The organism is Nocardia sp. CY15 (genome assembly GCF_009829295.1).
Classification (GTDB): Bacteria; Actinomycetota; Actinomycetes; order Mycobacteriales; family Mycobacteriaceae; genus Nocardia; species Nocardia sputi.
This window is the reverse complement of sequence record NZ_VUOT01000021.1, coordinates 112,669-159,288: the sequence shown is the minus strand read 5'-3', so window position 1 is coordinate 159,288 and position 46,620 is coordinate 112,669. Positions and strand designations below refer to the sequence as shown.

45 protein-coding genes, 2 tRNA genes and 1 pseudogene (1 of these 48 only partly in view) are annotated in these 46,620 nt (G+C 68.6%); 21 read left to right on the top strand and 27 right to left on the bottom strand.

Features of this window, described 5'->3' with window-relative positions; translation table 11 throughout:
* Positions 1-126: 126 nt before the first annotated feature.
* From GVY39_RS22420 to GVY39_RS22410, 3 genes and pseudogenes are all read left to right on the top strand, one after another.
* Positions 127-570 (top strand): annotated as a pseudogene (locus tag GVY39_RS22420) (amino acid permease); the annotation flags it as partial.
* A 50-nt stretch (positions 571-620) separates the two neighbouring features.
* Entirely contained in the window at positions 621-1,538 is a 918-nt protein-coding gene (locus tag GVY39_RS22415; protein ID WP_159927678.1) for a ribonuclease Z, read from the top strand.
* A gap of 230 nt (positions 1,539-1,768) precedes the next feature.
* Positions 1,769-1,842: transfer RNA gene (locus tag GVY39_RS22410), tRNA-Leu, on the top strand.
* Positions 1,843-1,886: 44 nt separating this feature from the next.
* On the opposite strand, the gene GVY39_RS22405 is transcribed toward GVY39_RS22410, so the two are convergent.
* Positions 1,887-2,117, bottom strand: a complete 231-nt coding sequence (locus GVY39_RS22405; protein ID WP_159927677.1) for a hypothetical protein — start codon at positions 2,115-2,117, stop codon at positions 1,887-1,889.
* Positions 2,118-2,178: 61 nt separating this feature from the next.
* On the bottom strand, positions 2,179-2,982 hold the full coding sequence (locus tag GVY39_RS22400) for an SDR family oxidoreductase (RefSeq protein ID WP_159927676.1): 804 nt from the start codon (positions 2,980-2,982) through the stop codon (positions 2,179-2,181).
* A 470-nt stretch (positions 2,983-3,452) separates the two neighbouring features.
* Here GVY39_RS22400 and GVY39_RS22395 point away from each other — a divergent pair, with 470 nt between their 5' ends.
* Positions 3,453-4,856 (top strand): substrate-binding domain-containing protein, encoded by a 1,404-nt coding sequence (locus tag GVY39_RS22395; protein WP_236565594.1) that lies wholly within the window; start codon positions 3,453-3,455, stop codon positions 4,854-4,856.
* Between the two features lie 104 nt (positions 4,857-4,960).
* Entirely contained in the window at positions 4,961-5,284 is a 324-nt protein-coding gene (locus GVY39_RS22390) for a hypothetical protein (RefSeq protein ID WP_159927674.1), read from the top strand.
* A gap of 179 nt (positions 5,285-5,463) precedes the next feature.
* On the opposite strand, the gene GVY39_RS22385 is transcribed toward GVY39_RS22390, so the two are convergent.
* From GVY39_RS22385 to GVY39_RS22370, 4 genes are all read right to left on the bottom strand, one after another.
* Positions 5,464-6,015 (bottom strand): hypothetical protein, encoded by a 552-nt coding sequence (locus tag GVY39_RS22385; RefSeq protein ID WP_159927673.1) that lies wholly within the window; start codon positions 6,013-6,015, stop codon positions 5,464-5,466.
* 136 nt (positions 6,016-6,151) lie between these two features.
* Positions 6,152-6,763, bottom strand: a complete 612-nt coding sequence (locus GVY39_RS22380; protein WP_159927672.1) for a DUF305 domain-containing protein — start codon at positions 6,761-6,763, stop codon at positions 6,152-6,154.
* A gap of 81 nt (positions 6,764-6,844) precedes the next feature.
* Positions 6,845-7,552, bottom strand: coding sequence for a hypothetical protein (locus GVY39_RS22375; protein ID WP_159927671.1), 708 nt, complete (start codon positions 7,550-7,552; stop codon positions 6,845-6,847).
* Between the two features lie 63 nt (positions 7,553-7,615).
* The gene (locus GVY39_RS22370; protein ID WP_159927670.1) at positions 7,616-8,206 is read right to left on the bottom strand and encodes a hypothetical protein; all 591 of its coding nucleotides are present in this window, start codon (positions 8,204-8,206) and stop codon (positions 7,616-7,618) included.
* A 690-nt stretch (positions 8,207-8,896) separates the two neighbouring features.
* On the opposite strand from GVY39_RS22370, the gene GVY39_RS22365 reads away from it, so the two are divergent.
* Together GVY39_RS22365 and GVY39_RS22360 are read left to right on the top strand one after the other, a co-directional pair.
* On the top strand, positions 8,897-10,048 hold the full coding sequence (locus GVY39_RS22365; protein WP_159927669.1) for a class I SAM-dependent methyltransferase: 1,152 nt from the start codon (positions 8,897-8,899) through the stop codon (positions 10,046-10,048).
* A gap of 134 nt (positions 10,049-10,182) precedes the next feature.
* Positions 10,183-11,046 carry a Bax inhibitor-1/YccA family protein gene (locus GVY39_RS22360; RefSeq protein ID WP_159927668.1) on the top strand — a complete coding sequence of 288 codons (864 nt, stop codon included), beginning with the start codon at positions 10,183-10,185 and terminating at the stop codon, positions 11,044-11,046.
* Between the two features lie 60 nt (positions 11,047-11,106).
* Here the strand turns inward: GVY39_RS22360 and GVY39_RS22355 are convergent, their stop codons facing one another.
* From GVY39_RS22355 to GVY39_RS22345, 3 genes are all read right to left on the bottom strand, one after another.
* Positions 11,107-12,327 carry an acetyl-CoA C-acetyltransferase gene (locus GVY39_RS22355; RefSeq protein WP_159927667.1) on the bottom strand — a complete coding sequence of 407 codons (1,221 nt, stop codon included), beginning with the start codon at positions 12,325-12,327 and terminating at the stop codon, positions 11,107-11,109.
* A gap of 44 nt (positions 12,328-12,371) precedes the next feature.
* Positions 12,372-13,223: an SGNH/GDSL hydrolase family protein gene (locus GVY39_RS22350; RefSeq protein ID WP_159927721.1), complete on the bottom strand. Its 852-nt coding sequence runs from the start codon at positions 13,221-13,223 to the stop codon at positions 12,372-12,374.
* Between the two features lie 127 nt (positions 13,224-13,350).
* A complete protein-coding gene (locus GVY39_RS22345) occupies positions 13,351-13,812 on the bottom strand; it encodes a hypothetical protein (protein WP_159927665.1) in 462 nt (153 codons plus the stop codon).
* A gap of 103 nt (positions 13,813-13,915) precedes the next feature.
* Here GVY39_RS22345 and GVY39_RS22340 point away from each other — a divergent pair, with 103 nt between their 5' ends.
* Positions 13,916-15,304 carry a cystathionine beta-synthase gene (locus GVY39_RS22340; RefSeq protein WP_159927663.1) on the top strand — a complete coding sequence of 463 codons (1,389 nt, stop codon included), beginning with the start codon at positions 13,916-13,918 and terminating at the stop codon, positions 15,302-15,304.
* Between the two features lie 10 nt (positions 15,305-15,314).
* Here GVY39_RS22340 and GVY39_RS22335 read toward each other — a convergent pair whose 3' ends face one another.
* Together GVY39_RS22335 and GVY39_RS22330 are read right to left on the bottom strand one after the other, a co-directional pair.
* Positions 15,315-15,794, bottom strand: coding sequence for a DUF4254 domain-containing protein (locus tag GVY39_RS22335; protein ID WP_159927661.1), 480 nt, complete (start codon positions 15,792-15,794; stop codon positions 15,315-15,317).
* Positions 15,795-16,043: 249 nt separating this feature from the next.
* Complete coding sequence (locus tag GVY39_RS22330; protein ID WP_159927659.1) at positions 16,044-16,250, bottom strand: hypothetical protein; 207 nt, start codon at positions 16,248-16,250, stop codon at positions 16,044-16,046.
* A 280-nt stretch (positions 16,251-16,530) separates the two neighbouring features.
* Here GVY39_RS22330 and GVY39_RS22325 point away from each other — a divergent pair, with 280 nt between their 5' ends.
* Positions 16,531-17,505: a hypothetical protein gene (locus tag GVY39_RS22325; RefSeq protein WP_159927657.1), complete on the top strand. Its 975-nt coding sequence runs from the start codon at positions 16,531-16,533 to the stop codon at positions 17,503-17,505.
* Between the two features lie 94 nt (positions 17,506-17,599).
* Here GVY39_RS22325 and GVY39_RS22320 read toward each other — a convergent pair whose 3' ends face one another.
* Positions 17,600-18,775 carry an acyl-CoA dehydrogenase family protein gene (locus GVY39_RS22320; protein WP_159927655.1) on the bottom strand — a complete coding sequence of 392 codons (1,176 nt, stop codon included), beginning with the start codon at positions 18,773-18,775 and terminating at the stop codon, positions 17,600-17,602.
* Positions 18,776-19,002: 227 nt separating this feature from the next.
* Here GVY39_RS22320 and GVY39_RS22315 point away from each other — a divergent pair, with 227 nt between their 5' ends.
* Entirely contained in the window at positions 19,003-20,145 is a 1,143-nt protein-coding gene (locus GVY39_RS22315) for a cystathionine gamma-synthase (RefSeq protein WP_159927653.1), read from the top strand.
* 97 nt (positions 20,146-20,242) lie between these two features.
* On the opposite strand, the gene greA is transcribed toward GVY39_RS22315, so the two are convergent.
* Both greA and GVY39_RS22305 read right to left on the bottom strand, forming a co-directional pair.
* A complete protein-coding gene (greA, locus tag GVY39_RS22310; protein WP_040869622.1) occupies positions 20,243-20,737 on the bottom strand; it encodes a transcription elongation factor GreA in 495 nt (164 codons plus the stop codon).
* 297 nt (positions 20,738-21,034) lie between these two features.
* Complete coding sequence (locus tag GVY39_RS22305; protein WP_159927651.1) at positions 21,035-21,505, bottom strand: DUF4307 domain-containing protein; 471 nt, start codon at positions 21,503-21,505, stop codon at positions 21,035-21,037.
* A 102-nt stretch (positions 21,506-21,607) separates the two neighbouring features.
* On the opposite strand from GVY39_RS22305, the gene mca reads away from it, so the two are divergent.
* From mca to GVY39_RS22290, 3 genes are all read left to right on the top strand, one after another.
* Entirely contained in the window at positions 21,608-22,492 is an 885-nt protein-coding gene (gene mca / locus GVY39_RS22300) for a mycothiol conjugate amidase Mca (protein WP_223520780.1), read from the top strand.
* Positions 22,489-22,767 (top strand): hypothetical protein, encoded by a 279-nt coding sequence (locus GVY39_RS22295; RefSeq protein WP_159927649.1) that lies wholly within the window; start codon positions 22,489-22,491, stop codon positions 22,765-22,767. Before mca ends, GVY39_RS22295 begins: the two co-directional genes overlap by 4 nt.
* A 158-nt stretch (positions 22,768-22,925) precedes the next feature.
* Positions 22,926-24,236, top strand: a complete 1,311-nt coding sequence (locus GVY39_RS22290; RefSeq protein ID WP_159927647.1) for an FAD-binding oxidoreductase — start codon at positions 22,926-22,928, stop codon at positions 24,234-24,236.
* A gap of 61 nt (positions 24,237-24,297) precedes the next feature.
* Here the strand turns inward: GVY39_RS22290 and GVY39_RS22285 are convergent, their stop codons facing one another.
* Together GVY39_RS22285 and GVY39_RS22280 are read right to left on the bottom strand one after the other, a co-directional pair.
* A complete protein-coding gene (locus GVY39_RS22285) occupies positions 24,298-25,899 on the bottom strand; it encodes a TROVE domain-containing protein (RefSeq protein ID WP_159927645.1) in 1,602 nt (533 codons plus the stop codon).
* A 667-nt stretch (positions 25,900-26,566) separates the two neighbouring features.
* Positions 26,567-26,635: transfer RNA gene (locus GVY39_RS22280), tRNA-OTHER, on the bottom strand.
* Between the two features lie 175 nt (positions 26,636-26,810).
* Between GVY39_RS22280 and GVY39_RS22275 the strand changes: the two genes are divergently transcribed.
* On the top strand, positions 26,811-27,386 hold the full coding sequence (locus GVY39_RS22275) for a TIGR03086 family metal-binding protein (RefSeq protein ID WP_159927643.1): 576 nt from the start codon (positions 26,811-26,813) through the stop codon (positions 27,384-27,386).
* A gap of 318 nt (positions 27,387-27,704) precedes the next feature.
* Here GVY39_RS22275 and GVY39_RS22270 read toward each other — a convergent pair whose 3' ends face one another.
* Both GVY39_RS22270 and GVY39_RS22265 read right to left on the bottom strand, forming a co-directional pair.
* Entirely contained in the window at positions 27,705-28,445 is a 741-nt protein-coding gene (locus GVY39_RS22270; RefSeq protein ID WP_159927641.1) for a hypothetical protein, read from the bottom strand.
* A gap of 485 nt (positions 28,446-28,930) precedes the next feature.
* The gene (locus tag GVY39_RS22265) at positions 28,931-29,233 is read right to left on the bottom strand and encodes a hypothetical protein (protein WP_159927639.1); all 303 of its coding nucleotides are present in this window, start codon (positions 29,231-29,233) and stop codon (positions 28,931-28,933) included.
* 384 nt (positions 29,234-29,617) lie between these two features.
* On the opposite strand from GVY39_RS22265, the gene GVY39_RS22260 reads away from it, so the two are divergent.
* On the top strand, positions 29,618-31,669 hold the full coding sequence (locus GVY39_RS22260; protein ID WP_159927637.1) for a thioredoxin domain-containing protein: 2,052 nt from the start codon (positions 29,618-29,620) through the stop codon (positions 31,667-31,669).
* Positions 31,670-31,795: 126 nt separating this feature from the next.
* Here GVY39_RS22260 and GVY39_RS22255 read toward each other — a convergent pair whose 3' ends face one another.
* Positions 31,796-33,415, bottom strand: coding sequence for an adenylate/guanylate cyclase domain-containing protein (locus tag GVY39_RS22255; RefSeq protein WP_159927635.1), 1,620 nt, complete (start codon positions 33,413-33,415; stop codon positions 31,796-31,798).
* Between the two features lie 315 nt (positions 33,416-33,730).
* Complete coding sequence (locus GVY39_RS22250) at positions 33,731-34,369, bottom strand: hemolysin III family protein (RefSeq protein ID WP_369412166.1); 639 nt, start codon at positions 34,367-34,369, stop codon at positions 33,731-33,733.
* Positions 34,370-34,641: 272 nt separating this feature from the next.
* Between GVY39_RS22250 and GVY39_RS22245 the strand changes: the two genes are divergently transcribed.
* Both GVY39_RS22245 and GVY39_RS22240 read left to right on the top strand, forming a co-directional pair.
* Positions 34,642-35,421 carry an isoprenyl transferase gene (locus GVY39_RS22245; RefSeq protein ID WP_159927633.1) on the top strand — a complete coding sequence of 260 codons (780 nt, stop codon included), beginning with the start codon at positions 34,642-34,644 and terminating at the stop codon, positions 35,419-35,421.
* Positions 35,422-35,481: 60 nt separating this feature from the next.
* Entirely contained in the window at positions 35,482-36,090 is a 609-nt protein-coding gene (locus GVY39_RS22240) for a hypothetical protein (RefSeq protein WP_236565593.1), read from the top strand.
* Positions 36,091-36,096: 6 nt separating this feature from the next.
* Here GVY39_RS22240 and coaA read toward each other — a convergent pair whose 3' ends face one another.
* On the bottom strand, positions 36,097-37,029 hold the full coding sequence (gene coaA / locus GVY39_RS22235; protein WP_159927631.1) for a type I pantothenate kinase: 933 nt from the start codon (positions 37,027-37,029) through the stop codon (positions 36,097-36,099).
* Between the two features lie 181 nt (positions 37,030-37,210).
* On the opposite strand from coaA, the gene GVY39_RS22230 reads away from it, so the two are divergent.
* On the top strand, positions 37,211-38,410 hold the full coding sequence (locus GVY39_RS22230) for a DUF885 domain-containing protein (protein ID WP_159927629.1): 1,200 nt from the start codon (positions 37,211-37,213) through the stop codon (positions 38,408-38,410).
* 502 nt (positions 38,411-38,912) lie between these two features.
* Here GVY39_RS22230 and GVY39_RS22225 read toward each other — a convergent pair.
* Positions 38,913-39,371, bottom strand: coding sequence for a PaaI family thioesterase (locus GVY39_RS22225; protein ID WP_370523812.1), 459 nt, complete (start codon positions 39,369-39,371; stop codon positions 38,913-38,915).
* A 93-nt stretch (positions 39,372-39,464) separates the two neighbouring features.
* Here GVY39_RS22225 and GVY39_RS22220 point away from each other — a divergent pair, with 93 nt between their 5' ends.
* Both GVY39_RS22220 and glyA read left to right on the top strand, forming a co-directional pair.
* Entirely contained in the window at positions 39,465-40,043 is a 579-nt protein-coding gene (locus tag GVY39_RS22220) for a TetR/AcrR family transcriptional regulator (protein WP_159927627.1), read from the top strand.
* 122 nt (positions 40,044-40,165) lie between these two features.
* On the top strand, positions 40,166-41,461 hold the full coding sequence (gene glyA / locus GVY39_RS22215) for a serine hydroxymethyltransferase (RefSeq protein ID WP_159927625.1): 1,296 nt from the start codon (positions 40,166-40,168) through the stop codon (positions 41,459-41,461).
* Positions 41,462-41,557: 96 nt separating this feature from the next.
* On the opposite strand, the gene GVY39_RS22210 is transcribed toward glyA, so the two are convergent.
* The 5 genes from GVY39_RS22210 to GVY39_RS22190 form a co-directional block, all read right to left on the bottom strand.
* Positions 41,558-42,298, bottom strand: a complete 741-nt coding sequence (locus GVY39_RS22210) for an ESX secretion-associated protein EspG (protein ID WP_159927623.1) — start codon at positions 42,296-42,298, stop codon at positions 41,558-41,560.
* Complete coding sequence (locus GVY39_RS22205; RefSeq protein WP_159927621.1) at positions 42,295-43,482, bottom strand: hypothetical protein; 1,188 nt, start codon at positions 43,480-43,482, stop codon at positions 42,295-42,297. The genes GVY39_RS22210 and GVY39_RS22205 overlap by 4 nt, the downstream gene beginning before the upstream one ends.
* A gap of 18 nt (positions 43,483-43,500) precedes the next feature.
* Positions 43,501-44,034: a DUF3558 domain-containing protein gene (locus tag GVY39_RS22200; RefSeq protein ID WP_159927711.1), complete on the bottom strand. Its 534-nt coding sequence runs from the start codon at positions 44,032-44,034 to the stop codon at positions 43,501-43,503.
* A 53-nt stretch (positions 44,035-44,087) separates the two neighbouring features.
* Entirely contained in the window at positions 44,088-44,474 is a 387-nt protein-coding gene (locus GVY39_RS22195; RefSeq protein ID WP_159927619.1) for a hypothetical protein, read from the bottom strand.
* Between the two features lie 202 nt (positions 44,475-44,676).
* A complete protein-coding gene (locus tag GVY39_RS22190; protein ID WP_159927617.1) occupies positions 44,677-45,873 on the bottom strand; it encodes an FAD-dependent monooxygenase in 1,197 nt (398 codons plus the stop codon).
* A gap of 114 nt (positions 45,874-45,987) precedes the next feature.
* Between GVY39_RS22190 and GVY39_RS22185 the strand changes: the two genes are divergently transcribed.
* On the top strand, positions 45,988-46,620 hold the 5' portion of the coding sequence (locus GVY39_RS22185) for a TetR/AcrR family transcriptional regulator (protein ID WP_159927615.1). Its footprint extends 84 nt past the window's final position; only the first 633 of its 717 coding nucleotides appear in the window; the start codon lies at positions 45,988-45,990; the stop codon falls past the right edge of the window.

The following is a 46,620-nucleotide window of genomic DNA, read 5'->3' as shown; positions in this document are numbered from 1 at the left end:
GGCAACTCCAAAACCGAAGCACTGCGAGTACTCAAACGTCATCTCGCCGACGTCGTCTACCACCGGCTCCAGCAAACCAAGCCCCACACCACTTGCCACGAGGCCGCAGCTTGACATAGGAGATTCATGGTGATGTACCTGGGGCAGACCCGGGTGCTGTTCGCGATGGCGCGCGACGGGCTGATGCCGCGCAAGCTCGCGCACACCGGCAAGAACGGCACGCCGGTCCGCGTCACCGTGATCGTCGGCGTGGCCTGCGCGGTGCTGGCCGGGTTCGTGGACTTCGGCACGTTGGAGGAGATGGTCAACATCGGCACGCTGTTCGCGTTCGTGCTGGTTTCGGTGGGCGTGCTCATCCTTCGGCGCACCCGCCCCGACCTGCCGCGCGGCTTCCGGGTTCCGCTGGTGCCGTTGGTTCCCGTGCTCGCGGTGGTGTCGTGCCTGTGGCTGATGCTGAATCTGTCCGTGGAGACCTGGCTGCGGTTCCTGGTGTGGATGGCGATCGGCTTCGTCGTCTACTTCGCCTACTCCCGGCGCAACTCCCTGCTCCGCAAGACCCCGGCCACTTAGTCGCGCACGCCCTGTTCGGCTTCTCGCCTGTCGGCGGATAGCCTGACGCGGTGTCGCAGCGTGAGTTGGTTGTTCTCGGAACCGCGAGTCAGGTGCCGACGAAACAGCGAAACCACAACGGGTACCTGCTCCGGTGGGACGACGAGGCGATCCTGTTCGATCCCGGTGAGGGTACGCAGCGGCAGATGACCTATGCCGGTGTCACCGTCACTGGGCTCACCCGGATCGCCATCACCCATTTCCACGGCGACCACAGCCTCGGGCTGGCGGGAGTGGTGCAGCGGATCAACCTCGACCGGGTACCGCATCCGGTCGACGTCTGCTTCCCGGCGTCGGGCGCCGCCTACTACGACCGCCTGGTCAACGCGACGTCCTACTATCACCGCGCCGAGTTGCGTCCGCGCCCGGTCACCGGGCCCGGCCCCGTCGACCTACCCGGCGCGCCGTTCACGGTGACGGCGGTCCCGCTCTCCCACCCGGTGGACACCTTCGGCTATCGGCTCAGCGAGCCGCCCGGCCGGCGAATCCTGCCGGATCGGTTGCGTGCCTTGGGGATGCGTGGCCCGATCATCTCCGAACTGCAACAGCGCGGCACTGTCGAATTCCGCGGTCGCACCGTCAGCCTGGACGAGATCAGCGAGCCACGGCCCGGCCAGAGCTTCTCCTTCGTGATGGACACCCGCTTGTGTCCCGGCGTCGAGGAACTCGCCGCCGACGTCGACATGCTCGTCATCGAAGCCACCTTCCTGGACGCCGACGAGCACCTGGCCATCGAATACGGCCATCTCACCGCGGGACAGGCAGCGCGGGCGGCCGCCGACGCGGGAGTCCGCACCCTGGTACTCACCCACTTCTCCCAGCGTTACCGCGACCTCGACGAGCACTGGGCGGAAGCGGCAAAGTACTTCTCCGGCGAGATCCACATCGCCACCGATCTCGCCCGAATCCCGCTGCCGCCCAAGCGCTGAGGCGCCGCGCCGATATTCGCCACGCCGAGTGGGCCCGCGGGCGCTAACACCAGCTCGCCGCTACCGATCTAGTTCTCTGGGACGCCTGCCAACCCCGGGCGAGAAACAACCGCCTCCGGCGCCGGTCACCCGACCGCCCGCCCGGCACCCGGCAACGGCCGACGCCCCGCCACCCCGACGAACTGTCGGAATTCCGGTACAGCCGTACGACTCGGTACGCTGTCCCGGACGCCCCCATAGCCCAATTGGCAGAGGCAGCGGACTTAAAATCCGCCCAGTGTCGGTTCGAGTCCGACTGGGGGCACCGAAGCCTGGCGGTCCGGCGGCGACACGAGGGCCTGCGGCCGACTACGACTGCACGATCAGGCGATCGGGTGCCGCGCCGGTGTCCAGCCATGCCGAAGCGATTTTTCCGGCTACGGCTCGGTACAGCATGTCATCGGGAGCGTTCTCGCGCGCGATGGTCTGTCGGGCCTTGTTCAACAGCAGGGTCTGTTCGACTCCGTGTATGTCTCGGTAGAGGTACCGAACCTGCTGATCGTCTTCGTCCAGCTTCTCGATCTCGGCGTAGAGAGCCATGCATTTCAAACGGTGTGCGCCAGAGTAAGCCCGCGACGCGGGAGGAAGTGCCTACGCGGCCTCAGCGGGAAAGGCCGTGTGCTCGGGCGATGACGCGCTCCATGACCGTGCGGGGGAGAAGGCGGCGGAGGGCGAAAAGGGCCGGCGCGTTGCTGCCTACCGCGTAGAGAGGTTGGGGTCGGTCGGCTTCGATCGCTCCGACGATCGTGGTTGCGACCTTCTCCGGGGTGATGCCTTTCGCCTGCTTCTCATCGAGTTCCGCCATGAACGTTGTGAAATCGGCGGTGTGCGGGGAGCCTTCGGCGAGGTATTTGGTGCGTCGTTCGCGCAGGCCGGTATCGATCTGACCGGGTTCGACGGCGGTTATCCAGACGCCGAAGGGGGATTCCTCGAAGCGAGCGGCGACCGCGAAGCCGCGCAGTGCCGCCTTGGTGGCGACGTAGGAGGAGCGATAGGGCATCGGGAAGCTGGCGAGCATCGACCCCACCATCACGACGCGTCCGTACCCGCGTTCCCGCATGCCGGGCAGCACCGCTCTGGTCAAAGCGACCGGACCGAGCACGTTCAGCTGGAACAGTCGCTCCACGGCATCGGTGGGCAGTTCGGACAGCGGACCCGCTTGGCTTTCGCCCGCATTGTTGACCAGCGCGTCCACCGGGCCGAGACCGGCCGCGAACGTCTCGATCGAAGCCGGATCGGTGAGGTCGAGCGCCCGGTACTCGACGCCGGGCACAACGGCGTCGGCACCGATGGCGCCGGGATTCCGGCTGGTTCCGATCACCCGATAGCCTTTCCCGGCCAGCGTGGCGGCCGTAGCCTTTCCTATTCCGGACGACGCACCGGTGACTACGGCGAGGCGGGACATGAGACTCCTTCCGAGGCGATGTGCTGACGATATCGTCAACTTCATTTCCGTGCTACCCGGGAGTACGTTCGCGCCGCCCGCGGTTGCCGATCGGGGCGCTGCGGAACCGAGGTCGCGTCCAGCGAGACGTGGGCGCACACCGTCACTCGGGGCCGCTCGGCGGCGGGAAACAGGAGTACAACGTGCGGTGGCGGCTCGGGGATAGCCCATTGAATTCTCCATGGCGGGTTCCGGGCTGGAAGTGTCGCTCCTGTGGCACCGCATCTGCCGTCATCCGGACCGTTGGCGGGCCGCTGAGCTGGGCGGACGAGAGTTCGCCCGGGGTGTGAGATACGCACCGGCACAGCCGGAATCGTTCACCAGCGGGAAGTTCTCGCGGATGTCGGCGGCCGAAAGTTGGGGCTAGTGTTGGCCGGCGCGGTGCAGGCCGGAGACGCTGCCGCGTTACCCCCGACGCCGAGGAGACTGTGGTGGTTGTCGATACCGTCCGTGAGGAACAGGCGATTCGTCAGATGACGGAGCGGCTGGTCGAAAACTACACCGAGACTTACCCTCCGGAGCATATCGAGAGCACCGTGGGCGCGGCCCGACAGAAGTTCGAGGGCCGCCCGGTGCGCCAATTCGTGCCGATCTTGGTCGAGCGGTTGGTCCGGCGAGAGCTGGAGAAGTCGCCCGAAGCGGAAGTTCAGCCCGCGACGGTCGCGTTGGACGATTCCACCGAGCCCGCCGCGACCGCGCCGAGGAAGATGCCGGACTTGCGTGAGTTGTGGTCGTCGAAGAAGCGATTCGCGCCGTACGCCGTGGGGGCCGTCGTCATCTTGACGGTGATCGCCGTAGTTCTGGCTGTGCGGCAACCCGCTGCCGAGGCACCCGCTGCCGCTCCCGCTCCCGCCGCGCCGCTCACGGTGGTCCGCGGTGTGGTGGGATCGGAGAAGATGCCGTTCTTCCAGGACTCGAAGGTAATCGACGCGCTGGCGCGCAACGGAGTGCGCGTCGAGGTCGAGTCCGCGGGATCGCGCCAGATCGCCACGTCCGTCGATCTCGCGAGATTCGACTTCGCTTTCCCGTCCAGTGAGCAGGCGGCCGAGCGAATTCAGCGGCAGCGCAACGTGACCGCGAAGTACACGCCGTTCTCCTCGCCGATGGCCATCGCGACGTTCACGCCGATCACCGATCTGCTCGCCAAGGCAGGAGCGCTGCGCCCTGGGCCGGTGCCGACGCTCGACCTGCGCCGCTACCTCGATCTGGTGCGCAACGGCACACGCTGGGACGAACTTCCCGGCAACACCGCATACCCCGTGCGCAAGAACATCCTGATCTCGACCACCGACCCGCGCAGCTCCAACTCCGCCGCGATGTATCTGGCCGCGGCGAGCTACGTCGCGAACAACAACACGATCGTGCAGGGTCCGGCCGCCGAGCAAGCCGTCCTGCCCGCGGTGTCACGACTTTTCGTCGGCCAGGGCTACACCGAGAGCACCACCGAGGGACCGTTCAACAACTACCTCGCCACGGGTATGGGTCCCACACCGATGGTTTGGATCTACGAGGCGCAGTACGTCGAGGCCACCGTGCGCGGGCAAGTCGACCCCGAGATGACGCTGCTGTATCCCTCCCCGACGGTGTTGTCCCGGCACACGCTGGTGCCCTTCGGCGCGACGGGTGACCAGCTGGGCCGCCTGCTGTCCACCGACCGGGAGTTGCAGCGGCTGGCCGCCGAGCACGGCTTCCGCACCAACGACGGCGCCCAGTTCGCGAAGGTCGCCGCCGAACGCAACCTACCGGTGGCCGCGGACTTGCTCGACGTGGTCGCGACCCCGACCTACGACACCCTGGAGCATCTGCTCGACGGAGTCACCAAGTCCTACAACTGAAGCCGCTGGTGCGCCCGCACTCGCGTTTCGGCGAAGCCGATCCGGGCATTCCGTTCGCATGAGATACCGGTTGACGGGCCGGTATCGCGGCGGGAGGAAGCACAGTGACAGCGGACGACGGGCCATGGGAGATCCCCCCGCTCGATGACGCTCCGGACATCGCGCGCGATCCCGCGCCGCAGCCGGGAGCGACGATGGCCGACACCAGGAATTGGCCGGGGTACGGGTTGCTGCTGGCAGCGGCGGCGGCCGCGATAGCCGCCGCGGTGCTCGCGGGCTGGGGGCTGGCCCGTCTGTCGGTCGTGGCGGCGATCATCACCGTTGTCTTCCTGCTGATCGGCGTCGGCCTGATCGTGCTGGAGCAGGTGCGCGGCCGAGCGAACGCCCGCAGGAGCAACGAACAACCCGCCACTGCGCCGGGGAACTGAGATCGCTCGGTCCGGTCGGCGGAACATCTACCAGAACGAACGCCGATCGGCCTCGACTGCTGCTGCGCGGACGCTCATCGATGGCGACGCTGGACGCCCGCAGTCGAATTCGCGTTCAGACGCAGAAATCGCTTTCAACCCGGTGCGCCGCACTGACTACCGGCAGGAGTCGTGGCGGACTACCGGGTCCCGTGTCCCTCGCACGCTGCCAGCGCCGTGTTCTTGGTGGCGTTGAAGCGGTCGATCACCGCGTTCAGGGTGTCGGTGTCCGCGCGGCGGTCCAGCGTGTCGGCGAGGGCGTTCGTGTCGTCGCGATAGGCGCGCAGCGGGGTGGCGACCGCGGAGGGCACCTCCTTCGTCACGTTCTGGTCGACGGAGCGCGCATTGTTCCGCAGTGTCGTGACAGCGGTGTCGGCTTTGCCGTTCGTATCGGGATCGTTGCGGCCTCTGGCATTGCTGGCATCGATGTAGTCGTTGAATGCCCGCACCGAACTGCCGTTGGCGCTGAGGAAGGCGTCACAAGCCGTTCTGGTCGCCCGTTCGACGGCCGCCGCCCGTGACGACGAGGCGGCGGCCGAGGAGGAGGTGACCTCCGAGGCGTACGCGGCCAAATCGGTCCGGTTCACCTGTGCCGAACCGGAAACTTGCTGTGCGCAGGCGCCGATCACCAGCACGCCGGCCGTGGTGGCCATCGCGGCGGCCAAGAGGCCAGCGCGTTCGAGTCGTCGCATGTCGGTCCCTCGCTCCCCTCGGAAGTCCGGCCGGGACGGATGAACAGAGCCGGACGATACGACGGTACGTCGTGTGGGCGGGCGATGACCACCCGCGCCGACATCGATGGTCAACCGATATCGGCGCGGGCGCGGCTCAGCCCTGGCCGAGCATGGCGCGCATCTGTTCGATCTCCGACTGCTGGGCGGCGATGATCGTGCGGGCGAGCGCTTTCGCGTCGGGGTTCGCACCGTCGGCCAGTTCGGTTTCGGCCATGGCGATCGCGCCCGCGTGGTGCTCGATCATCATGGTCAGCCACTGGCGATCGAAGTCCGGACCGGATGCCGCTCGCAACGCCGCCATCTGTTCGGCGGACATCATGCCGGGCATACCGTGGCCGCCGTGCCCCTCGCTCGCGGCGGGGGCCTGCTTGCCGAAGCTCTCCAACAGATCGGTGATCTGCCGCATCTCCGGAGCCTGTGCCTGCTCCACCTTCGCGGCCAGCGCACGCAACTGCTGGTTGTCGGTGTGACTCGGCACCAGTGCCGCCATCTCGACGGCCTGGGCGTGATGCGGATACATCATTTGCAGGAACATCACGTCGGCGTCGTTGTACTCGGCGCTCGCCGGGACGCTCGTGGCAGCCGAGGTGGTCGTCGACGTGTCGTGTTCGGTGGTGTGCCCGGTGTCGGCGTCACCGCAGCCGGTCAGGCTCACCGCTGCTGCCGCGGTGAGGGCGAGAATCGTGCGGGTACGGGTGATGAACATATGGTCGCTCCTTGCGAAGTCTGTGAGGGAGTTGAGGCGACGCCGCGACCGTGGTTCGGACGCACGGCGGCGGCGAAGGTGTCAGATCCGCAGAATCGCCAGTTCGGCCAAGGTGAGCACGGTCCACGGCGGCGGTCGCTCCCGCCGGGGCCGCCAGTGGCGCGGTCGCGCCGCACCGCTGCCGGGACGATCGACCGCAATCCGGTAGAGCAGCACCAACGCGGCCAGCGCCAACAGGGCGACCAGGATGAAGACGCAGCCGTGCAGTCCACTGTGCGCGCCGTCGCACCCGCCGCCCGCACATGGCATGTCGTCTACCGGGCTCATCGCCACGGCGACCGAGCGCGCGGCCACGGCCCACGACTTTGTGGCGGCGCCGCCCGAGATGGTTCGCGTGAGCCGGGAGCTGCCCGCTGCGGCTGCCGTGGTCCCAGCGCTGCCGAAGGAATCGGCGCTTCCGGCTTGCGTCCGGTCCTGCGGCTGGAGGTGACCGTGGCGAGTGGGGGAGCCCTCATGAGTCGGGACTGCCGCGATCCTGTGGTGCGGTGAAGTCTCGACGCCGCCGGAAGCGTCATGGGCGGGACCGGTCGGTGCGCCCGCAGCCCGCCCGGGTTCGTCGAGCATCGCTTCGGCGACAGGGGCGGCCTGTGCGCCAGACGCATGGACGTGGCCGGAGGCCGCGAAGACGGCCGAGTGCATGGCGACGATCCCGGCGAGTAACACCAGCACTGCGAGGAGCTGGAAGTGCCGGGCGAGCCCGGCGGTGTGCAGGATGCGGCGTTCGACCACGAGTGCCGAGTCTAGCCGCCGCCGGACCGGCGCGGCGGAGATACCCCTTCGGCGTACCCGTATCTAGGAATTCGCGATGTCGACGACCAGCCGGGTCGGATTGGACAACGTGCTCACCGTGAAGCCGGGCCGGTCGGCCTGCACGCCGATGAACGACTGTGTGACGCCTTCGAACACCGTCGTCCGGTAGACGCCCGCGATGCCGGGAACCGCAGGGTCGACGGCGGGGTCCGGCCCCTCGTACGGCGTCACGCCGCTGTCGAACGGGTAGGCCGAGCCGAGGATGCGCACCTCCAGAATCGACCGGCCCGCCACGTCCACGGGATTGCCGCTGCCTTCCTGCACGGCGCGGTCGGTGTAGCGGACGATCCAGCCGGGCGTGCCGACCCCGCCGAGGTCGTAGACCACGCGATCGAAGCCGGGCTGACGGCCCAGGCGGACATCGGTCACCGTGAGCGCGGCGTCAGCGGACGCCTTGCCCTGTTTTGGTCCAGCGTCCTGTGGGGCCGGGGCCTGCGGTGACGGGGCTTGCGCGACGGCGGCCGACGTGCCGGTGATCGAAGCGACCGGGGCGCCCGGTGTCGGATCGCTATCACCGCAGCCTGCGAGCAGTGCCGTCGCGACGGCGACCACGAGCACCATCCTGTTGCGCATGGCTCGATGCTACTCAGCCGAACGCGTCTGATGGCGTAATCGCGAGAGTGTTGCGGCTGATTCGCCATCAGCGGGCAGCGAAAGGGGTGCGCACGTGGGTGATTGCAGACCGTCTGGTCGGCCGGTCGGGCATGCCTATTGCTAATCGATTGCTGTAGCGAACGTTCGGCGCACGAGCTCCTGGCGCACGGGTTCGGTGACCTCCCGGTCGCGGATCGTCCCTTCCGTGGACCCGAATGGGCCGGATACCAGCTGCTGTGCGAGTGTCCGGATTACGGTTGCCCGGCAGCGGTTTCAGGAAGATCCGGGGGTTGTCCGCGTGCGGTGGTCCGCTTATCGATACCTGCGCGTCGAAGGCGTCCGGTTGTGGCCGGGCCGAGTCCGCTGGTCAGGTCTAGAGTCCACTGGTGAGGCAGACGATCTCGCGAATGGCGTGCTCGCTCCTGGAAGGTGTCGGCCAGATGACCGGTGGAGTTCCCGTCGCGCCGGTGATGACGATCGGGCGCGTGATCCGTTGGGCTGTCGAGTCGGTACGGGTCGGGAGTCGTCGTCGCGACTGCCGTGCGTGGTGTTCGCGAAATCGCCTGTCGCGGCTCGCTTCAGGAAGTGGCTCACCTCTTCCGCGGTGCGACGGAATTGATTGGGCGGGGTGGGCGTGACCGCTGGGCAACGATCTAGCACACTTGAGGCGTGGGAAATGTCGAGGACGTACTGAGCCGGCTGCGGCGGTATCCGGACGTGGAGGCGCTGAACCTCTACGCCGTGGATGCCGCTGATCGGTTGATCCTCGACGTCGCGGCCGACGCCCTGGCGACTGTGGATAACGGACAAGTAGCCGTCATCGGTGACGCCTATGGCGCGCTGACGCTCGGCGCCATCGCGGGGCATGATCTGCGCGACGTCCGAGTACATCAGGATCTGCTCACCGGCGAACTCGCGCTCGCCAACAACGCCCGCGCGGCCGGGCTGGCGGATCGCTACACCGCGCACCCGCTCGGTGCCGGATTGCTGCGAGGTGTCCAGGTGGTCCTGCTCCGCCTGCCCCGGGTGCTGGCCGGGCTGGCCGAGGCCGCCGACGCGATCGCGCGCTACGCCGATCCGGCGGTCGAGGTGTTCGCGGGTGGCCGGGACAAGTATCTGACCAAGTCGATGAACGACGTCCTGGCCCAGTCTTTCTCCGAGGTGCGTGCCAGCCGCGGCAGGCAGAAGTCACGGACCCTGCTGGTGACCGGGCCCAAACCGGTCGCGGACAAGCCGTTTCCGGTGCGCGATCGGTTGGAGGAACTGGGTCTCGACGTAGTCGCGCACGGTGCGGCTTTCTCCGGTGCGCGCTTGGACATCGGCACCAGATTCCTGCTCGATCACCTGCGACTGATGAAGCCCGACGCGCGGGAGGCCATCGATCTCGGCTGCGGCACCGGCATCCTGGCCGTCACGCTGGCCACCGCACGGCCGGGAATCAAGGTGACCGCCACGGATCAATCCGCCGCCGCGGTCGCATCGGCGCGGGCCACCGCCGAGGCGAACGGGGTCGCCGACCGGGTGTGCGTCGTGCGCGACGACGCCATGTCCTCGGCCGCGGACAACAGCGCCGATCTGGTGCTGTGCAACCCGCCGTTCCATATCGGCGCGGCCGTGCACACCGGATCGGCGATCAAGATGTTCGCCGAGACGGGTCGGGTGCTGCGCCCCGGCGGGGAATTGTGGACGGTGTACAACTCGCATCTCAACTATCGGGCGGTGGTCGAACGGATGGTGGGCCGGACCGAGGTGATGGGGCGCAACCGGAAATTCACGGTGACTCGTTCGGTGCGTGGCTTGCACGACCCGCGGCAGCGGTAGAGTCCGAATTGTCTGGCTCCGTGAGTGTCCCCCCGGGAACTCACGACAGATGACAAACGTTGGAAAGGGCAGTTGGATATCGAGTAACTGAACTCGATGATCAGCGGCAACGACTCCAGAAAGGGACGCCGTTCATGCGTACCACGAGCAATCCGGTTTTCAGGAACCTGCCCAGGCAGGAGGGCGGTGGATACGCCAACTTCGGTTCCGGTGTGACCGCCGCGGGACAGTTCGGCAACCAGTACGGCCAGCAACCCCAGCAGTACGGCCAATATCCGCAGCAGTACCAGCAGGCTCCGCCCACCACGCGGGCGATGACCATCGACGACGTGGTGACCAAGACGGGCATCACCCTCGCGGTGCTGGCCCTGTCCGCGATCGTCTCCTACGGCCTCACCAACGCGAACACCTCGCTCGCGCCGCTGTTCGTGATCGTCGGCGGCCTGGTCGGTCTGGTGCTGGTGCTGATCGCGACCTTCGCGAACAAGATGGACAACCCGGTGCTGGTGTTGTCCTACGCCGTCGCCGAGGGCCTGTTCCTCGGTGCGCTGTCGTTCATGTTCACCAACGTCGAGTTCGGTGGAGTCGGCGGTAGCGCGCTGATCGGTCAGGCCGTGCTCGGCACGTTCGGTGTCTTCGCGGGCATGCTGGTGGTCTACAAGACCGGCGCCATCCGGGTGACGCCGCGATTCACCAGGATCATCGTCGGCGCCATGATCGGCATCCTGGTGCTGGCGCTGGGCAACGTGGTCGCGAGCTTCTTCATCGACGGCGGTCTCGGCCTGCGCGACGGCGGCCCGCTGGCGATCGTCTTCAGCCTGGTGATCATCGCCATCGCCGCGTTCAGCTTCCTGCTCGACTTCGACGCCGCCGATCAGCTGATCCGCGCGCAGGCTCCCGAGCGGGCGGCCTGGGGCGTCGCCCTCGGCCTCACCATCACCCTGGTGTGGCTGTACGTCGAGATCCTGCGGCTGCTGAGCTACTTCCAGAACGACTAGCCATCCAACGAAAGGACGGTCGCCGGGTTTCCCGGCGACCGTCCTTTTCGTATGGAGGGGTCAGCTCAAACGCTCGATGACCATCGCCATGCCCTGGCCGCCGCCGACGCACATGGTCTCCAGACCGAACTGCTTGTCGTGGGTCTGCAGGTTGTTGATCAGCGTGGTGGTGATCCGGGCGCCGGTCATGCCGAACGGGTGGCCCAGCGCGATCGCGCCACCGGAGACGTTCAGCTTGTCCTCGTCGATCTTCAGCTCTCGCGCCGAGCCGAGCACCTGCACCGCGAACGCCTCGTTGATCTCGACCAGGTCGATGTCGTCGATGGTCTTGCCCGCCAGCGCCAGCGCGCGCTTGCACGCCTCGATCGGGCCCAGCCCCATGATCTCCGGCGACAGGCCCGACACGCCGGTGGACACGATTCGCGCCAGCGGCGTCAGTCCGAGCTCCTCGGCCTTGGTGTCGCTCATGACGACCAGCGCCGCCGCGCCGTCGTTGAGCGGGCAGCAGTTGCCCGCGGTGACGGTGCCGTCCGGGCGGAAGACCGGCTTCAGCGCGGAGACCGCCTCGTAGGTGACGCCGGCGCGCGGGCCGTCGTCCTTGCTGATCACGGTGCCGTCCGGCAGCGTCACCGGAGTGATCTCCCGCTCGAAGAAGCCGTTCTTGATCGCCTCCTCGGCGCGGTTCTGCGAGCGCACGCCCCAGCGATCCTGGTCTTCGCGGGTGATGCCGGTGGAGGTCGCGACGTTCTCGGCGGTCTGTCCCATCGCGATGTAGACGTCGGGGATCAGGTTGTCCTCACGCGGGTCGTGCCAGATGCCCGCCCCGCCCTCGGCGGTCTTCGCGGTGCGCTCCTGCGCCGCGGCGAACAGGGGGTTCTGCGTGTTCGGCCAGCTGTCGGCCGATCCGTTCACATACCGCGACACGGTCTCCACACCGGCGGAGATGAATACGTCGCCCTCGCCCGCCTTGATCGCGTGGAACGCCATCCGGGTGGACTGCAGCGACGAAGCGCAGTAGCGGTGCACGGTGGTGCCGGGCACGAAGTCGTAGCCGAGCTGTACGGCGACCACGCGGGCGATGTTGAAGCCCTGCTCACCGCCCGGCGAGCCGCAGCCCAGGATCAGGTCGTCGATCTGGGTCGGGTCCAGGGCAGGCACCTTGTCGAGCGCTGCCCGCACAATCTGCGTGGTCAGATCGTCGGGCCGCAGGTCGACCAGCGAACCCTTGCGGGCACGGCCGATCGGGGAGCGCGCGGTCGAAACGATGACGGCCTCAGGCATGAGGACTCCTTGGGTCGGACGGTTCTGACGAACCCCTGTGCTGGTTACTCACGGGTTCGTATCGAATCTACGTCCCGCCGTGGAGTACCGGAAGCGGGTGTCCCGCCCAGCGCGTCCATCAACACCGGCAGCAACCGCGCCGCGGCCAGCTCGTAACCCGCCGCCGACGGATGGAAGCCGTCGGCGGCGAAAAGGAGTTCGGGCGCGGCCCGGAACTCGGGGGCGAGCAGGTAGCCCACACGCACCGGGTGTCCGCCCGCGACCGTCGTCGCCACGTGCTGCGCCTTGGCCAGCCGCACGCTCCAGTTGTGCACGACGGTGCGCAGTGGCTGTGGAATGGCCGTCACGGTGCCGAGATTCGGGCAGGTGCCGACCACTACGACCGCGTCGGCGCGGCGCAACCGGGCGACCGCCGCGGCGAGCCTGCGCGCGGAGGCGCGGATCGAGTGCTTCTTGGTGACGTCGTTGGCGCCGATGAGGATGACCGCGGCGTCCGGCGGCGGACCGGCGACGAACATGGCGTCCACCTGACCGGCCAGGCCCTTGGAGGTGGCGCCGCAGATCGCCTTGGTGCTCAACCGGATCCGCTGCCCCGTCGCCTCGGCGAGCCCCCGGGCCAGGCGTACGCCCGGCACCTCGTCGGGCACCAGGCAGCCGAGGCCGGCCGCGGTGGAATCGCCGAAGATCATCAGATGCAGGTCGGCGTGCTTCCCCGTGCGCCACGGCTCGGGCGCCCCGCAGCCGGGGGTGTAGATGCCGTCCGCCTCCGGCGGCTTCGAGGTGTCCCGGCCGATCATGCCGCGCGCCACGCCCGCCTGCGCCATGAGCAGACGGTAGGTCGCCCACCACGCGGTGCCCGCGCCCGAGCCGGCCAGCACGGCCGCGGCGCTGGTCATCGCCGCCGTCCGCCAGCGAAATCGAGGAGCGCTCACGCCAGGAATTTTACGAAATCCGGCCGGGACGACCAGTGCCGAACGAAGCGACATCCGATGGGTTCGCGGCGCGTGCGCGACCGGCGCGAGGTCAGCTCGGGACCACGAAGGCGCCGCGGGCGGGGACGCTCGCGGCGTCGGTGGAGACGGTGACCTCCACGAGGCCGGGGCCGGTGTCCTGGAACAGCGCGTACTGGATGCTGCCGTAGATGCCGGTGACCACGATGTTGTCGTAGCTGCCCGTCGCGCCGGTGGTGACGTTGCGCCACGCTACCGTGGTGCGAACCTCGCACAGCGGCGCGAACGGGTGGACACCGGGCCCGACGCCGCTCACGGGGAGCGCGCGCACGTTGAGAATGGCGCGACCGGGCCATTCGGGGCTGGTGTCGGCCCAGGTGCGGATGCTCGTCCAGCACAGACCGCCGCGGGCCAGCGTGGGCACCTGCGGGAATTCCACGGTCGCCGCCTCGGCTCGCGCACCGGATCCGACCACTAGAGCCACCGCCGATCCGACCAGAAGCATTGCGGCGCGGGCGATGTTCGGCTGCCTCATGGCAGCGATCCTAAAGCCGCGGGCGCCGGTTCGCCGGGAGTGCGGGCCCGCTGCGCGCGGCGTGCGCGAACTCACAGTTAGTGCGTCTGCAACGATGGGGTCCATGCGCATCGCGGATCATGTCGTGGATCTCATCGGCAACACGCCGCTGGTCCGGTTGAACTCGGTCGTAGGACCGAACGCGGGGCTGGTCGCGGCCAAGATCGAATATCTGAACCCGGGCGGCAGCTCCAAGGACCGGATCGCGGTGAAGATGATCGACGCCGCCGAGCAGTCCGGGAAGCTGCGGCCCGGCGGAACCATCGTGGAGCCCACCTCCGGCAACACCGGCGTCGGCCTCGCCCTAGTCGCACAGCAGCGCGGCTACAAGTGCGTGTTCGTCTGCCCCGACAAGGTCAGCGAGGACAAGCGCAACGTGCTGCGCGCCTACGGCGCCGAGGTCGTGGTCTGCCCGACCGCTGTGCCGCCGGACCACCCGAACAGTTACTACAGCGTCTCCGACCGCTTGGTCCAGGAGATCGACGGCGCCTGGAAGCCCGATCAGTACTCCAACCCCGGTGGTCCGGCCAGCCACTACGAGACCACCGGCCCGGAGATCTGGCGCGACACCGACGGCAAGGTCACCCACTTCGTGGCGGGTGTCGGCACCGGCGGCACCATCACCGGCACCGGCCGCTACCTCAAGGAGGTCTCCGGCGGGAAGGTCCAGATCATCGGTGCCGACCCGGAGGGGTCGGTGTACTCCGGCGGCACCGGGCGGCCGTACCTGGTCGAGGGCGTCGGCGAGGACTTCTGGCCCTCCGCCTACGACCCCGCCGTGCCGGACGAGATCATCGCGGTCTCCGACGCGGATTCTTTCGACATGACGCGCAGGCTCGCCCGCGAGGAGGGCCTGCTGGTGGGTGGCTCCTGCGGCATGGCGGTCGTCGCGGCCGTCGAGGTGGCGCGCCGCGACCCGGACGCGGTGGTGGTGGTGCTGCTTCCCGACGGCGGCCGCGGCTACCTGTCGAAGATCTTCAACGACGAGTGGATGAGTTCCTACGGCTTCCTGCGCGAACGAATGGACGGCACAGCCGAACCACTCGTGGGTGACGTATTGCGCGGCAAGTCCGGCGAGCTGCCCGATCTGGTGCACACCCACCCGTCGGAGACGCTGCGCGACGCGATCGAGATCCTGCGCGAGTACGGCGTGTCCCAGATGCCCGTGGTCGGCGCCGAGCCGCCGGTCATGGCGGGCGAGGTCGCGGGCAGCGTGTCCGAACGCGATCTGCTGTCGGCGGTCTTCGAGGGCCGGGCCCACCTGACCGATTCGGTGGCCCAGCACATGAGCCCGTCGTTCCCGCTGATCGGTTCGGGCGAACCCATCTCCGCCGCGACCAAGGCGCTCTCGGACACCGACGCGCTCATGGTCGTCGAAGACGGCAAGCCCGTCGGCGTGATCACCCGCCACGATCTGCTCGGCTTCCTCAGCACGGGCACCCTGGGGAAGTAGGCGGCCCGCGCTACGCCGGTCTCCTGCCGCGCCCTGCCGCCCGCACGCCGCCGGTGATCAGATCGGTCCATTCGTCGGCCAGCAGAGCCAGCCGGTACCAGGCGGCGTGCACCCGGTCGTCGGACACCTTTTCGGCGGCGTGCAGCAGGTGGCTGGCGTGCACGTGGGCGGCGGCCATGCGGTCGACCGTGGCGCCGACGGATTCGGCGCGCAGATGATCCGTCGAGCGTTTGCCCGGCAGCTGGGCGATCACCCACGCGTCGATGGTGGCCACCAGTTCGGCTCGGCGGCAATCGATCCCGGCGGCGGCAAGTGGATCGCAGTGGCGCCTGCGGTGCAGCGCCGCGAGGGCCCGCGCCCAGCCGACCAGCGGGTGGTCTTCTTCCGGATCGCTCGGGTGACCGCCGAAGGCGGCGACCAACTCACGCTGATCCGGCAGCTTCCGGGAGACGCCGTGCGAGCGCCGCGGCAGATGGTCACGCACGAACATGGCAGGCTCCCAGTGCATCCGGAACCGACCACAGTGCGCTACGGTCGATCGACAATGTGTGCATCTTCGCACCTCCGATGGTGTGGCGGTGGAGGCATCGCCCCAATGCCCGGATCCACTGATATCCTCCGCGTTCCCCTTGGCCTGACGGTGACACCCACATGGCACCCAAATGACAAGAGGTAACAATCCTTTACCCGTCCCTGCCTCGGCTCCTGTGAGGTCTGCTTCCCGCGACTCGGCTCGTTCTCATCCGCTTTCCCATTGTGCGAGAACGTTGTTCGGCAGTCTGTCAGCCGCCGGGACGGCGCCGTCCACCGACGCGGGGGACGGTCGCCGATTCGCACCGGCCGCGATCATCGCTTGTGACCAGGCAGGTAACCAGCCCTTTTCGAACGGCATGCCGGTGGCGAGCGACAGTGCCGCGAGCACCTCGGCGGCGCGGATCGACGACACGCACCGACAGTCGTGCCCGTGCCGGGCTATGCAGTCCCAATGCCATTCTCGGGCAGCATAATCCGAGAGACCTGTGCCGCCCGGCGGGATCGAGCGGAGGTCGGGTTCACGCAGAACCGGCGCGTGGCATCCGGTAGCGCGAATCGACGTCATCCTTGTCGAAAAAATACTTCGGCAACTTATCCGCAATTACATGTATGGGCTGACTGTCAACGGTATAAACGGTCAGGACGCACTGGCAGCAAACAGTCATGTCATCGACGGATAGCGAAGGAAGGTAATGCACACCTCCAGTTCGGCTATCGATTATCAGCAGGGGTTGTCCGACGCGTGGAGTTCGGTGGCGTCGTTCGTGCCCGAACTCGCCGCGTTCCTCGTCATCCTGCTCATCGGCTGGCTGGTCGCGAAAGCGATCGCCGCGATCATCGCGAAAGTGCTGGAGCGGAGCGGATTCCACCGTCTCGCCGAGCGGGGCGGGATCCGCCGGTTACTGTCGCGCAGTCGCTACGACGCCGGTGATGCGCTGGCCGAACTGGCGTACTACGCCGTCCTGTTGATCGCGCTGCAACTCGGCTTCGGAGTCTTCGGCCCGAACCCGGTGAGCGACACGATCGACGGCGTCATCGCCTGGCTGCCCAAGGCGGGCGTGGCGATCGTCGTCCTGGTGATCGCGGGCGCGGTCGCCCACGCGGCGCGCGACATGGTCGGCGGCCTGCTCGGTGGCCTGTCCTACGGCGCGACGGTCGGCCGGATCGCGGCGGTGTTCGTGTGGGGGATCGGCATCGTGGCGGCGCTGGACCAGATCGGCGTGGCCACCTCTGTCACGCTGCCGATCCTCGTCACGGTGCTCGCCACCATCGGCGGCATCCTCGTGGTGGGCGTCGGCGGCGGCATGATCCGCCCGATGCAGCAGCGGTGGGAGAACTGGCTCGGCCGCTTGGAGGAGGAGATGCCCGCGGTCCGGGGACACGCCGCCGCCTACCGGCTCGGCGAGGACGCCGCTCGGGAGCAGCTGTGGATGGATCAGCAAGCGGCCAGGGGGCAACATTGGGAAGACCAGCACGGCCACGATGCGGAATGGCAGTGGGACCGCGCGGAGGGCGGGTTGTGGCAGGGTGATCCGGCACACCGATGGGAGCAGCAGGGTGCGCGGGCGCACGGGCGGCACTGGGGCGAGAAAGGATCCGGTCCCGGCGGCCGGTATTCGCAGCCGCACGAGTTCATGGACTACCCCGACGAGAACGATTTCCGCTAGGGCGGCAATTGCTCAGTTGTTCGCGGGGTCGCGCCTGCCCTGTGTTTTCGTCCGCACCTCACGCGCGACTCGGAAACTTTCGGCGTGAACCTCGTCAGCGGAATGCGTTCGCGTCGGTCAGAGCTCGGCCGAGCACCAACTGGTGCACCTCAGCGGTGCCCTCGTAGGTGAGCACGGACTCCAGATTGTTCGCATGGCGAAGCACCGGGTAGTCGAGCGTGATGCCGTTGGCGCCGAGGATGGTGCGGCACTCGCGGGCGATGGCGATGGCCTCGCGCGTGCTGTTCAGCTTGCCCGCGCTCACCTGCTCCGGTGTGACGACGCCGCGGTCCTTCAGTCGCCCGATGTGCAGCGCGAGCAGCTGACCTTTGCCGAACTCCAGCGCCATGTCGGCCAGCTTGGCCTGGGTCAGCTGGTAGGCGGCCAACGGCTTGTCGAACACCTCACGGGTCCTGGCGTACTCGATGGTGGACGCCAGGCAATCGCGCGCCGCGCCGAGGGCGCCGAAGACGATGCCGAAACGCGCCTCGCTCAGGCACCCCAGCGGCGAGGCCAGTCCGCGCGATCCCGGCAGCACCGCGTCGGCAGGCAGGCGGACATCGTCGAAGTCCAGTTCCGCGGTGACCGACGCGCGCAACGACAGTTTGCGGTGCATCTCCCGCGCCGTGAACCCGGGCGTGCCCGCGGGCACCAGGAACCCGCGGATCACCTGCTTGCCCTCGTCCTCGGTCTGAGCCCAGACCACCGCGACGTCGCTCACCGAGCCGTTGGTGATCCACATCTTCGAACCGTTCAGCACCCAGTCGCCGCCGTCACGCTTCGCCCGTGTGCGCATGCCGCCCGGGTTCGAGCCGAAGTCGGGTTCGGTGAGCCCGAAGCAGCCGAGCGCGCGGCCCGCGGCAAGCTCCGGCAGCCACTGCTGCTTCTGCTCCTCGGAGCCGTATTTGTGGATCGCGGTCATCGCCAGCGAACCCTGCACCGAGACCATGCTGCGGACGCCGGAGTCGACCGCCTCCAGTTCCTGGCAGGCCAAGCCGTACGTGGTCGCCGACATTCCCGCGCAACCGTATCCGTCCAGGTGCATGCCGAGCAGCCCCAGCGCGCCCAGTTCCGGCGCGATCTCGCGGGCCGGGAAGGTGCCCGCCTCGAACCACTCCGCGATGTGCGGACGCAGGCGCTGGGCCGCGAAGGACGCGACGGTGTCCCGGATCTCGCGCTCGTCTTCGGACAGCAGCGCATCGGTGGCGAACAGTTCTTCGACAGTGACCATGAACTCAGCCTAAACAGGGGCCGGTGCGACGAGACCGAGGTCACTCGGTTGCCGCGACGCAACGTTTCCGGCGGGGATGCCCCCTGCGCGTAAATCGGCCGGACTCGACCGCGAGATCGCGGTATCTCGGCGTAGTTCGGGCGATTTGGCCGGTTTCGTGGCCGCGCGTCCGGCCATATGCAAGGACCGGGAAGTCGCCTGGCAATCGCCCCGATTAGGCTGGCCCCATGAGCGAGCTGGGATTCTCCACACGGGCCGTGCACGCCGGGTATGAACCCGATCCGCAGACCGGCGCGGTGAATGTGCCCATCTACGCGAGTTCGACGTTCGCCCAGGACGGCGTGGGCGGGTTGCGCGGCGGATTCGAATACGCCCGCACCGGCAACCCGACGCGCTCGGTGCTGGAGGCGAACCTCGCCGCGCTGGAATCGGGCCGCTACGGCCGGGCGTTCGCCTCCGGCATGGCCGCGACCGACTGTGCGCTGCGCGCCACGCTGCGTCCGGGCGATCACATCGTGATCCCCGACGACGCCTACGGCGGCACCTTCCGGCTGATCGACAAGGTCTTCAGCCAGTGGGGCATCGAGCATTCCCCCGCGCACGTGTTCAACGTGGACGAGATGCGCGCCGCGATCCGGCCGAACACCAAGCTGGTGTGGATCGAGACGCCCACCAACCCGCTGCTGAGCATCGGCGACATTCCCGCCCTCGCCGACGTCGCGCACGCCGCGGGCGCGAAACTGGTGGTGGACAACACCTTCGCGACCCCCTATCTGCAGCAGCCGTTGCTGCTGGGCGCCGACATCGTGGTGCACTCCACCACCAAGTACCTCGGCGGTCACTCCGACGTCATCGGCGGCGCGCTGATCACCGACGATCCCGAACTCGACGCGGCGTTCGCGTTCCTGCAGAACGGCGCGGGCGCGGTCCCTGGCCCGTTCGACGCCTTCCTCACGCTGCGTGGCGCCAAGACCCTCGCCCTGCGGATGGACCGGCACTGCGACAACGCCGAAACCATCGCCGAATTCCTCTCCCGGCACCCGTCGATCTCGCAGGTGATCTATCCCGGCCTGCCGGAGCACCCGGGCCATGCCGTCGCGGGCAAGCAGATGCGGCGGTTCGGCGGGATGATATCGGTGCGCCTGCACGGCGATGTCGAGGCGGCCCGCAAGTTCTGCTCGCGGACCGAGGTGTTCACCCTCGCCGAATCACTGGGCGGCATCGAGTCGCTGATCGAGCATCCGGCCGCGATGACGCACGCCTCCACCGAGGGTTCCGAGCTGGAGGTTCCCGCGGATCTGGTGCGGCTTTCGGTGGGTATCGAGGATGTCAGCGACCTGCTCGCGGACATCGAGCAGGCATTGAGCTAAGTTCACCGACATGACGAAGCGGCCGCACCCGATAATCGGGCGCGGCCGCTCGTGTCCGCGGTGGTGTCGGCCGGGCGCTACGCCGCGGCCCGGAGTATCAGCTGTGGTAGGGCTCGGCGCTGATCAGCGTGACCTTCATCGTGTTGCCGTTGGGCAGCGTGTATTCCCTGGTCTCGCCCACCTTGGCGTCGATGAGCGCGCCGCCGAGCGGGGAGTTCGGCGAGTAGGTCTCCAGCTTCGAATCGCTGAGACCCTCCTCACGGGTGGCGATCAGGAAGGTTTCGGTGTCCGTCTCGTCGCCGTCGTAGTAGACCTTGACGACCGACCCGGGAAGCGCGACGCCGGACTTGGTCGGCGCGACGCCGACCTTGGCGTTGTTCAGCAGCTCCTGCAGCTGGCGAATGCGCGCCTCCTGCTGACCCTGCTCCTCGCGCGCGGCGTGGTATCCGCCGTTCTCCTTGAGGTCGCCCTCTTCCCGGCGTTCGTTGATCTCGGCGGCGATGACCGGACGATTGGCGATGAGCGCGTCGAGTTCGCTCTTGAGCCTGTCGTGCGACTCCGGGGTCAGCCAGGTCACTTGCGTCTCAGTCATCTCGATCACTCCCTAGTAGTTGTTCCCGGCAGGCCGGGATTCCCTGAGCACCGGCGTGTACCCACCCGGAAGAGGGCACGCACCAGTCGACGGCTAGAGCGATCCTGGGAAGTTCATCGAACCCCGACAGGCCCTGGTCGCGGGCATGCTCACAAGCCCGAACCGTCAGCGCTGGCCGCCAATGCAGCAAACACGGCTCCGAGCCCCGGAACCGTGTATCACGCCATTTTAGCATGATTCACAAATGTGCAGGTCGGAGTTGATTTCGTGGGCACGTCGCCGGTCGACGCGCGGAAATCAGCCAGCCCGCAGATAGCCGGGCACCTGATCGCTGCACGCGTACACACTGCCCGAGGCCGGTCGCGCCGACGAGCGCACCACGGTGGTCAGCTCGACGGTGCCGCTGCCCGACGGCTCGATCAGCACTTCACGGCGGCCGAGTTCGGAGCCGTCGCGCGCCATCGCGCGGACGAAACACACCACCGGCCGCTCGGGGTCGGCGCGGGTGACCTTGAGCCGGATGGTCATGGTCGAGTCGTCGACGACGACGTAGCCGAGCTGCTCGGCCTCGATGTCGTCCGGCCCGTACTTCTGATACCCGAGGTAGGCGACGCCCAGCCCGGCGAGCACCACGACCACGCCGAGCGCCAGCGCGACCCAGCGGCGCGGCTTGCGGGGCCGGATGCCGTACCGGTCGGCCGGGGGTCGGCTCGGGGACGCCGCCGCGGCCTTCGCGTCACCGCCGGTTTCCGGCGCGGGCTGGCTCATGGTGGTCGCTCCCGGGGGGTACGTCGGAACAAATGTGGGTCGAATGGAACTATAGGTAACGAAGCCCCGACAGCCGCGACCGAGAGCGACGGTGAACGAGACGTGAGTGGCCTTCGCCTCATGGCGGTGCATGCCCACCCAGACGACGAATCCAGCAAGGGTGCCGCGACGACCGCCCGCTACGCCGACGAGGGACACGACGTCCTCGTCGTGACGCTGACCGGCGGAGAGCGCGGAAGCATCCTGAACCCGGCCATGGACACCCCGGGCGTTCTGGAGCGGATCCACGAGATCCGCCGCGAGGAGATGGCCGCCGCTGCCCGCGCGCTCGGTGTTCGCCAGCACTGGCTCGGATTCGTCGACTCGGGGCTGCCGGAGGGCGACCCGTTGCCGCCGCTGCCCGAGGGCTGCTTCGCGCTGGTTTCGCTGGAGGAGGCCACCGAGGCCCTGGTGCGCGTGGTGCGCGAGTTCAAGCCGCACGTGATGACCACCTACGACGAGACCGGCGGCTACCCGCATCCCGACCACATCCGCTGCCACGAGGTGTCGATGGCGGCGTTCGAGGCGGCGGGCGACCCGGAGCGCTTCCCCGACGCGGGCGAGCCGTGGACGCCGCTCAAGCTGTACTACGACCACGGGTTCAGCATGCGGCGGATGGAGGTGTTCTCCGCGGAGTACGAGCGGCTCGGGGAACCGTTCCCGCTCCAGGAGTGGCTGGACCGGATGCGCCAGTACACCGCGGAGCGCGGTGACATGATGTCCCGGATCACCACCCAGATCGAGTGCTCCAAGTACTTCCCGCAACGCGACGACGCCTTGCGCGCGCACGCGACGCAGATCGACCCGAACGGCGCCTTCTTCGCCATTCCGCTGGAGATGCAGCAGCGGCTGTGGCCGACCGAGGAGTTCGAGCTGGCCAAGACCCGGGTGCGCACCGAGCTGCCGGAGACCGACCTGTTCGCGGGCATCGAGGACGAGCGGTCGTGACACTGGTCCTGCTCGCCCAGACACCCGGGACGCCGACCGGCCCCGAGTTCGGCAAGGCGTCACCGCTCGGTCTCGTCATCGTCCTGCTGCTGCTCGCGGGCACCTTCCTGCTGATCCGGTCGATGAACCGGCACATCAAGGGCCTGCCCGCCACGTTCGAGCCCGAGCACCCCGAACCGGACCAGGAGGCCGACGAGGGGACCGAGCACGGCATCACCCGGCGTGCCGAGGAGTCGAAAGGCGCTGACTCCGAAGGGCGCGCCGAATCGACTTGACCGGGGCCTCGCCCCGCTGACCTGCGTGTTGTTACCTTTCCGCGCTCTCTTTCGTCAATGAGGTAGTCGCGGCACGATCCACTGCCCGTCCCTGTGACGGCGACCCCGGATTCGTTGCCCGCGTCTCCTTTCGAACACTGAGAGTCGAGGACAGAGCGATGACATTCGACGAACTGCGGGCCGAGCTGCCCGGCCGTGTGCTGGTGGCCGGTGACGAGAGCTTCGAGACCGCGGCCCGGCCGTGGACGACGACGGTCGAGCAACCGGTGGCCGCCGTGGTGCGGGCAAACGATGCCGACGACGTCGCGACCGTGCTCCGGTACGCCGGCCGCGCGGGCGTGCCGGTGGTCACCCAGCCGACCGGCCACGGCGCCTCCGGTGGGGTACCGGAGGCGATTCTGCTGCGCACCGGACAGTTGGACGGCATCGAGATCGACGCCGAGCGGCGGGTGGCGCGCGTCGGCGCGGGGACGCCGTGGGGCCGGGTGCAGGCTGCCGCCGCCAGGCACGGGTTGACCGGCCTGGCGGGCAGCAACCCGGTCGTCGGCGTGACCGGCTACACCCTCGGCGGCGGCATGAGCTGGTTCGGCCGCAAACACGGCTGGGCCAGCGACGCCGTGCGCGCGTTCGAGGTCGTCGACGCCGCGGGCGCCCGGCGACGGGTCACGGCGGAGGACGATCCGGACCTGTTCTGGGCGCTGCGCGGCGGCGGAGGCGACTTCGCCGTGGTGACCGCGCTCGAGTTCGACCTGTTCCCCGCACGGGAGCTGTTCGGCGGCCGCGTGCTCTGGCCGGAAACGCGGATACGCGAGGTCTTCGACGTCTTCCGGGAGATCACCGCCGCCGCGCCGGAGGAGCTGACCGTGTGGTTCCAGCGCCTCCAGATCCCGGACGCACCGCCCATGGTCGGTGTGGACGCCGTCTACCTGGGCGACCCGGATCGAGGACGCGCCGCGCTCGCGCGGCTGGACGCCATCGGGAATCCGATCCTGGACAAGCGCGGCGTGTTCGGGGCCGCCGACATCGGTGCCGTCACCGCCGAACCCACGAACCCGAGCCCGTCGCTCTCCCGGGCAGAGCAGCTCACCGATCTCGGCGACGCCGTGGTCAAGACTCTGATCGATGGACCGGTCGCCCCGCTGGCCAACGTGCAGATCCGTCACCTGGGCGGCGCCTTCGCCGAAGGCAGGCCGGACAGTGGCGTACGCGGCCCGATCGCCGAGCCCTACCTGCTCTACTGCCTGGGGCTGGGGCTGCCGCATCTCGCCGAGGCGGTCAAGGCCCGGCGCATCGCCATCGTGGACGCGGTGAGCGGGCAGATCAGCGGCCGTAAGCCGTACACGTTCCTGACGCCGGACGAATCCGCCGCCGCCGCTTTCGATTCGGCGACGCTGGCCCGGCTGCGCGAGATCAAGCGCGCCCGGGACCCGCACGGCGTCATCCGGGCCAACTATCCGGTGCTCGATTGAACCGGCAAGGCGACCCGCGGCAACGGGGCCGAGACCGGTGTGGTCTCGGCCCCGCCGCCGTTCAGAACGGCCAGTCGGCGTCGCGGCCCGCCTCCAGCAGCGGGATCATCCGGAACGCCGCGTCGGTCAAGCCCCCGAAGGTGTGCCGGTACGGGGTGCCGCCGGGGGCATGCCCGTACCGGTATCCCGCCAGGTTCCAGGTGTAGAGCGGCACCCGGGCGGGCAGCGCACGGCCGACGTCGCCGTCGTGCGCCTGCTCGTCGGTCAGGATGACGACCCGGTCGTGACCTGCGTAGTGCTCACGCACCGCCCCGGCCGTGTCGGTACCCCAGCCGAGGAAGTAACCCTCCTCGCGCCAGCGCCGTACCGCACCCAGCACCGGCTCGGCGCGCCGCTGCGGGAACACCCGGCTGCCGGGCTGGGTGCGGCCCTGCCACGTGCCGCCGCTCGAGTAGGACACCACGTCGGCCCGAGCGCAGCGCCGGGCCAGCGCGAGGCCGAACAGCGCGGCGGCGTCCCAGCGCGCCAGCGAGCCGTCCTTGGCGAATCCCGCCTGCATCGAGCCCGAGGTGTCCACCAGCACCAACGTCCGCCCGGAGAGCGCGGGCACGGCGGCCAGCGAATGACCGAGCGCCTGCTCGAGCGCGTGACCCCAGCGCAGCGACGGCGCGGCCCGGTACGCCGACAGGAACCGGATCGGCAGCTGCCGCGAACGGGCCACCTGTCCGGGATCGGCGAGTTCGGCGGCCACGTCCGCGGCCACGGCGTCGCTCACTCCGGCCTGGTCGAAGTTGCGCAGATTGCGCAGCTTGGCCATGTAACCCATGGTCGGAACGAGTGCCTCCCACACCGTCGCGTCCATCGGGCCCTGGAGCCAGCCCGCGACCGCCTCCCAGGTCATGCCCCCCGCGCGCAGCGTGGCACGAGCCTGCTCGGGGTCGTCGAACAGCGCGCGGCGCTGCTCGACCGGGCGGGCCATCAGCTCCGCACGGGCCCGCAGCACCGCCAGAGCGGTGGGCGGTTCGGTCTCGCGGCCGTACCGCCGATCCAGTGCGTGTGCGAACAACGCGCCCTGCCACGACTTGCCGTCCGCGGGAGCGGGATGGGTCAACTGGAGCACATCGGCGAACCGGAAGGAGCGCGCGGCGCTGTCCCACTTGAGCAGGGCGCGCTCGTCGTACAGCCGCCGGACGGCGTCGGCGACGCCGCGCTTGACCGGCTTGGGCACGGCCCGCCCATGTGTCGCGATCCAGTAGGCGAGCAGTTCCCCCGGCTCGTCGGCGCGCTGCAACACCGAGTCGATCACCTGCCGCGACATCCCCGCCGCGTCCGCGTCCAGGCGCGCCTTGGCGAACTCGGCGGCGCCGACGATCGCGGCGCTGCGCATGTTCGCCTCGGTGCGCAACCAGCGCAGGAAGCGGGCGGTCCACTCGGGGGCGGTGATCGTCGCCTGGTGCACCAGCGCGGCGTAGCGATCGTCGCGCTCACCGGCGGACTCGTAGAAGGTGTGCTCACCGACCATGTTCGTGACGGCCAGCAGGAACAGCTCGCTCTGCGGCGTGCGGGTGTATCCCGCGCCACCCTCGAAGGTGCGGCCGGTCGGACGGGTCTCGCTGGTGACCGGTGAGGTCGCGCCGGGGCGCGCGCGGTTGAACTTGCTCATGGATTTCCCCAGATGTACGTCGGGGACAGGCGCGGTGTCCGGCCCGAGGTCGAAATCTGCCGCGGCGCTGTACCGGTCGACGCAGGCATGGTGTGGCCTGCTCGCGGAACCAGCCGTGTAGCCGCACCGGGCCGGTGCGTGCGATGCCCCCCCGAGATCGATGATTTGCCTGCGGAATTCCCGAAATGGCGTGGTCGAGAAGTAGCCGCCGACTTCGCACCGGGAGGTGCGATGGAGTTGTGGCGCGCCCGGTGGTTCCCGGGTGCACCGAAACTGTAGCGAGACGAATTCGATTGCCGCACCTCATTTTTTGCGAGCACGATGTCCGAGGAAAAGCGGCGACGGCCTGCTCGCCGTATCGAGCGACCGAAATGGTTTCGGCAGGAGTTGAACCCGAAGTAGCCGTTGCCTGCGCACCGGACATGCGCCGTGCGTCACTGCGAGGAGCCGGCCCGAGGTCGAGTCGACCACGAAATATGCCCTTCGTGCTTGCCGATTACACTACTGCCTCCTGGCAGTCCGGATTCGAACCGGAACTTCCTGGCCCCGAAGTAGCCGCGGTACGCGCACCGGGCGGGCTCGCACGCGAATGAATCACGTTGCGCACCCGAGATAGAGGTCGGCGACGGAACGTACCGCTCTGCCGATTGAGCTACCGGACCGTGTGTGGTCCGGGCGGGACTCGAACCCGCAACCTGTCCATTAGAAGTGGAAGTAGCCGTTGCCTGCGCACCGGGTGCACCGCTCACTGTAGTGGCTGCGGCGAGACTCGCGCATCCGATTATTCCGCGGCGATGGCGGGAAGCACACCGCTGGCAACTATTTCGGCACAAAATGGTGTTCGCATTGTCGCGCGCCGGTCGGAGTCCTGTGTTACCAATTCAGCCAAACCGCACGACCGAAGGATGCTCATGGACAATGTGATCGGACAGATCGACCGCGCACTGGACGCGACCGGAGCGATCGTCGCCGCCGTGGAGGGTGCGGGTCTGGCCGCGCCGACGCCGTGCCGGGATTGGGACGTCCGTGCCGTCCTCAACCACACCGTGGGGGGTATGCACATCTTCGCGGCCGCTCTGAGCGGCACGAACGCAGGCGCCGAACACGCATCCGACTGGCTCGGCGGGGATCCGCAGGGCGCGTACGCCGCGGCCGCGGAAGTGGACCGCGCCGCATGGCACCGGCCGGACGCGCTGGACGGCACGGTGGGCGTCGCACTCGGGGAACTGCCCGGCCCCGCGGCGGCACTGGTGCATCTCACCGAGATTCTCGTCCACGGAGTCGACATCGCGGTGGCCATCGACCGGCCGGATCTGGCCGACGACGAGCTGTGTGGCGAACTGCTCGCCACCATGCAAGCCATGGGCGGCATCGACTCCTTCCGCGCGCCGGGCGTCTTCGGGCCCGAGGTCGTCGTCGCAGACGATGAGCCGGCACACCGCCGGTTGCTGGCGTACGTGGGGCGTGAGGTGCTTACGCGGACATAGTCCATCCGGCGAGTCGGCAAAGTATCGCGCGGAATTCGGCCGCCTCCGCACGGCATGTTGAGCGCCCGAGGTCTGGGCGGCGACGGAATACCGGCTCGAGCGAATCGAGCCCTACGGGTCTGGAGACCCTGCCTTGGACAGCTCTGCCGATTGAGCTACCGGATCGCTTGCGATCCGGACGGGATTCGAACCCGCAACCCGTCCATCGAATACGGAAGTAGCCGTTGCCTGCGCACCGGGCGCGGGTAGGACTGTAGCCGGTCGGCTCGGAAGGGCGCAGCTCATTTTCGCCGCGCCGTGTACCGGCCGGCGCGATCCCTACAGCCGAGCCAGGTCCTGCAATGCGTCGAGACCGGGCAGCTCCTGCGCGGGCACTCGGACGCCGATCACTCCCGACAGGCGATCCTCGGGCATCTGCCGGCATCGATCGGGTGCCTCGAGCGGTGCCAGCCCCTCCTCGTAGGCACGGCTGAGCCACAGATGCCACAGACCGGCAGCGATCTCGCCGGTGCGGCCGGAGGAGATCCGCGGTAGATAGTCGGCGGCGTCGTCGGCAATGGACGCCCAGAGATATCCGATGACTGCGCCGTCCTTGCTGACAGGAAAGAATCGGACGGCGGCATTCGTGTCTGTCGGATACCGCGGCAGCGGGCTACTGATCAGTGGCCCCCAGCCCTGCGAGCGGTCGGCAGGGGTGCCGTCCGGGAACATGCCGTCCTGAATCAGCGGGTTCGGCGGCGGTGGGCCACCCGGGTTCACGATTTCGTAGAGCTCGGCGAGGGTGGCGGCGTGCTGTTCGACGGAATCCGCTGAAATCGCGCCGCCTTGTGGATGTTCCGGTGCGCCGATCCACTGCCGGACGGCTGCTTGTGCTAAAACGCCTCGCTCGTAGGCGAGCGCCAGTCGCTCCGCCCACACGTCCGCGCTCCACAACGACGGATCGGCGAAAGGGGCAGAGAGCCCTTCGCCGGAACCGGGCCGCAGTTTCCGGACGAAACTCGCCGCGTTGCTCGCGGTGGACGCCCACAGGTATCCCAGTAATTCTCCGCGTAGCGTCACCGGCAGGTAGAAGACCGCCTGCCGTGTCCACCGTCGTATCGGCCCCCTCGGTGGGGCCGGAGCGAAGCCTCCGGGAGCGCCGGGCGGTGCATAGAATTCTCGGTGGCTGCCCTGAAGCGGGCTGCGGGGCTGTCGCAGTGTCGGTGCGAGGGGTGTCGATCGAATGGTAATAAGTTCGCAGCTCGCCGGGCGCGAGATCGTTCTCGGGCGTATCGGGTCCGAATCCCTCGTTGAATTTCGGATTGCTGTCGACAATTCTTTCTTCCCGTGGAAGGGCATCCCGGGCTCGCACTTCCTCGGCGACTCGCCGGTCGATCTCGTAGAGCTCTTCGAGCGAGATCCCATGCGGGCGGCGAGCTTCTTGTCGATCTCCCGCTGCTCCTCAGGATTCGGGGACTGTCAGAAAGGTGGTTTCGACATTTCCTTGCTCCGATGGTTTCCGGACGCTTCTCGGCGGTAGACGGTCACTCGAGGCGTCGAACGAATCATTCGTCACCGGCCGCCGAGCGCCGACGCGCGGTCTCCTTGGCCTCCCGAACGTAGAGATCGTCGTCCCAGGAGATGTCGTCGTGCTCCGGCGGATCTCCTTTCCAAGAGAAGAACCACTCGATCCATTCCTCGCTCGGCAGCTCACTGGCCGCCGCGCCGGCTACCGCCAGACGGCGCGAGAACTCCTCGGCCGCCGCGCGATCCACCACTTCGAAACGGTCCCAGGTCTGATGATCCGCCGTGAATCGCACAACCCGGCCGGGATCGTACTGCCATGCCTGGAGCGCCTGATTCCACACGAGCGCATCGTCGGACTCGTCGGTGGTGACGAAGATGGTGAACGGCCAGACCTATCTGCCGCTCCTGGTCGATCGCCTCCTGGGTGGATTCGGACGGCACACCCATCCGTGTTCGGACGGGATCGTCTCGAACCGCTGGCCCGGGGAAATCTGAATCGGTGAGCCTCGAACGCCGCGCGGGTCGCCATCTCGGCCGTGACCAACTCCGGCGTACGGATCAGCATTCCACCGCCACTGTTCCCGCGGCGGCGGTGTGCGTCGGGCTCGACCGGCCCTCAGCGTCGGCGCGACGAAGTCCTCTCCCGCGGCCCCGGCGGCTTTCGGAGTCGAGACCCCCGGCCCGTGCTGCCCGCGCGGCGCGAGGAAGGGCCGTACGGTGGAGCCATGAACAGGCTCGGAAAGGCGACGTCTCCGTACCTGCGCCAGCATGCGGGCAATCCGGTGCACTGGCGGGAGTGGGATGCCGAGGCACTGGCCGAAGCGCGTGAACGGGACGTGCCCATCCTGCTCTCGGTCGGATACGCGTCCTGTCACTGGTGCCACGTGATGGCGCACGAGTCGTTCGAGGACGCGGCCACCGCCGAGCAGATGAACGCGCACTTCGTCTGCGTGAAGGTCGACCGGGAGGAGCGGCCCGACCTGGACGCGGTCTACATGAACGCCACGGTGGCGATGACGGGTCAGGGCGGCTGGCCGATGACCTGCTTCCTGACCCCGGACGGCGAACCGTTCTACTGCGGCACCTACTACCCGAAGCTTCCGCGCGGCGGTATGCCGTCGTTCACACAGTTGCTCACCGCGATCACCGAGACCTGGCGCACCCGGCGTGACGAGGTGAACCAGGCGTCCGCGCAAGTGTCGGCGGCGCTGCGCGAGCAGACGGCGGGCCTGCCCGACACGGATCTGACGATCACGCCGGAGCTGCTCGCCCATGCCGTCGCCGCGGTGCTGCGCGATGAGGACCACGAGCACGGCGGGTTCGGCGGCGCCCCCAAATTCCCGCCGTCGGCGCTGCTGGAGGGCCTGTTGCGGCACTGGGAGCGGACCGGTGACCCGGCGGTGTTCGACGTGGTCTCCCGAACCGCGGAGGCGATGGCGCGCGGCGGCATCTACGACCAGCTGCGCGGGGGCTTCGCGCGGTATTCGGTCGACGCCGCGTGGGTGGTGCCGCATTTCGAGAAGATGTTGTACGACAACGCGCAGCTGCTGCGGGCCTACGCGCACTTGGCCCGGCGCACCACATCGGTGCTCCCGGAATCGTTGTCGGAGCGGGTCACCCGGGAAACCGTACGATTCCTGCTCGACGACCTGGGGACCGCACAGGGCGGCTTCGCATCGGCTTTGGACGCCGACACTCATCTGGAACCCGGCAAACCCGGTGTAGAAGGCGCGACGTACGTCTGGACGCCCGCGGAACTGGCCGGCGCGCTCGGTTCGATCGACGGGGGCTGGGCGGCCGAATTCTTCGGCGTCAGCACCGCCGGGAACTTCGAGCAGGGCACCTCGGTGCTGACCAGGTACACCGAGCCCACCACTGCCGAGGAAGGTGCGCGCCTGGAACGCGTGCGAGCGGCGTTGATCGCCGCCCGCGACCGCCGACCGCAGCCGGACCGGGACGACAAAGTGGTGTCCGCCTGGAACGGCATGGCGATCACCGCGCTGGCCGAGGCCGCGGCCGCGCTGGACGAGCCGGAGTGGACCGCCGCGGCCATTCGGTGCGCCCGCTTCCTGCTGGCCGAACACGTGGTGGACGGACGGCTGCGCCGCGCCTCGCTCGGCGGCGTCGCCGGCGCCGCGCCCGCGATACTGGAGGATCACGCCTGGCTGGTCACCGGACTGCTCGCGCTGCACCAGGTCACCGGTGAACTCGGCTGGCTGGAAGACGCCCAGCGCCTGCTGGACACCGCGATCGAGCACTTCGCCGATCCGGACCGGCCGGGCAGCTGGTTCGACACCGCCGACGACGCCGAAACCCTCGTCACCCGTCCGCGCGACCCGATCGACGGCGCGACCCCCGCGGGCACCTCCGCGCTCGCCGAAGCCCTGCTCACCGCGGCGGCCACGAGCGACCCCGAACGGGCCGCCCGCTACCGGGAACTCGCCGACCTGACCCTCGAACGCGGCGCGATCGTGCTGGCACGCGCGCCCCGATCGGCGGGACAGTGGCTCGCGGTCGCCGAGGCGGCCTTGCGCGGTCCGCTCCAGGTCGCCATCGCCACCGAGTCGGTCTCCCGCCCGACCGAATTGCTCGCCACGGCACGGCAGGCCGCCCCCGGCGGCGCGGTCGTCCTCGCCGCCGCCCCGAACGCCGTCCCCCTTCTGGCGGACCGGCCTTTGGTCGGCAATGCCGCTGCGGCCTACGTCTGCCGCGGCTCCGTCTGCGACCTTCCGGTCTCCACCGCGGACCAGCTCCGCACGGCTCTGCAGCGGAACTAGCGGAGACGGGCGGGTCCGTCGCGGTCGGGCTTCCCGTCGACCGCGGTCGACCGGCCGGACGCCTGCCGGTCGCGCGATGACGGCCGCGTCGTCGCAGCAGCCGTGCGGCTACCGCTGTCGGAGCCGTCAGCGCCGAGGTCGGGCATCGATCTCGGTGTCGGGCGCCGGTGCGGCAGTGTGAATTTCGATCACCGGGTTGGTGTCGGGCGGCAGGTCGCCGCTGTCGAGCTGATCGGTGCCGTTCGCGGCGGGGTCGGGGTGGGCGTCGGAGGTGTCGATGTCGGTCCAGCAGGTCGTCGGCTCTTTCATGCCGCGCAGCACGATGGTGTCGTAGAAGGTCCATTGCGCGCGTTCGTGTTCGGCGGCCGCGTCGATCACCGCTTGGCTCACCAGCACGCGCCGCGGCACTTCCTTGGCCGCCGTGGTGAGCCGAGCCGCCTCGTTGACGGCGTCGCCGATGACCGTGAACTCGAGCCGGGTGTCGGAACCGACGTCGCCCGCGAAGACCGGTCCGCGCGCCACGCCGATCCCGATGTCGAGCTCGCCCGTGGCGATGACCTCGTCCCGGATGCGGCGCGCCGCCCGCAGGGCCGGGGTCGCGTTGTCGCGCAGGGCGATCGGCGCTCCGAAGACGCACAGCGCCGCGTCGCCCTCGAACTTGTTGACCAGGCCGTTGTTCTCCTCGGTCGCGGCGACGACGATCGCGAGCAATCGGTTGAGCTTGTCCACGAACTCCTGCGGCGGCAGCCCGGTGGACAACTCCACCGAGCCGGTCACGTCGACGAACAGCGCCGCCACCTCACGCACGTCACCGGTGAGGTCCGCTCCGCGGGCGAGCGCGCGCTCGGCGACCTCCGTCCCGACATGCCTGCCGAACACTTCCCGCATCCGCTCCCGCTCGCGCAGGTTCGCGGCCAGCTCGTTGACCGAATGCTCCAGCCTGCCGATCTCGCTGGTGCTGCCGATCGGCACCCGGGCGCCGAGGTCGCCTTGGGCGATGCGATCCAGCGCGCGGCGCAGTGTGCGCATCGGCGCGGCGACGGAGCGGGCGAGGAAGGCGGTGGCCAGTGCGCCGACGCCGATGCCGACCGCGGAGAGGTAGATCCCGGTGCGAACCCGGTCGGGTGCGGCCGCGGCCGGGTCGGCCAGTACGACGATCAGCATGAGCAGCGGAAGCGCCGCCGCCACCGCCCAGGTCAGCACGACCCGCACCAGCACCGAGGAACTCCAGTGCATCGTCCAGCCGAGCACCCTGGCCACCACCGGAATGGTGGGCCGGATCAACCGGTCCACGATCAAGAAGGTGACCGCCGCCGACTCGAAGGCGCCGATCGTGAACAGCGCCGCCGTCACGCCGGGGTCGTTGTCCGGGCTCAGATGCGCGAAGACGGCGGTCGCCACGATCACGCCGGGGATCCACAGCGCGAGCGCGCGCACGCTGATCACGACGGGCAGGTGCAGCAGGCGTCGCGCCTCCGCCTCGGTCGGCTTGCGCGCGTCGTCGAGCCAGCCGAAGTACACCTTCCGGTCGCGCACCGCGAGCACGATGCCGGCCAGGAACCCCACCGCCGGGTAGATGCCGACGAAGGCGAGCGCCCGCGGCCAATCCGTGCCCAACCTGCCCAGAAAGCCGTTTAGCGCGAGCTGGGTGACGATCACCGCGAGGCCACAGAGATTCGCCGTGGTGACCAACACGGCCAGACCTGCCCGTGCTTTGAGCGCCCAGACGACGAGCTTGGAGATCATGAGGTTCGCGACCCCGATGGACGACGCGCGCCGACGCCGAGCGCAGGCACCGAGCGCGGCAGACTCCGCGCGGCTGCCGGACGTGGCAGGGCGATGCCGCGCAAGGCGGCGATGAAGAACACGAACGAGCAGCATAGAACCAGGACACTCGGCACAGGCGGTTTCCCGGTGGTCTCGCCCGGCTGGTCGGGTGACCGATCCGCACCGCCGTCCACAGGCGCCCTCGGCGGCTCACTATCCGGCCCCGATCCGAGCGCATGCCATCCCATCGCGCGCGCCGCCCCTCTCGTCCGACCTCCCCTCGACTCTATGCGCTCAGCGCAAGACGACGAGCCAGACCGCCGCGTAGTGGGTCAGTGCCGCGAGCACGGTGGCGGCGTGGAAGAACTCGTGGTGGCCGAAGACGGCCGGCCACGGGTTCGGCCATTTGGTGGCGTAGAGGATCGCTCCGCCGCTGTAGATCAGACCTCCGATCAGCAGCAGGATCAGCGGCGCGATGCCGATCTGGTTGTTCAGCTGCCCGGCCACCGGCACGATGGCCCAGCCCAGCAGCAGATACAACGGAACGCCGACCCAGCGGGGCGCGGTCGGCCACAGCAGTTTCAGCGCCACACCGGCCAACGCCCCCGCCCACACAACGGCCAGCAGCGTCTGCCCCGTACTTCCGGGCAGGCCGAGCAGGGCGAAGGGGGTATAGCTGCCCGCGATGAACAGGAAGATCATCGAGTGGTCCGCTCGCTTCATCCGGATGCGGGCGCGAACGGTCGGCCAGGTCACCCGGTGGTAGATCGCGCTGATGCCGAACAGCCCGCACACGGTGAGCCCGTAGACCAGCGTCGACCAACCCGCGGTCGCCGACACCGTGGCGGAGTGGGCGATCAGCACGACGGCCGCGACCGCGGCGACGGCCACCGCCCAGGTGTGGATCCAGCCCCGCATACGCGGTTTGACCAGCGCCTCGGCGAGCGCTTCGCCTGCGGAACCTGGGGCCGGTGTGACCGGTGCCGTGTCGGCGGCGCCGACGGATTCGGACACGAGTACCTCCTGATGGGTGCGACTCGGACGACCTCGGTGCGTGGCCCCGCGCCAGGCCGGGTGACGACGAGGCGGCCACCAACTGAACCTGCCAGTAACCTACGCAACCGTAACTTGCGAGCTTATGGCCACTGTACCGGCGTATCGCGGTCGATGCCGGAATCGTGTCGCCGAGGCGTAGGGTTGCCCGCGTGGAACTTCCGAGTCAGGTGCGGGGTCTGCCGTATCGCATCTACGAGGCCCGGCTGTCCAGGCAGCTGGCCGGCAAAGAGCATCCCCGGCACGTCGCGGTGATGTGTGACGGCAATCGCCGGTGGGCCCGGGAGAACGGTTTCACCGATGTCAGCCACGGCCATCGGGTCGGCGCGCTGAAGATCGCCGAGCTGGTCGGCTGGTGCGCGGCCGCGGGCATCGAGATGGTGACCGTCTACCTGCTGTCCACCGAGAACCTGCAGCGCGATCCGGACGAACTGGAGACGCTGTTCGAGGTGATCACCGACGTGGTCGAGGAGCTGTCGGCGCCGGAACAGGACTGGAGTGTGCGCATCGTCGGCTCGCTCGAGGGCTTCCCCGAGTTGATCGCCAAGCGGCTGCGCACCGCGGCCGAGCGCACCGACGGCCGCAACGGTGTGCACGTCAACGTCGCGGTCGGCTACGGCGGCAGACAGGAGATCACCGACGCGGTGCGCTCGCTGGTCCGCCAAGAGATCGCCGCGGGCGAAACGGGCGAGGACCTGGTCCAGTCGATCACGGTGAACGCGATCGGCCAGCACCTCTACACCTCCGGTCAGCCGGACCCCGACCTGGTTATTCGCACCTCCGGCGAGCAGCGGCTGTCCGGGTTCCTGCTGTGGCAGAGCGCATACTCGGAGATCTGGTTCACCGAGGCGTACTGGCCGGAGTTCCGTCGGGTGGATTTCCTGCGGGCGCTGCGCGACTATGCCGCGCGCCATCGCCGTTTCGGCGTCTGATTCGATCTTGGAGGGTGAATCGGGCTAAACGGTCGCCCTTCTCGCGTACCGTGCGGTCTCATGAGCTCCTTCGACCACCGGACCGCCGGAGCCGCCGGAGCCGTGCAGCACGGGCCGGGCGACTCGATCAGCTATGCGGAGTTCGGTAGGCGCTTCCTGGAGTACGCCGCCTCCGAGGAGCGCATCGCCGGCGCGTTCGACCAGTTGACCGGCACCGCCTTCGATCTGGGGCCGATCGGGGTCGGCCCGGCCCGGCTGGCCAAGGTGACCGCCCGGGTCCACCTCGGCCAGGCACGGCTGCGCCGCCACGACGACGAGACGATCAGTTTCGAGATGATCATCCCGCTGGACATCGACCTGCTGTTGGACCTGGCGCTCGACCGGCACCGATTCCACGTCGAGGGAACCGTGCACCTGCACCTGACGGTGCGTACGGCCGCGCCCCTGCGCGTGGTGATCGATATCGCCGAGCCGCTGCCGGGTGACGTGCGCGTCGATGTCGCCGCCGCCACCAAGCGCGCGCAGCTGCTGCGCACCCTCGCCGGCGTCGATCACGAGATCAGGCGTTTCGTCGCCCGCTATATCTCCACCGAAATCCGTAAACCGCACATAGCCGCGGTTCGTGATATCGATGTGGCCCGGCGGCTCGATGAGGCGTGGAAATTGTAAGCGGAATCACAATTTCCGCAGCCGCAACCGGTTGATGGTGTGATCGGCGTCCTTGCGAAGCACCAGGGTCGCCCGCGGCCGGGTGGGCAGAATGTTCTCCACCAGATTCGGGCGGTTGGTGTTGTTCCAGATCTCCTGCGCGGTGGCGGTCGCCTGCTCGTCGGTGAATCGGGAGTAGTGGTGGAAATGCGCGTTCGGATCGGCGAAGGCGGTGTTGCGCAGCGTGAGAAACCGTTGTACGTACCACTTCTCGATGTCCTCGATGCGCGCGTCGACATAGATCGAGAAGTCGAACAGGTCCGACACCATCAGCCGTGGACCGGTCTGCAGCACGTTCAAGCCCTCCACGATCAGAATGTCGGGCTGGCGCACGCAATGCAGCTTGCCCGGCACGATGTCGTAGGAGATGTGCGAATACACCGGGGCGCAGACTTCGGCCGAACCGGATTTCACCTCGGTGACGAATCGCAGCAGCTTGCGGCGGTCGTAACTCTCCGGGAAACCCTTGCGGTGCATGATGCCGCGCCGGGTGAGTTCCGCGGTGGGATAGAGAAATCCGTCGGTGGTGACGAGGTCGACCCGAGGGTGGTGATCCCAGCGGGCCAGCAGCGCCTGGAGTACGCGCGCGGTGGTGGACTTGCCGACCGCGACGCTGCCCGCGACGCCGATCACGAATGGTACCTGCTGGTCGGGGTGGGTTTCGCCGAGAAAGGTAGCGGTCGCGGCGAACAGTCGCTGGCGCGCGGCGACTTGCAGATGGATGAGACGAGCGAGCGGAAGATAGACCTCCGCGACTTCCTCGAGATCGATCTGTTCCCCGAGGCCGCGCAGCCCGATCAGTTCTTCCTCGGTGAGCACCAAAGGAGTCGACTTACGCAGGGTTCGCCACTGTTTCCGGTCGAATTCCACGTATGGACTCGGCTCGCTCATTCGTGCCACTTACCCGACACTCCGTTTCGGCAAACACGCACAGTTACCGTGCGGATCCGGTGAGATTCGGTCTAGCTGTCGCCGCATAGCCGAATTCTGCTCCGCGTCAACATCGTGGGATGACCGGGGTGCCGGTACCGGTCGGTAACCGACTCGATGACGCAGGTGTGAGCCGCTAATGTCGGCTGGCATGGAAGCGCATCCGCTCGTGACCGAATACCTGCGGCTCGGCCTCGCCTTCGATCGGCTGGAGGAGGGGTTCGTCGACGCCTACACCGGCGATCCGGCCCTGCGCCGGGAAGTGGAGAACGCGCCCGCGCCGCAGCCGCGTGAGCTGGCTCGTCGGGCCGCGGAGTTGCGCGCCGCGGTGCCGGAGGCCGGGTTGGCGTCGCAGCGCGCGGAATTCCTCGACGTGCACCTGCGAGCACTGGAGTGTTCCGGACGGAAGTTCGCCGGAGACGACATCGGCTTCGTCGAGGAGGTCCGCGCCTATTTCGACGTCGACATCGCGCCCGGCGACGTGGACGACTACCGCGACGCGCACCGGCAGATGGACGAGGTGCTCGCCGGGGACGGTCCGCTGGCCGAACGGATGGCCGCGCATCGCAAGGCCGACGAGATCCCGCCGGAGCGCCTGCCGGTCTGCGTGGAGGCGTTCTCCAGCGCGCTGCGCGAGCTGGTGCGCGCCCGCTACCCGCTGCCCGACCACGAACACGTCACCTATGAGGTCGTCGGGGACAAGCCCTGGTCCGGCTTCAACTATTACCTGGGCAACTACCACTCCAGGGTCGCGATCAACTCCGACCTGAAGCAGCACATGGCGCACCTGCCGCAGCTGATCGCGCACGAGTCCTATCCGGGCCATCACACCGAGCACTGCCGTAAGGAGGCCGGGCTGGTCGCCGCCGGGCAGGCCGAGCAGACGCTGTTCCTGGTGAACACGCCGCAGTGCCTGATGGCCGAGGGGCTCGCCGATCTGGCGCTGCGTTCGATCGTCGGGCCGGGATGGGGCAAGTGGGCGCAGGAGATCTACGCGGATCTCGGATTGCGCTTCGACGGCGAACGAGCCGAACGGCTTTCGAACGCCTCGGCCAAGTTGCTGGGCGTGCGGCAGGACGCCGCGCTGCTGCTGCACGACCGAGGGCGCACCCACGACGAGGTGGCGGAGTTCTTGCAGACCTGGAGCCTCACGACGCCGGAGCGGGCGCGCCAGTCGCTGCGATTCCTGTCCTCGCCGCTGTGGCGGGCGTACATCTCGACCTATGTCGAGGGGTATCGACTGCTGGGCGGATGGCTCGATCGCGCGGCCGACGCCGACGATCGGGCGGATCGATTCCGCAGGCTGCTCGACGAGCCGCTGACGCCGGGCGCGGTGCGCGCCGCGGCGTGAGCGCGACGGCAGCCGGGTGCGGCACGCCCTACTGGATCACCGCGCACCCCTGCCCGCCCGCGGAGATGCTGCACAGCAGCAGTGAGAGGGTGCGCAGCAGCGCCTCGACCGGGGAGTTGGGTACCGAGACCAAGCCGACCATGTTCGTTCCTTCGTCAGGTGATCGTGAACTGTCACCAGGGAAACCGGTCGGCGGGCCACTTCTCGTTACCGCTTGTAGAGCCCCATGAATCAGGGTCACGCCGTCCGGACGCACTTCCGGAGGGCGCGGTCGGGCCTCGTGCGCGGGCTCAGGTCCGCGAAGGTGAAGGACACCGTGATCGGGTCGCTCCCTGTGGCTTTTTCATTCGTTCGGTGACAGTGGCGGCAACGCGCCCTGTCGCGAAGGTGCGCGAGCGGGCCATCGCGTCGTCCTCGGGCACGAACGCGGCCGCCCCGGTGCGCCAAGGGCTGCCCTGCCGCGGCCGCACGTGTGGGTCGGCGGCGACAGTACTTCCTCAATTCACTGCTGCGCGCGGAAGATGACGCACGTGGTGGTGGCGTGCGCGACCAACCGGCCCTTCTCGTCGACCACCCGTCCCTCGGCGGTCGCGGTGGTGCGCCCGACGTGGATCGTGGTGCCGGTGGCGGTGAGGCGTTGCCCATCGGTGGGCACCGCCCGGATGTAGTTGATCTTCAGCTCCAGCGTCGTGTACCCGACGCCCGGCTCCAGCGTGGTGTGCACCGCGCAGCCCATCACCGAGTCGAGCAAGGTGGCGCAGATGCCGCCGTGCGTGGTGCCGAGCGGGTTGGCGAAGTCGGGCCGGGTGCGCAGCGCGAAAACCACCTTGCCGTGCTCGAGTTCATCGACCTCCATGCCGAGCAGGTCCCCGATGAAGGGCGGGCGATCCGCCCTGGTCATGGCGGTGCGCAGCAGTTCGAGACCGGACAGCTGAGCCAGGTCGACCGTGGCTTCGGACATCAATCCCATCCTTTCGATGAACCGATCGGTCCACATCTGAGATGATTGGAGCATGGACCGATCGGTTCACGCAACCGTGGGCAAGGAGCTCGCATGACCGCAGGGCCGCGCACCAGGCTGATCGAAAGCACCATCGAACTGGTGCGGGAGCAGGGCGTGCACGCCGCCGGACTGGCCACTCTGCTCGAACGCGGGAACGTTTCGCGCAACTCGCTCTACCAGCACTTCCCGGCGGGCAAGAGCGAGTTGGTCGAGACCGCCACCCGGGTGGCGGGCGCCCGGATCGGTGAGGTGATCGACAAGGTCACCGCCGCGCCGCCCCGGGGCTGGTTCGATGCGCTGCTCGGCTGGTGGGTCACCGCGCTGGAGAAGACCGGCTATCGCGCCGGGTGCCCGGTCCTCGGGGCGGCGCTGGCCGAGTCCGAGCCCCGGGTGCAGGCCGCCGCGGGCGAGGTCTTCGGCGCCTGGCACGACCGGCTCGGCGCGGCGCTCGTCGCCGCGGGGATGTCGGCCGAGGAAGCGCGCTCGTTCGGCAGCTTCGCGTTGAGCGCGATGGAGGGCGCCATCGTCCAGGCGCGCGCCATGAAGTCCACTCGGCCCCTGGAAGACGCGCAGCGACATCTCACGGTGCTGTTGGAGAGCTACCTCCCCGAGGACGGCGCGTCCCGCTGAGCGTCCGACCGTGCCTCGCGGGCGTGTCGCGCGTCACGACGGGCGGCACGAAGCGCCCATGGTGACCGAGCGGGATGAACCCCCTGCTCGAGGGCGGGCCTCCCGGCCCATAGACTGAGGCCGTGACGCAGACGACCGCCTCTGTCAATTCCCAGTCTCTCGGTGAGCTCGATCCGGAGCTCGCTGCCGCGATGGCAGGCGAGCTCGCCCGCGAACGCGACACGCTCGAGATGATCGCCTCCGAGAACTTCGTGCCGCGCGCGGTGCTGCAGGCGCAGGGCAGCGTGCTCACCAACAAATACGCCGAGGGCTACCCGGGGCGGCGCTACTACGGCGGCTGCGAGCACGTCGACGTGGTGGAGACCTTGGCGCGCGACCGTGCCAAGGAGCTGTTCGGCGCGGAGTTCGCCAACGTGCAGCCGCATTCCGGCGCGCAGGCGAACGCCGCGGTGCTGATGTCGTTGATGAACCCGGGCGACAAGCTGCTCGGCCTCGACCTCGCGCACGGCGGTCACCTCACCCACGGCATGCGCCTGAACTTCTCCGGCAAGCTCTACGAAGTGCACTCCTACGGCGTGAGCAAGGAAGACCACCGCGTCGACATGGACGAGGTGCGCGAGATCGCCTTGCAGGCGCGTCCGAAGGTGATCGTGGCGGGCTGGTCGGCCTACCCGCGCCATCAGGACTTCGCGGCCTTCCGCTCGATCGCCGACGAGGTCGGCGCCTACCTGTGGGTGGACATGGCCCACTTCGCCGGTCTGGTCGCCGCCGGTCTGCACCCCTCGCCGGTGCCGTACGCCGACGTGGTGTCCTCGACCGTGCACAAGACTCTCGGCGGTCCGCGCTCCGGCCTGATCCTGGCCAAGCAGGAGTACGCCAAGAAGCTGAACAGCGCGGTCTTCCCCGGCCAGCAGGGCGGGCCGCTCATGCACGCCATCGCCGCCAAGGCCGTCGCCTTCAAGATCGCCGCGGGCGAGGAGTTCAAGAACCGCCAGGAGCGCACCCTGTCCGGCGCGAAGATCCTGGCCGAGCGGCTCACCGCCGCCGACGTCAAGGACAAGGGCGTCAGTGTGCTCACCGGCGGCACCGACGTGCACTTGGTGCTGGTCGACCTGCGCAACTCCGAACTCGACGGCCAGCAGGGCGAGGACCTGCTGCACGAGATCGGCATCACGGTCAACCGCAACGCCGTCCCGTTCGACCCGCGTCCCCCGATGGTCACCTCCGGCCTGCGCATCGGTACCGCCGCCCTGGCCACCCGCGGCTTCGGCGACACCGAATTCACCGAGGTCGCCGACATCATCGCCGGCGCGTTGGCCGGTAACGCCGACCTGGACTCGCTGCGCGCCCGGGTGAGCAAGCTGGCCAGGGACATTCCGCTGTACGACGGCCTGGAGGACTGGCGTCTGCTCGGCTGACCACGCGACCTGCTTCGCGCCTCCGAGCTGCTCGTCGAAGGTGCGAAGCAGGAACCGCAATTGCCTCAACCTACGAGCAGACGCGGCGATCCGGAACTACCGGTCCATGCGCGCTTTGGCCCGCACGATCGATTCGTCCAAGTAGCGAGCGATATCGGCGCTGGTACCGGGGCGGATCATCAGAGCGCGGTTGGCGGGCACCTCGCAGTAACGGCCGTCGGGCGTATCGATCCAGCGTAGGCGGCCGGTGCGCATCGGTTCGGCGTTGCGCGGACCGAGCAGCACGGCAGCGGTACCGCGGGTGGTGCACTTCTGCCGCCAGAAACGCCGATAGCGTTCTTTGGCCTGGCTGGCGGGCGCGTTGCCGAACAAGTCGGGGCGATCGTCGTTGAGATCATCGAGCAGGAAGCTCTTCTCACCGACCGTTCCGGCCGGGGTGTCCGGCAGCAGTCGCACCAGTTCGGTGGCGAGCTGGTCGATTCGGCAGCGGCGCAACTTGATCCGCCCGCCGTCCGGCGCAGGCGATTGCACGGCGAGCACACCCGAGCCGGTGCGCGTGCCGCAGGCGACGGCGCGCAGTTCGACGCCTTCGCGCGTGTTGTCGTAGCCGAACAGTTCGATACGCCAGTCGGGGCCGGCCAGCGTGGTGATCGCGCTGCGCAGCGGCAGCCGTTCGTTACGTCCCAGCTCGGCACGGAACTGCCGCTGATACGCCTGGTACTCGCGCAGGCCGGGGAACCGGCTGGTGAACCGGAACGGGAAGGGCATCCGGTCGAGGCCGGTCCCGAACCATGCCGCGGCGAACTGCTCGGCCGACAGTGACCACTGCGCCGTCATTTCTCCCCCAGCGCGGGCGGCACGGTCGGTTTCACCTCGCCGAGCAACTCTTTCGCGTGCTCTTCGGTGCGCAGATACTTCGGCGACTTGTGCTCGTCGTCGTCCGTGCGCCTACCGCGCAGCCCCGGCGGGATCATCCCCGAATAGCCCGGGGCGCCCGGCGTGCCAGGGCGTCCCGGCGTGGTGGAGGGCGCGTTCGCCGCCGCCGGGGCGGTGGGTTGGGCGGGCCGTGACGTGCCCGATCCCGCTTCACTGCCCGCGGCGCTCGGAGTTCCGGCCGCACCGGGCATGCCGGGCCTGGTCGGTGTGCCGTTCGGCCTGCCATCGAACGACGTCGCCGTGACGGCGGCGGGTGCGGTCGGCAGCGGCGTGGTGGACGCGAACGGCGCGACCGGGGTCGATGTCGGCGTCCTCGTGGTGGATGCCGGAGTGGTGGTGGTCGCGTCCTGGGACTGCGAGACAGCCTGCGCCGTCGTCGTTTCCGGAGTGGCCTCCGTCGACGCCGTCCGATCGTCGGGCACGCCGTCCTCCTCCACGCCGCTGGGGGAGGGGGTGTCCGCGGAAGCGGGCTCGCCGCCGGAGGAGGACGTGTCGGTGGGCCGGGTGTCGCCCACCGGCTGCGAACCGACGTTCGTGCCCACCGCCGTGCCGGTGCCGGTCTCGACATCCGTCGGTGTGGTGGCGGCGGGGCTGACCGGAGGCGGCAGCGTGGGGATGGCGGGCGCCGTGGCCCCGTACGGCTGGATGTACTGGGTGTTCATCTCGTCGCGGGCCTGCTCTTCCCGCGTGTTGCGTTGTTCCGGATCGGCCGGGCCACCCGACGAATCCACCAGATCGGGCACCGACACCTTGAACTTGGCCGCCGCGTCCGCCGCCGACGACAGCGGCACACTCTGCGCGCTCAACGCCTCGCCGAATTCACCGACCCGCGCCGCGTACTCCCGCATGCCGCGGACCGCACTGTCGGCAGCCGCGCCCTCCCAGTGGTGTTCCACCGCCTTCTTGATCGCGTTCTCGAACTGCTGCCCCGCGTTCGTGACCGCCGCGGCGATGGCCCACCACGCGGCGAACGCACTGTCGAGCGCGGCCGGATTCATCGTGTCGGCCGCCTGCTTGATCTCCGCGTGCGAGAAACTCTGCGCGTTCTCCGGATCGGTGATCGCGCGGCCGTCGGTCTGTCTCATGCTCGCTTCCCCCGGTGTTCAGCTGCCCGCGGGCAGCAGCGGTGCGACTGCTCGGGCGATATCGGTGGCGTTGTCACACGGCGATAGTTTGCGTGGGTGCTTGCCGCTCGGATCATCGACGAGGATGTACAGCGAGCCGTTGTACAACTCCACATTGACCGTGCAGCCACCCGGAACGTCGGGACGAGCTTCGTACCGCAGCGCATCCCGACTGCCGACCGGGATACCCGTGGCCGCAGGGAATTTCTCTTTCACCTGATCGAGCGTCCCGTTGGTCGTCTGGATCGTGAAGCTGTATCCAGCGCGCGCGACATACCGGCAGCCCTTCCAACTGATTCCGCCCGTGCTGTTCTGCTTCGGTGCGGGTGGCAGCGCGTCCCACTGGTGTTCGGCCAAAAACTGTGCTGTGAGGGCATTACAGGGATCGAATGTCGTCGCTGGTCCCGCAGCCGAGTTCGGTCCGGAGCCGGTGGCATCCGGTCGTGCCGTAGCTGTCGCGGATCGTGTCGGTGCAGTCTCGGCACCGCATCCGGTGACCAGTACCGCCAGCATCGCGACGGCTACGAGACTCGCTTTCAGCCAACCGCTTACGTGCGCACTGCCGGTCATACGCGGAGTTCCCGCATCTTGGCCGCGAACTCGGCGTCGGTGCGCTGGTAGGTGTCGCTGATGGCCTTGAACATGGCTCGTATTTCCTCGGCGACGGTGATGTAGTCGCTCAACGTGTCGTAGGCGTTGTTCGGGCCGCCGAAGGCTTTCTCCCGGAACAACCGGACCAGTTCTACCGCCGACGAAAGGCGTGGATTGTCCTCGCCCAACCCCCACTGCGTCTTCTCGCCGAGATCGCGAGCGTCCGCGCGGGCGCCGGTGAGCTGGTCGATCAACTCCTGGCACGCCTGGTCGATCTCCACGAACCCCTGCGGGTCCATCCGCACCTGCAATGCCCCGGTCTTCGCAGCCTCGATGTGCCCGGGAAACGGGCTGTCCGCCATCGTCGCCCCTTCCGTCAGTGCCGTCTGACCTTATAGACGCGCCACATCTCGCTCCGGTTCCATCGAAACACAGCCGACCTCGCGGGTGCGCCCCGTCGCGCCACTCGTCGCCGCCGGCATAACCGTCGCGAGCTGGGCTGTTGTGCCGAAACGCGCGTGGGTGCGACGAATCCGATTCCCTGTCAAGGCTGCTGACGGACGGTCAGCGCGCGCCCGCCGCCCCGAGCAGGGCGGGGTAGTCCTTCAAATCGATGTCGTTCGCTGCGTTGTCACCGTATTTCATCATCAGCGTGAACAGCCGGGAACCGAGGAACCGGTTCCGCATCCTGATGCCACGCGCGGTCTTCGGCGCCAGGAAACGACCGGCATTGCTGTTGCCCGCGATCTTCGCGTAGCGCTTCATGATCTCGTCGTAGCGGGCGAAGGCCACGGTGTGATCGCCGTCGGCGCAGGCCAATTCCCCCGCGATGACGTACGCGCCGACCACGGCGAGTCCGGTGCCGAATCCGCCGAGCGTGTTCCCGTACGCGGAGTCGCCGACCAAGGCGACCCGCCCCTTGGTGTAACCGTCGGCCATGCGGACCTGACCGAGCGAATCCAGGTAGACATCATCGAATTCGGTCATGTCGGCGAGCATCCGCGGCACTTCCCACCCGATCCCGGCGTAGGTCCGCGCGAGGATACGTCGCTGGGCCGCGCTGTCGTCCCTGGCGTAGTCGAGCACGGGGGAGGCGAACATGTACATCTGCTGTGCCTTCGGGCCGCCGCTGATCGCGAGTCGTCCGGGAGCGTTGTGGGCGTGGGCGACCGCCCGTTCGCGAGGGCCTGTCGCCTCGCCGCTCCACGGGCTCGCACCCGCGACGGCGTAGTAGTAGCCCAGGTGTTTCACGAAGTCCCGCTCGGGCCCGAAAGCCAGCCTGCGTACCCGCGAATGGATGCCGTCGGCGCCGAAGACGAGGTCGAAGGTGCGGGCGGGCGCGCGCTCGAATTCGACGTGCACGCCGGTGGCGGTCTCGGTGAGGGCGGTGATCGAATCGCCGAACAGGTATTCGCAGCGGTCGGCGGTGCGGCGGTAGATGATCTCGGAGAGGTCTCCGCGCAGGATCTCGACGTCGCCGCCGGTGAAGTCTCCCGACAGGACCGCCAGTCGTGAGCCCTGCTCGTCGACGAAGACCATGTCGGTGGTGCCGGTCCTGCGCCGCTCGACGTCGTCGAGGATGCCCATCCGCGTCAGCACGGTGCGGTGTGTACTGCCCTTGAAATCGACGGCCTGACCGCCGGGCCGCAGCGCCGGGGCGCGCTCGACCACCGTGACCGCGAAGCCGTAACGGTACAGCCAGTAGGCCAGCGACGGTCCGGCCATGCTCGCGCCGGAGACGAGAACGGTGGTGTTGCGCATGGGGGTCTCCTGTCCCGAAATCTGCGTCCATCGGAAACTGTATCCGATGGACGCAGATTAGCGTATGGTAGACACAGTTACGCGGCAAGACGTTTTTCCGGAAGGATCTCGGGCATGCCGACACCAACCGCACTCGAACTGCTCTGGGGGACCGGTCAGCGCCCTAAGCGCGGTCCGAAACCCGCGCTGTCGCTGGAGCGGATCGTCGGGGAGGCCATCGCGCTGGCCGACGCCGAAGGGCTGGCGAGCCTGTCCATGCAGCGGCTGGCCGAGCGTCTGGGCTTCACGAAGATGTCGCTGTACCGCTACGTGCCGGGCAAGGCCGAACTGGTCGCGCTGATGCTGGACACGGCGCTCGGCGCGCCCCCGGAGATGAGCGCGGGCGCGGAGGCGCCGCAGGACGCGTGGCGCGACCTGCTCGGCGAGTGGTGCGAGACGATCTACGAACGTCTCCGTGCCCACCCCTGGTCGCTGGAGGTGTCGGTGGGCGCGCGGCCGGTCGGCCCGAACGAAATGGCCTGGATGGAATCCGCGCTCGCCGCGCTCGCCGGAACCGGGCTCACCACCGCGGAACGCCTGGACACCATCGTCCTGCTCATCGGCCACGCCCGCAGCCTCGCGCAGCAGCAGCGAGTGATGGACGCCGACGCGTTCGAGAAACAGATCGCAGGACAGTTCGCCGAGATGATGGCCGCCGCGGCCGATCGTTACCCGGCCGCCGCCGCCGCGTTCGCCGAGCAGGGCGTG

Excerpts from the sequence above, each read along its gene's own strand:
- GVY39_RS22405 (WP_159927677.1), bottom strand. The coding sequence starts at position 2,117 with ATGGCTCTCTACGCCGAGATCGAGAAGCTGGACGAAGACGATCAGCAG.
- GVY39_RS22400 (WP_159927676.1), bottom strand. The coding sequence starts at position 2,982 with ATGTCCCGCCTCGCCGTAGTCACCGGTGCGTCGTCCGGAATAGGAAAG.
- GVY39_RS22385 (WP_159927673.1), bottom strand. The coding sequence starts at position 6,015 with ATGCGACGACTCGAACGCGCTGGCCTCTTGGCCGCCGCGATGGCCACC.
- GVY39_RS22380 (WP_159927672.1), bottom strand. The coding sequence starts at position 6,763 with ATGTTCATCACCCGTACCCGCACGATTCTCGCCCTCACCGCGGCAGCA.
- GVY39_RS22370 (WP_159927670.1), bottom strand. The coding sequence starts at position 8,206 with ATGCGCAACAGGATGGTGCTCGTGGTCGCCGTCGCGACGGCACTGCTC.
- GVY39_RS22360 (WP_159927668.1), top strand. The coding sequence starts at position 10,183 with ATGCGTACCACGAGCAATCCGGTTTTCAGGAACCTGCCCAGGCAGGAG.
- GVY39_RS22355 (WP_159927667.1), bottom strand. The coding sequence starts at position 12,327 with ATGCCTGAGGCCGTCATCGTTTCGACCGCGCGCTCCCCGATCGGCCGT.
- GVY39_RS22350 (WP_159927721.1), bottom strand. The coding sequence starts at position 13,223 with ATGACCAGCGCCGCGGCCGTGCTGGCCGGCTCGGGCGCGGGCACCGCG.
- GVY39_RS22345 (WP_159927665.1), bottom strand. The coding sequence starts at position 13,812 with ATGAGGCAGCCGAACATCGCCCGCGCCGCAATGCTTCTGGTCGGATCG.
- GVY39_RS22340 (WP_159927663.1), top strand. The coding sequence starts at position 13,916 with ATGCGCATCGCGGATCATGTCGTGGATCTCATCGGCAACACGCCGCTG.
- GVY39_RS22335 (WP_159927661.1), bottom strand. The coding sequence starts at position 15,794 with ATGTTCGTGCGTGACCATCTGCCGCGGCGCTCGCACGGCGTCTCCCGG.
- GVY39_RS22325 (WP_159927657.1), top strand. The coding sequence starts at position 16,531 with ATGCACACCTCCAGTTCGGCTATCGATTATCAGCAGGGGTTGTCCGAC.
- GVY39_RS22320 (WP_159927655.1), bottom strand. The coding sequence starts at position 18,775 with ATGGTCACTGTCGAAGAACTGTTCGCCACCGATGCGCTGCTGTCCGAA.
- GVY39_RS22315 (WP_159927653.1), top strand. The coding sequence starts at position 19,003 with ATGAGCGAGCTGGGATTCTCCACACGGGCCGTGCACGCCGGGTATGAA.
- greA (WP_040869622.1), bottom strand. The coding sequence starts at position 20,737 with ATGACTGAGACGCAAGTGACCTGGCTGACCCCGGAGTCGCACGACAGG.
- GVY39_RS22305 (WP_159927651.1), bottom strand. The coding sequence starts at position 21,505 with ATGAGCCAGCCCGCGCCGGAAACCGGCGGTGACGCGAAGGCCGCGGCG.
- GVY39_RS22290 (WP_159927647.1), top strand. The coding sequence starts at position 22,926 with ATGACATTCGACGAACTGCGGGCCGAGCTGCCCGGCCGTGTGCTGGTG.
- GVY39_RS22285 (WP_159927645.1), bottom strand. The coding sequence starts at position 25,899 with ATGAGCAAGTTCAACCGCGCGCGCCCCGGCGCGACCTCACCGGTCACC.
- GVY39_RS22275 (WP_159927643.1), top strand. The coding sequence starts at position 26,811 with ATGGACAATGTGATCGGACAGATCGACCGCGCACTGGACGCGACCGGA.
- GVY39_RS22260 (WP_159927637.1), top strand. The coding sequence starts at position 29,618 with ATGAACAGGCTCGGAAAGGCGACGTCTCCGTACCTGCGCCAGCATGCG.
- GVY39_RS22255 (WP_159927635.1), bottom strand. The coding sequence starts at position 33,415 with ATGATCTCCAAGCTCGTCGTCTGGGCGCTCAAAGCACGGGCAGGTCTG.
- GVY39_RS22240 (WP_236565593.1), top strand. The coding sequence starts at position 35,482 with ATGAGCTCCTTCGACCACCGGACCGCCGGAGCCGCCGGAGCCGTGCAG.
- GVY39_RS22230 (WP_159927629.1), top strand. The coding sequence starts at position 37,211 with ATGGAAGCGCATCCGCTCGTGACCGAATACCTGCGGCTCGGCCTCGCC.
- GVY39_RS22225 (WP_370523812.1), bottom strand. The coding sequence starts at position 39,371 with ATGTCCGAAGCCACGGTCGACCTGGCTCAGCTGTCCGGTCTCGAACTG.
- GVY39_RS22220 (WP_159927627.1), top strand. The coding sequence starts at position 39,465 with ATGACCGCAGGGCCGCGCACCAGGCTGATCGAAAGCACCATCGAACTG.
- GVY39_RS22210 (WP_159927623.1), bottom strand. The coding sequence starts at position 42,298 with ATGACGGCGCAGTGGTCACTGTCGGCCGAGCAGTTCGCCGCGGCATGG.
- GVY39_RS22205 (WP_159927621.1), bottom strand. The coding sequence starts at position 43,482 with ATGAGACAGACCGACGGCCGCGCGATCACCGATCCGGAGAACGCGCAG.
- GVY39_RS22200 (WP_159927711.1), bottom strand. The coding sequence starts at position 44,034 with ATGCTGGCGGTACTGGTCACCGGATGCGGTGCCGAGACTGCACCGACA.
- GVY39_RS22195 (WP_159927619.1), bottom strand. The coding sequence starts at position 44,474 with ATGGCGGACAGCCCGTTTCCCGGGCACATCGAGGCTGCGAAGACCGGG.
- GVY39_RS22190 (WP_159927617.1), bottom strand. The coding sequence starts at position 45,873 with ATGCGCAACACCACCGTTCTCGTCTCCGGCGCGAGCATGGCCGGACCG.